Raw genomic sequence first — 57,671 nt, forward strand, 5'->3', positions numbered from 1 at the left:
TCGCTATGAAGGGTCAGGCTCAGTATGAGGCTTACGATATGATCGATAAGGCTCCCGAGGAGAGAGAGCGTGGTATCACGATCAACACAGCTCACGTTGAGTATGAGACAGACAAGCGTCACTACGCTCACGTTGACTGCCCCGGTCACGCTGACTACGTTAAGAACATGATCACAGGTGCTGCTCAGATGGATGGCGCTATCCTCGTTGTTGCTGCTTCTGATGGTCCTATGGCTCAGACAAGAGAGCACATCCTTCTCGCTCGTCAGGTTGGCGTTCCTGCAATCGTTGTATTCATGAACAAGGCTGACCAGGTTGATGACGAAGAGCTTCTCGAGCTCGTTGAGATGGACATCCGTGACCTTCTCTCAAGCTATGATTTCCCTGGCGACGATACACCTATCATCAAGGGTTCTGCTCTTGCAGCTCTTAACGCTCCTGATGATCTCAGCGATCCCGCTTACAAGCCCATCCTCGACCTCATGGATGCTGTTGATGAGTACATCCCCAGCCCTGAGAGAGACGATGCTAAGCCCTTCCTTATGCCTATCGAGGATACTATGACAATTTCCGGTCGTGGTACCGTTGTTACAGGTAGAGTAGAGCGTGGAAAGCTCAACGTAAACGAGCCTGTTGAGATCGTTGGTCTTTCTGACGAGAAGCTCAACACAGTTGTTACAGGTCTTGAAATGTTCAGAAAGACTCTTGACTTCTGTGAGGCTGGTGATAACGTAGGTGCACTCCTCCGTGGTATCACAAGAGATCAGGTTGAGCGTGGACAGGTTCTCTGTAAGCCCGGCTCAATTCACCCCCACACAAAGTTCAGCGGTCAGGTTTACGTACTGAAGAAGGAAGAGGGCGGACGTCATACTCCTTTCTTCAACAACTACAGACCTCAGTTCTACTTCAGAACAACAGACGTTACAGGCGTTGTTACACTTCCTGCTGACAAGGAAATGTGTATGCCCGGCGATAACGTAGCTATGGACGTAGAGCTCATCACTCCTATCGCTATCGAAGAAGGACTCCGTTTCGCTATCCGTGAGGGTGGTAGAACAGTTGGTTCAGGCGTTGTTACAAAGATCAACGAATAATTCATTGACTCTTTAAGAAATAACGACTTCAGGCGGCCGTGCTTTGGCATGGCCGCCTTTTTACATAAGACATTGATATTTTATAAACAAAAGGCAGGGTAATAAAATGGATTACATTCTACAGACCCAGAAGCTTTGCAAACAATACGGAAAATTCAAGGCACTCAACGAACTGACCATCAATGTCCCCAAGGGTTCAATATATGGTATGGTCGGAAGGAACGGTGCGGGCAAGACCACCCTTATCCGTATAATAACGGGTCTTAATAATGCAACTTCGGGAGAATTCTCTCTCTTCGGAGTAAAGAACAATGACGGCAAAATACTTGAAGTACGCAGAAAAACAGGCGCAGTAGTTGAAACTCCGTCTCTCCACCCCGAGATGTCGGCAAAGGATAATCTTATCCAGCAGACAAAGGCTCTCGGTATATCCGACGAGAAACTGGACGATATCCTCAAGCTGGTAGGTCTTGCCAATACAGGCAAGAAGAAGGCCAAGAACTTCTCGCTGGGTATGCGACAGAGACTGGGCATCGCCTTCTCACTGGTGGGCGATCCCGAGTTCCTTATCCTTGACGAGCCCATAAACGGCCTTGACCCCCAGGGTATCATCGAGGTCCGCGAGATGTTAATGCGCCTCAATAAGGAAAAGGGCATAACTATCCTCATCTCCAGCCATATCCTTGACGAGCTGGCCCGTCTTGCCACACATTACGGCTTCATCGAGCAGGGTCACGTTATCAAGGAGATGAGCGCCGAGGAGCTTGAAAAGGCCTGTCGTACAGCTCTCCATGTAAACGTAAACAATACGGCAATGCTGTCAGAGGTGCTGGACGGCATGGGCGCGGAGTACAGGGTATACTCCGTAAACGAGGCCGATATCTTCACACCTATGCAGGTAACTCCTCTTGTGCTTGCGCTCAATGAGAAGAACTGCTTTGTAAATTCCATGAGCGAGCGCCACGAGAGCCTCGAAAGCTACTTCATGGGACTTGTAGGAGGTGTAAGGAATGTTTAATCTTCTCGCAGAAAACTACAGACGACTTTTCAAGGGCAAGCGTTTCTACATCGTTCTTGCCGTTATAGTGGGTGTGGCGGTACTCTTTACCTTACTGTACTACTTTCTCAATTCGCTTATGACGGGTATTCCCGCAAATGAGCTTGAAGGCGTTGAGGTGCAAGTGGAGAACTCAAAGCTCTATGCTGACAGCCTTCTGTTTACGCTGAAGAGCGATATGCCGCTTCTCATCGGTATCACAGCAGGTATGCTGATCGTTCAGGATTTCCGAAACAATACAATAAGAAACAAGATAATCATCGGCCATTCAAGAACTAACATCTATCTGTGTACATTCATCGTATCACAGACAGTAATGCTCATTTACGAGGCTGCATACTTTGTCACAGCAGCTCTTGTGGGCGGCATCGTGCTTGGCTTCGATAAATTCCCGTCAGGCGATATGGTAGGGCAGCTGCTGATGACTCTGCCTGTTCAGATGGCACTGACATCTATAATCGTGTTCTTCTGTAACACCATGAAGAATATAGGCGGCTTCGTGCTCTCCATCACCATGACATACATCGTTGGAATATTCTCGATTGCTCTGGGACTTCTCAATAAGTTCCCCAAGGCACAGGAGCTTGTAGGAGAAATAGTTCCCACACTTCAGATGAATATGATCCTGAGCAGCGATGGTGTTCCTGAACATGCGGCAAGAATGATAGTTTTCATGATAGCTATAACTGTCGTATCAACTATATCAGGAATATTCCTCTTCAGAAGATCAGACCTTAAATAAGCAGAAAAGCTCCCCTCGGGGAGCTTTTTGTTTATACCGGCCTTATATCGAAACGTTCCAGCCAGTAGTTCAGCTGTATGAAATAGGCTATGGTCTGCGGGAGGTTCATGAGCTGGCCGTACCACTGTACATTGTCCTCATGGCGCAGCAGCCTTTCAAGCTCCTCACGCTTTACCAGCTGAGTGAGACGGGAGCCGCCCTCGTCCAGTATCTTTCGGAGCTCCGCTGTGACCTCCGCAAGAAACAGGGGATCGTGAGTCTTGGGGTAGGGGCTTTTCTTCCTCCACAGCACCTTTTCGGGGAGCCATTCCTTCATAGCTTCGCGGAGCAGTCCCTTTTCCCTGCCCATATAGTCCTTGTACTCCCAGGGCACATTGTACAGGTACTCGGCAATGCGGTAGTCACAGAAGGGTACTCTCACCTCAAGGCCGCTGTACATGGACATTCTGTCCTTGCGATCGAGAAGGTTCTGCATGAACCAGTCAAAGTTGAGCTGCGTCATCTCACGCATACGGTATTCCAGGGGACTGTCGCTGCTGAGCTTTTCGGCATAGTCGGCGGTCTTTCTGTAGGCGGAGTACACATAGTCGGCGGCGTTTATCTGACCGGCGTACTCATCGCAGAGGAAGCGGCTGCGGTAGGCCGTGCTCTGCGCCCATGGGAAGCCGTCGGTCATGCGGATATCCTTATCCCTGTACCACGGATAGCCTCCGAATATCTCATCGGCACATTCACCCGAAAGGGCGACAGTGCCGTATTTTTTTATCTCGCGGCAGAAAAGCAGCATAGATGCGTCCACGTCTGCCATGCCGGGCAGACCTCTTGCCTCAACGGCCTCGCCGAGAGCCGCCGCGAGCTCATGGGAGCCGATAACGCAATTATGATGATCCGTGCCCAGATACTCAGCCATGCAGGCGATATACTCGTTGTCGCTGTCGGGCTGGAAGCGGCTGCTGCGGAAGTATCTGTCATTGTTTTTATAGTCCACGGAGAATGTGGAGAGCTGCCTGCCCTGTTTTTTCAGCTCCGCAGCAGTCACCGAGGAGATGATGCTGGAATCGAGACCTCCAGACAGAAAGGTACACACGGGCACATCGGATACCAGCTGCCGTTTTATAGAGTCCGTAACCAGCTGGCGGACGTGCTCTGTGGTCTGTTCAAAGCTCTCGTGCAGCTCATAGGCGTGTAGGCGCCAGTATTGGCGGAGCCTGAGCCCCTCAGCCGAGTAGTGGCCGCACCAGCCCGCTTTCAGCTCCTTTACGCCGCGGATAACGCCGCAGCCCATAGTCCGTCCTGGAGCCATGAGAACGAGCTCCGCAGCGCCCTGAGCGTCTATTTCGTGAGGGATATCGGGGTGCTCCAGCAGAGCAGGGAGCTCCGAGGCGAAAATGAGCTTATTTCCCGTATCGTAGTAGAAAAGGGGCTTTACGCCGATCCTGTCGCGGGCGAGGAAAACGCGGTGAGCCTCCTCGTCGTAAACGGCGAAGGCGAAGATACCGTTGAAGCGCTCCACGCAGGCCTCGCCCCATTCTATGTAGCTTTTCAGGACGACCTCTGTATCCGAGCGCGTCCGGAAGTCATGACTGTGGCTGAGCTCCTGTCGCAGCTCGTCGGTATTGTAGAGCTCGCCGTTGTAAACGATGGTATATTTTCCTAAGCTCATGGGCTGTCTGCCGCCGTTAATGTCTATGACAGCGAGACGGGTGTGGATAAGAGCGGCTTCACGGGAGAGAAACACACCGCGCTGGTCGGGACCGCGGCGCAGAAGTGAGCGCTGCATTTTTTCATAGACCTTCATATCATCGCGCATATCCTCCATGAAGCTGATAGCACCTGCAATTCCGCACATAATGATCCTCCGCCGCTTTACAGCATACGGCACGCTGAGATAAATCATAATTTGTAGGGGACGCCGCCCTAGGCGTCCCATCAGGGAACGCCTTCTCTTGCAAGGCGTTCCCTCTTCAAAAACAGTCCACTGGACTGTTTTTGAATTCACCCTTTGCGAAGCGCCTGACGTATTCGGGGCGCCGCCCCGATCCCCGCAAGGGCTGTCAGCCCTTGACCTGACCAAAGGGTTGTAAACCCTTTGGAATCCCTTTCATGGGCTCAGCAAAGCTAATACGCTAAATTATGATTTATACATAATATGAAAACGGCCTCCGCAATGTTACGAAGGCCGTTGGTTTTATTTCTGTCTGCGGAGACCCGCTTTTATGCCCGACATTATGATGTCACGGGCTCTGATTGCTTCCTCCTTGGTGAGGGGCGGTGTATCGCTGAGGGGGTATTCCAGTCCCAGCTCGGCATATTTCGGCTTTGCCATATCATGATAGGGGAGCACATCAAGGGCCTTGAGGTTGCTCAGAGTGGAGAGATATTCTCCCAGCGCAAAGAGGTCCTCCTCCTTGTCCGTGATACCCGGAACTACCACATGGCGTATCCATACGGGTATGCCCAGATCGCGGATATGCTCCGCAAAGGCAAGGATATGGCTGTTTCCCATGCCGGTCAGTTCCCTGTGGCAGCCGTTGTCGATATGCTTTATATCCAGCATGACAAGGTCGGTGAACTTCAGTGCCTCATCTATCTTGTCATGGTGCTGAGGATCGTAAACACCTGCGGAGGTATCAAGGCAGGTATGCACGCCCATGCTTTTTGCAAGGGAAAAGAGCTCCGCAAGGAACTCGGGCTGAGCCAGCGGTTCGCCGCCCGTAGCGGTAATGCCGCCGCTTTTCAGGAACTCCTTGTAGGAGTCGTATTCCTTCATCAGCTCCTCGGCTGTGATCTCCCTGCCGCCTGAAAAGTCCCATGTATCGGGGTTATGGCAGTATCTGCATCTGAGGGGACAGCCCTGAAAGAACACCACGAAGCGTACTCCGGGGCCGTCTACGGTACCGAAGCTTTCAGTTGAATGGATACGTCCTGTCATTTACTGCACCTCTGTCTGATGTACTCTTTTATGTCCTCGCTGCTGTTGGTGAGTCTGTCCTCCATTACCAGATCGAGGATCTCGCTGAGTGTATTGCCGATATCCTCGCCCTCAAGTCCCAGAGCGGCAAGGTCGTTTCCCGTGACGGCAAGTCCCTTTATACTGCGGCACTCGTCGCAGGCTATCATTTCGCGGCCCATTTCCATGTAGCTGTCGAATATGACGGCTTCGTCGGCCACGAAGTCATTTTTCGCGGTATTATCGCACTTTTTCATCTCCATAAGGGTGAAAAACAGCTTATCGCCCATTACGGACAGCAGCTTCTTCACATCTGTCCTGCATTTGGGCTTTTTGCTGTGGTAGGCGATGAGCCTGACTGTATCGGCTATGGAGCGCTTGTCGTAGCGGAGCTCCTTCATTATCCTTCCGGTCATTTCAGCGCCCACGCGGTCGTGCTGCTTGAAATGGCCTCTGCCCGTCTCGTCCAGCTTCATACACGGGGGCTTGCCGATATCGTGGAAGAAAAGGGCTCTCCTCAGCAGCAGGTCGTCGTGCGGAGCTGAATCCATAGCGCGGATAATATGCTCCCAGACGGTGTACCTGTGGTATGGTGAACGCTGATCCAGTCCCATACAAGGCTTTATATCGGGGATCACAGCGGCTATGACGTCGCTGTACTCCATGAGCACCTCAACGCAGCTGCTGCCGCATATGAGCTTGTCGAGCTCGTCGCGTATGCGTTCGCGAGAGATACCGGCAAGCTGCTCTCTCATGGAGTGGACCGCTATTGCAGTATTTTTTTCTATACGGAAGCCCAGCTGTGAAGCGAAGCGTACAGCACGCATGATACGCAGGGCGTCCTCGCCGAAGCGCTGCTGCGGATCGCCCACGCAGCGGATAATTCTTTTTTTAATATCCTCCCTGCCGCCGAAGGGATCGACGATATTGCCGTTTCTGTCCATAGCGATGGCGTTGACGGTGAAATCCCGTCGGGCGAGGTCGTCGGTTATATCCGAAGTGAACTCGACGGTGTCGGGACGGCGGTGGTCGGTATACTGTCCGTCAATACGGTATGTGGTTATCTCAAAGGGAACGCCGCCGCAGAACACGGTAACTGTGCCGTGCTTTATACCTGTGGGGACCACCTTATAGCCGCTGAACACATCAAGCACCTGCGAGGGCAGGGCGTTAGTGGTTATATCAATGTCATGGACAGGTCTGCCCATGATCTCATCCCGGACGCAGCCGCCGACGAGATAAGCCTCGAAGCCGTTGTTTTCGAGCTCCGATAGCACAGTTGAGGTATTTTCATCAAACTTCATGCAGCTGCCTCCTTTCGTAAATCATAATTTAGCGTATTAGCTTTGCTGAGCTCATGAAAGGGATTCCAAAGGGTTTACAACCCTTTGGTCAGGTCAAGGGCTGACAGCCCTTGCGGGGATCGGGGTGGCGCCCCCTACAAATCATGATTTATACTTATTATACAACAAATGATAATATTTTGCAAGTCGGGGGCAATAACAGGGAGCAGCAGAAAATCTTCACTAAAGGTTGATATTTTTTCCGTCTCATAGTATAATTATAGGTGACAGATAAAGGTAAACGGAAAATGCAAATATTCACTGCCCTTTTATGGCAATTTCACCTCATTTTCACCTGTGGTTTAAGACTTTTTTAAGGTGTATGCACTATAATACAGGTATGATATCAGATGGATTGCACTGAAAACGGGGCATAATCTGAAAAAGGAGATTGATATTTATGAAAAAACATGGCTTCAAAAAGCTGATCGCAGGACTATCGGCAGCCTGCGTGATGGGTACGGCACTTCCCATGATGAGCTTTGCGGCAGAGCGCGAGTTTTCAAAGATACTCGGCGACTCAAACGGCGACAGCGTAGTTGAGCTGGCAGACGCTATCCTCATTATGCAGGGACTTGCAAACCCCAACAAGTACGGCAAAAACGGTACAGATCCACACTGCTTCACAGAGCAGGGCTGGATCAATGCGGACGTTAACGGCGAGCTGGGAATAACCACCGACGACGCTCTGACCATACAGCTTTACCTTTTAGGCAAGGGAAAGCTGACTCCCAGATCAGGCTCTGAGGATCCCATTGCTGAGGCAACCAAGATCCACCTGAAGAATACCTCCATCGAGGTAGAGGGCGAGAACGCCACAGTAGAGGGAACCACCGTTACTATCACACATTCAGGCGAGTTCTACATTGACGGTACTCTCGACGACGGTCAGATCAACGTCAATATCCCGGACGAGAAGGCAGACGCCGAGACCGTAAAGATATTCCTCAACGGAGCAAATATCACAGGCAAGAGCGCTCCTGCTATCTTTGTCAATAACGCAGAGAATACATCCATCAACATCGTTGACGGCACCACCAACACCATATCCGACGGCGATACCGCATACAGCGGCGACTTTGCAAAGAAGGCTCTTATCGAGGCAAAGGACGATATCACCATCAAGGGCGGCGAAAAGGGCGACGGTGTGCTTGAGATCACAGCCAACGTTCAGGACGCTTTATCCTGCAATAACGATATCAAGTTCAACGGCGGCGAGGTCAAGATCTCAACGCTGAATTCCACCGACAAGAACGACGCCGTAAATGCCAAGGGCTCCATTACGGTAAAGAGCGGCAAGCTCAAGATCGAGGCAGAGGGCGACGGTATAAAGTCAAGCAAGAATGACGTCTCCTTCGCCGGCGGCAATACAAAGATCAAGGCAGGCAAGGACGCTGTACAGGCAAAGACTGATATCAATGTCAGCGGCGGCAAGCTCATCGCAGGCGGCGACAAGGGCCTCACAGCCGAAGCAGCCATAAATATCACAGGCGGTACTGTTATAGCTACTGCAACGGATAATCAGGTTGCTGACAGTCTTCTTGCAGGCACAACACAGACTACGGTACTCCTCAATTGTATCGCTAATCCCGAGAACGAAAAGGACGGCACATGGAACAAGGACAATGCACTTGTTGCAGGTGATGTAGACGTCAAGTACCAGAAGAAGTACAAGTATGTCCTCTTCAGTGATACATCTATCAACGGTGCTAAGTCATGCGGCTTCAAGAACCTGGCAACAGGCGCTGCTGTAACTCATACAGACGGCAAGCAGACACAGTTCCAGCTGAGCCTTGTTACCGTATTCGATAACGTAGATCCTGCCGGCATAGCAAGTACTACTGCTGAGCCTTCACCCGCTCCCGGGGAGCTCACCATCACTCTTTCCGATGACGGTATAACCACAAATGCGACCACAGAGGCAAAGGCAGAGGACAATGTCTGCACTATCTCCGAGCCCGGTGTTTTTACGTTAACCGGCGGGATGACCGGCGGACAGATCGTTGTCGATGTTGACAAGACTGTCTATCCTGACGGCGTCGTTGAGCTCGTTCTCAGCGGTATGAGCCTTACAAACACTGAAACATCGCCCGTATATGTATCATCTGTAGCAGATGAGGTAGTATTTACGGCGAAAAAAGGCACTGAAAACACCATATCCGACGGTACCGACTATACCAACGCAGACGGCGGTCAGGGAGCCATCTACGCCAAGGACGATATAAAGTTCAAGGGCAAGGGCAAGCTCACCGTAAACGGCAACGCCGCAGACGGTATCGTATGCAAGGATGATATAAAGATATATAACGGAACACTGACGGTAAACGCAGCTGATGACGGTATCCGCGCAAAGGACAGCGTTATCATAGGCAGCGCCTCCGACGGTGAAGAGAATGATTATTCAGCACTTTCAGTAACAGTCAAGACCAAGGGAGGCGACGGCATAAAGGCCACTTCGGACACAGCCTCCTCCACTGAAAAGCAGACAGGTCTTGTTGCAATAAACGGCGGCACCGTGGACATCGACTCCTACGCTGACGGTATCTCGGCAGAGCAGTATTTCGTCATGAACGGCGGCGACCTGAATATCAGGACCTATGAGGGCAGCTCCTACGGCGGAAGCACGACTTCATCGGAAGGCAGCACAGGCGGCTGGGGAAGCAGACCCAGCGGCAATCCGGGCGGTCCCGGAATGGACGGCAATGCCAACAAGACCGATATCTCCGCAAAGGGCATAAAGGCTGTGGGCCTTTACGACGAGGACGGCACAACATGGCAGAGCGCAGGCGATATCACAGTAAGCGGCGGAACCATTACCATTGACTCCTCAGATGACTGTATGCACGGAAGCGGAAACGTTTCACTTACAGGCGGCAGCATCAAGCTTGCGTCGGCAGATGACGCAGTTCATGCCGATCATGACCTCACCATAGGCACCAAGAACAGCGGCAGCTATGACGATGTGGTCATATTCGTTGAGAAGTGCTATGAGGGCATGGAGGCGCTGAAGATCTACCAGAACAGCGGCTCTGTCATTGTCAATTCCACCGATGACGGCTTCAATGCCGCAGGCGGAGACGGTTCGGGCAGTGCAAATCCCGGTATGCCCTGGGGACAGGGAGGCTTCGGAGGAGGCCGTCCCGGCGGCGGCTTCAGCAGCGGAAATCCCGACGACTATATCATACAGTTCAACGGCGGCTTTGCTCTTGTGAACGCTTCAAACGGCGACCACGACGGCTTTGACTGCAACGGCAATATAGAGATCAACGGCGGATACATCGTATCAAACGGCAACGAGCCCTATGACTGCGGCGACGGCGGCAGCACCATAAAGGTAAACGGCGGCGTATGGGTATCAAACTGTCCTTCGGGCGGTATGACCATGAGCGCAGGGGAGATGCCTGCAAGCGTATCTGCTACGGCTAACGTTAGCGCCAACACCAGACTTTCACTGGTAGGCAGCGACGAAAATGTCATAGTATCCTTTATCGTTGACAAGGCTGTAAGCCAGCTGAAGGCAGGCGGCAGCGGAGTTTCGGGAGCTTCCTTCTATACCGGAGGCGAGCTCAGCGGCTCCGCATATTTCCAGGAGCTTGACAGCACTCAGCCTGCTGCATACGGCGGCAAGCTGACAGGCGGTACAAAAGTATAAGAAAAACTCAGTTCTCCATATAAAGGGCCGCGGTTTAATACCGCGGTTCTTTCTTTTATAAGTGTGCAGACTGAAAAAAGCGCTTCTCAGATGAGAAGCGCTTTGTATTTGTGTTTATCAGCCTTCCTGATTTTCCTGCTGACCCTCTGGAGGAGGATCAACTACAGGGGGATCCGTCGGAGGCGGATCTGTGGCAGGCGGATCTGTAACAACAGGCGGTGCCGTAGTGGGAGCCTGTGTAACGGGCTCTGCCGTAGTAGCAGGAGCCTCTGTAGTAGCGGGCGGAGCTGTGGTGTATACCTGAGTATTTGCATTCTCGGATACATAGAATACCGTCAGCTTCTTGCCTTCCTTATTGCTGAAGAAGTCGCCTGCATGAACGACCTTGCCGTCCACCTGGAGCTCAACTACTGTATTTGCCTTGCCGTAGGAGTTCTTTGATTCGATGAACTGATAGTTGGAATCTGAGATACCTGCCTTTTCGAGGGCATTCATGTACTGATCCTTGGTCATTCCCGCAAAGTCGGGGATATAAGCGGACTCCTTGCCCTTGCTGACCTTTACCTTTATGACCTGACCCTGAGATATCATCTCGCCGGGATCGATAGCCTGCTCATAGATCATGTCATTGTCGTAATTGTCGTTATATGCGTATTCCGCATCGAGAACGAAGTAATCCTTCCACTTGTCCTTGGCGAACTCGTAGAACTTGCCAACCAGATTGGGCATTTCGGTATCGGCAGCCTTTGTGGGATCCGTATCGTCCACCACATTTGTGCTGATGGAGGAACGTCTGCTTCTTACCGAGGTAGTCTCGTCCTTTGGCGGAGTGAGGATATTTATGAGTATTACCGAAAGGGTCATAAGTATGGCAAGCAGCAGGAGACCTATGATTATAGGCACCTTGATGCGGTCCACGGTATTGACCTTTTCGTATTCATAGTCATCATGCTTAGGCTTCTTATATGGAGCGCTGCTGCGCTGATGCACCACGTTCTGCGGCTCGTACTGCTGTTCCTGCTGGTATACGGGCTGCTGATATACAGGCTCCTCGGCCTGCTGCTGAGCGGGTATGCTGTCTCCGAGAAGTATGGTGGAGTCCATATCCTCCTCTTCCTCGGCAGGCTGCTCAAAGAGCCTTGTGACCAGCTCAGTGATAGTCTGGATACGGTCTCTGCCGTTGAGGTTCATACCCTCCATGATGACTCTTGAAACGTGTCTGGGTATGCGTGAATCCAACATATGAGGCTCGTGTAGGTCGTCATGCTTCTGACGGCTGACGGAATCCACAGGCATACAGCCTGTAAGAGCGCGGTAGAGCAGTGCACAGACGCCGTAAACGTCTGTCCAGGAGCCCTGACGGCTGCTGCTGTTTGCGGAATACTGCTCGGGAGCCGCATAGCCCTTGAAGAGCTCGTATTCCAGGCCTGCATTGGCAGTTCTCACAGCGGAAACGCAGAAGCCCGAGAGCTTCAGCTCGCCCTTGTCGGTGATATAAACCGTATCGGGGCTTACAGCGCGGTGGATAATGCCTGCGTTATGGAGTATACCGATGGTAGTGAAGAGGGGAGGGAAGATCTTTGATACCTGTTCCCAGCTGAGCTCACCTGCATTTTCCTTGAGGTAGTCCAGCATCTTCACGCCTTCGATGTATTCAAAAATGGTATAGGTGGTATTGTTCTCGGCGAACATATCGATAACGGGAGGTATATTCGAGTTGTTCCTGAGTCTTGCAAGAGACTTGTTCAGCTCGGTATACTCGGCCATAAACGCCTTGTACTTTGCAAGGTTGTTATAGTTGACGCTTATGGTAGCCTTGCCCTTAACTCTGGTACAGAGGTTTATGGGCATATATTCTCTTATAAGAACCTTTTTGCCCGTAGATATATCGCAGCCGATATATGTGGCGCCTTCGCCGTTATATTCCAGGAGAATACCGCAGAGGTATTTACTGTGGAGTATAGTACCCGGTGGAACGTACATGGGGTCATAAGATGCCGTTTCAACATATCCGCATGACGGGCAGACATGAAGCTCTGAACCGTATTTTGTCATGCATCTGAAGCAATATTTACTGTCTCCCAAAGCAGCTCCTCCTCTTAAAGATAGTCAATGCCCAAAATAGGCATCATATCTATTTTAGCAAGAAAAACGGAAAATGTCAACTGTTTGTGCGTTGATATTTCTTAAAACTGTGAATTTGTATTTTTTTTGTAATAATTTCAGCAGTAATTTTCCTTAATTGTAACTTTTTGCGCAACAGAGCAAGTCCCGTGGCCTGTACTGATACAAGCTGTAATTTGTACTTGTAGGGAAGGCCATAGGCCGTCCGCAAGATTCATGTTTATCCCGTCACCCGGATAAACAGAATACCCCCGAGCGTTACGAAGCGCTCAGGGGCAGATCTTATGGCAGTTTATATATTACCGCTGTTCACAGAGAGTATCTTCATGGAATTGAATCGGAAGGAGCCGTCCTCCTTCTCGGTGAGCTTATACTCGGCCTGCTTGGCCACGCTCTTTTCCATCCACTGGGGGAGCTCGGCGATATAGTCCACTGTCAGGGTATACTCGTTTCCGTTCTTGACTATGGACTTGACCTCGGGAGCATATGTGTGGGTGATAGGCTTCACCTTAACGTTGTAGGCTCCGTCGGAGTAATAGAATCTTGACTCTATGGGACCCACGGTGCAGTGATTGAACTGGGGGATATTCTCGCCGAAGAGCTCCACGGCGTACTTCTCAACATCAACATCGGGGATAGTTACGGTATCGAGGGTGAGATCGTACTTGGAGATCTTGCTGTCGTCCATTATGATCGACCATATGGTAGCAGTGACGATCTGCTCCGAGGTGAGCTGCGAGGGATCGCTGAAGGGCTCTATATCCATTATAGCGGCGGGGTAGATCATCTGAGTGAAGCTGTCCTTCTTCACCTCGCCCGAGGTAAAGCTTTTAGCCAGACCCACGCCCTTGGCGATGGTGGCAATAATGCCGATGACTGCAAATGCGGTCATAACAACGCCGAGAATGGTGTATATGAGCTTCTTTTTATTGCCGTCGGAGGTCTCTGCGGAGCTGCTCTCGGTATTCTCACTGCGCTGAGCGATGAGCTCGTCGGGATCCTCGTCGAGGATCCGCTCCAGAGCGGCTGTGACCTTGCCCTTGGGCTTCTCGGTCTCTTCGGGCTTCTTTTCGTCTTCCTTCTTGTCCTCGGACTTCTCCTCGGCCTCTGAGCCCTCCTCCTTTTCGGGAGCAGTTTCCTCTGAGGTCTCGGGTGTATTCTCCTCGGTCCCGGTGATATCCTCATCGGGGAGCATATCCTCCTCGGGCTCGTCCATAACGACAGGAGGAGCTATGGCGCCCATCTGAGCGCGGCGCATTTCGATGACCTGCTGCTGCTTGTCGGCAGGGAGCGCCTTGAAACGCTCCAGCAGATCGGGAGTAAGACCGCTGATGATATCCTCATCGGACATTATAAGTGGTTCGGCAGACTTTTCCTCTGTCTTATCCTCCACCTTGTCGGCGGAGTCTATATCTGCAATGGCCTCTGCGGCGTCCTCGCGGATATTTTCCAGCATACTGCCCACGGGGTCGCTTTCGTGGGAGACCTCCTCATCGTGTATGGCTGCGATAGCAGCGTCAAGGAGCTCTGTTGCCGAGGGCTCGTTTTCATCGGCTTCAAAGAGACCTTCCTCGGGAGCAGTTTCCTCCTCGGGCTTGGCTTCTTCCTTGCCCTTGCCTCTCAGCTTCTTGAAAATGCTGATCTTCCTGGGCTTTTCGGCAGCTTCTGCCGCAGCCTCCTCCACGTTTTCCGCGGGAGCGGCGGCTGCTTCACCGAGAGCCTCTATAGCTGCGTCAACGTCGTCCTCAGCGGCAGTTGAGTTGACGATTATTTCCTCTGCAAAGGTCACAGGCTCGGGTTCTTTTTCCTCAGCGGCCTCTGCAAGGCGTTTCATTTCTTCTATGCGGCGCTGCCTTTCGGCTTCCTCAGCCTGACGGGCTCTTTCGGCCTCCTCAGCCTGACGGGCTCTCTCGGCCTCCTCGGCCAGACGGCGCTGCCTCTCGGCTTCCTCTGCCTGACGGGCTCTTTCGGCCTCCTCAGCCAGACGGCGCTGCCTCTCGGCTTCCTCTGCCTGACGAGCTCTTTCGGCCTCCTCAGCCAGACGGCGCTGCCTCTCGGCTTCCTCTGCCTGACGAGCTCTTTCGGCCTCCTCACGAGCTAGCCTGCGCTGCTCGGCCTCCTCGGCCAGACGCTGCCTCTCCGCAGCAGCCTCTGCGGCTCTGCGCTCTCTTTCGGCAGCTCTTGCAGCCTCGGCAGCCGCCTCTGCGGCTCTCTGAGCCTGCTGCTCTCTCTCCATCTCCTCGCGGCGGAGCGCGTCATAATCGGGCAGTTCTCCCGTTATGACGATCTTTTTCTTCTTTGCGGGCTTGGGAAGCTCCTCGTTCATGGGAACCGAATCGAACACTCTTGTGGTTTCCAAAGAGGGCTCGGTGTGCATCACCTCGGAAATTATATCGGGAACTTCCTCGGGAGCAGCCTCCCTGACGACGGTATTCTCCTGCTGCGGAGCAAACTCATGTGTGGGCGGAGCGAATTCCCATGACGCAGGGGGCGTATTATCGGGAATCACAGGCTGCTCGTCCTCGAGGTGGTGCTTTTCCTCCTCAAGGGCGTGGAGCAGGTCGTCCACGGACATACTGTCGAATTTGCTTTTGCGCACAGCCCTTGGAGCTGTATGGCTCCGTGCAGGAGTGGGGGAGCTTCCGCTGCCGCCGCCCTCCATAAGGCTGTTGAGCATATCGTCAAGATCTTTTCTAATAGCCATTTCGACCTCCAAAACAAGTGAAAGAATTATGACATTGCCGCGAAGGAGCGGCCCTGCTTATCTGATCTGACCGTCTCCGTTGATCAGGTATTTTACTGTGGTAAGCTCTGAAAGTCCCATGGGACCTCTTGCGTGGAGCTTCTGGGTGGAAATGCCTATTTCTGCGCCGAATCCGAATTCACCGCCGTCGGTGAAGCGAGTGGAAGCGTTGACGTAGACAGCCGCAGCGTCTACCTGCTTCTGGAACTTTCTTGCATTTGCAAGAGAGCCCGTAACGATGCACTCGGAATGCTTGGTGCTGTATTTCCTTATATGAGCGATAGCTTCGTCGATATCATCGACTACCTTTACCGCGATGATGTAATCGTTGAACTCGGTGGCGTACTCTGTTTCGGTAGCCTTTTCAATACCGTCGCCGAGAATGGCGATGGTCCTGTCGCAGCCGTATATCTTCACATCGTGCTCCTTGAAGCGCTCTGCGATCATGGGCAGGAATTTGTCGGCCACGTCCTTATGTACCAGCAGGCTCTCGATAGCGTTGCACACCGAGGGGCGCTGGGTCTTGGCGTTGTCGGTTATCTCCACAGCCATGTCAAGGTCCGCATAGGAATCCACATACACATGGCAGTTTCCTGCGCCTGTCTCGATAACGGGAACGGTGGCGTTCTTCACAACTGCCTGTATGAGGTTGGCGCTTCCTCTGGGGATAATAACGTCAACATAGCCGTTGAGGCGCATGAGCTCGTTGGTGGTCTCGCGGTCGGTGTTGTCCACTACCTGTATAACGTCTGCGGGGAGACCTGCCTCCTCCACAGCCTTCCTCATTATATTTCCCAGGCACACATTTGAGTTTATGGCCTCCTTGCCGCCCTTGAGGATAACAACGTTGCCTGCCTTGAGGCACAGTGCAGCGGCGTCAACGGTAACATTTGGGCGTGATTCGTAGATTATGCCGATAACGCCCAGGGGCACACGGGTCTTGATTATCTGCAAGCCGTTGGGACGCTCGCCGCCGCCGATGACCTCGCCGATGGGATCCTTGAGAGCGATGAGCTCGTCAACGCCCTTGGCGATGCCCTCGATACGCTTCTCGTCCAGCTTGAGTCTGTCCTGCTTGGCCTCAGTCATGCCGTTTGCCTGTGCAGCAGCGATGTCCTTGGCATTAGCCTCGATGATAAGCTGCTTGTTTTCGATGAGCGCCTTTGATATAGCAGCAAGGGCGCTGTCCTTCATTCTGGTGGAGGCACCTGCCGCAGCTGCCTCCGCAGCCTTGGCTCTTATGCCCAGTTCCTCTGTATAACTCATAATTACACCTCTTGTATGTATATTTTTGTATCATTCAGTCTTGAACCATTCCAGTTCAGCTGCGGGAATGACGGTATAGTCCTCCGCATTGCTGCTCTGACGGAGATAAACGTTCCTTATCCCTGCCTGTATTATCATTCTTGCGCACAGCGGGCATGGCTTTGCCTGATGAGTGGAGCCGTCCGCAGGATTCACACCTGTGAGGTAGAGATCTGCGCCCACGGTCTGCTCACGGGAGCAGTTGAGGAGAGCGTTTGCCTCCGCGTGGACTGCCCTGCACATACCGTAGCCCTCGCCCTGATGAAGCTCCAATGGTATCCTCGGACATTCGCCTCTGTCGCAGCAGTTCTCGGTGCCTCTGGGCGAGCCGTTGTAGCCTGTGGAGATAACGGCGTCATTCTTTACGATGACAGCACCGTATTTCCGCTTCAGACAGGTGCTTCTGTATGCGAAGACCTCTGCGCAGTTGAGGTATGTATCCTCTTTGGAAACGCGCTCAGCGCCTGTTGAGACAACCATAGCGCTCCTCCGTTACTGTGCCCTGAAAAGGGTGCCGATGTCCTTGTCCTCAAAGAGGTCGTAGAGCTTTTCGGGATCCTTTCCGTTCATGATGACCATATCTATCCCTGCATTGGTGGCTATCTTGGCGGCGGTTATCTTAGTGGACATACCGCCCGTGCCCAGACTTGTGCCTGCGCCGCCTGCCACAGCCTCTATTTCGGGAGTTATCTTCTCAACGAGGGGTATAGGCTTAGCGTCGGGGTTGCAGCGGGGATCGTCGTCATAGAGAGCGTCGATGTCGGAGAGTATCAGCAGCAGATCGGCTCTCGACAGCTCCGCAACGAGGGCGGAAAGGGAGTCGTTCTCGCCTATTTCAAGCTCCAGCTCGTCTATAGCGATGGTATCGTTTTCGTTTACTATGGGGATAACGCCCATATCCACCAGCTTCTCCACAGTATTCATGAAGTTGTCGCAGTGGCTGGGGTTGTTGATTATTGCCTTTGTGAGCAGTATCTGCGCCACGGTGACGCTGTATTTTGCGAACATATCGTCATAGACGTGCATGAGCTCGCACTGACCGATAGCGGCAACAGCCTGCTTGGTCTTTGTGTCCTTCGGCTTTTCGGGAAGCCCCAGCTTTCCTGCGCCCAGACCCACAGCGCCCGAGGACACCATGATTATCTCACGTCCCGAGTTGTGGAGGTCGGAAATAACGCGGACAAGATTGGTCATGCGGCGTATATTGAGCTTTCCCGTCTTATGGGCAAGGGTAGATGTGCCCAGCTTTATGACGATACGCTTTTTTTCGGATATATTTCTCATAAGTAATTCCTTCAGTTGACTTTATTCTGAGGTTTTCCCTTCTGCCACGCCCTGATGTTCCCGCAAACGATATCCACAAGGCGCTGTCTCGTTTCCAGGGGAGCCCATGCGGTATGGGGGGTGATAACGCAGTTCTTCGCGCCTTTCAGGGGAGTATCGGGAGACATAGGCTCCTTCACCAGCACATCGAGATAAGCGGCAGCTATCCTTCCGCTGTTCAGAGCATCGGCCAGATCGGCCTCGTTCACAACTCTGCCGCGAGAGGTATTTATCAGCATGGCCGATGGCTTCATATGTGAAATGAGCTCCTTGTTCACCATGCCTGCGGTCTTGTCCGTAAGGGGACAGTGAAAGGTGATGATATCGGCCTTTTCCGCAGCCGTATAAAGGTCGGTGACCTCATAGGGGCAGTCCTTTGGCTGAGTCCTTGTGCTGACCACTATATCCATGCCGAAGGCGGCGCCTATCTCGGCCACCTTCCTGCCGATGGAGCCGAAGCCCACCACGGCAAGTGTCTTGCCTGCCAGCTCGGCAGTTGGGACGGGGAAATAGGAGAACGCAGGAGAGCGTTCCCATTCGCCGTTTTTTACGGCGGTATCGTAGTCCCTGACGCGGCTGAAGCGGTCAAGGATATATGCGAAGGTCTGCTGAGCCACGGCGTTTGTGGAGTACTGACCCGCATTGCAGACGGCGATGCCTTTCTGAGCGGCATATTCGATATCCACGTTATTGAAGCCCGTAGCGAAAAGGCCTACATATTTTATATTTGGGCAGGCGTCCATGACCTCCTTGGTAATGAGCACCTTGTTGCAGAGGACGATATCCGCGTCGCCGATATTGGCGGCGGTGTCCTCGGGCTTTGTGAGGGGGATTATCTTAACCTCACCCAGCTCCTCAAGCTGAGTTGTGGGGATATCACCGCTTATATTTACTGTATACCAGTCAAGGACCGCGATTTTCACTGTTTATTCCTCCTCGTCCTCTTCGGAGTCGTCGTCCTCGTCGCTGTCCTCGTAGGACTCCTCATCGCTGTCCTCGTCGGACTTCTCGTCAGCCTTGTCTTCCTTGTCGGCAGCAGCCTCCTCGGTCTTTTTGGGCTTGATGATGACAGAGGCGATAATGGCAATGAGTATCAGAGCCAGCTCGATGATGCCTATGCCATAGAAAAGGGTCTTGTTATCTGATGTCCAGAGGAGAAGAGATATAGCGGGAGCTATAGCAAAGATAAGCTGGAACGGTCTTTTCTGAACTGCGAACCTGTAGCTGAAGAAGATCAGTGAAATAACAGCAAGGGTGAGGTGCATCCAGAAAGGGAACGGGAAGATGGTAGGATTCTCCGTATCCGAGATCTGAGCGAGTGGTACAAAAATATCTGTGAAGTTCATAATATCTCCGATCCTCCGCACTTTTCTGTGTACCGGAAAAAGGCGGATCTTTATAAGATTGCAAAAGTATGCACATTACATTATAGCACAAAAGGCGGAGAGATTCAACTGTATTTTAAAAAAATACACAAAAAATTTATGGCGCATTGCCGCGTATTTTCGGCTGTTTTTAACAGGGGGCTTGAATTTTTCCGCCGCTTACCGTATAATAGTGAGTAGTGCAGACAACACCATGATGATCAATTCTCGTAAGGGAGGCTTTACATGATATATATGCTTGAGGACGAGGAAGGCATAAGGAACTTCGTGATATATGCGCTGAAGAGCTCGGGCTTTGAGGCCGAGGGCTTCGAGACGCCCTCCGCTCTCCGTGAGGCCATGGACAGGGAGCTTCCCGAGCTGCTGCTCCTTGACCGTATGCTGCCGGAGGAGGACGGCCTGACGGTGCTGAAGAAGCTCCGCAGCGCCCCCGCCACAGGTAAGCTCCCCGTGATAATGCTCACCGCCAAGGGCACGGAGCTGGACAAGGTGGAGGGACTGGACAGCGGCGCCGACGACTACATAGCCAAGCCATTCGGCACACTGGAGCTTATTTCGCGTATAAAGGCGCTGCTGCGCCGCACGTCAGATGCACCTCCAGGTGCTGAAAGGCTGGAACTGGGCGGCATATGCGTTTATCCCTCGAAGCACGAGGTCTTTGCCGACGGTGAGAAGGTAGTGCTGACCCTGAAGGAGTACGACCTGCTGCTCATGCTCATGAGGCACAGGGGAGAGGTATTCTCCCGTGAGAGCCTTCTCAGGGAGATATGGGGCTACGACTTTGCAGGCGAGAGCCGCACGGTGGACGTCCATATAAGGACTCTCCGCCATAAGCTTGGAAACTGCGGGGATATGATAGAGACCATACGCGGAGTAGGCTACAAGGCAGGTGACGAGTCTATTGACTAAGAAGATATTTTTCGGCATAATCACCATATGTCTGCTTTCCGTTGCGGCAGTCATAATCATAGTCACCGCCATACTCTACGGAAGCTCCGCAGAGACCGCCGCCGCACAGGCAAGGACAGACGCGCGGCTCATAGCCTCGGCGGTGGAGAAGGAGGGCGCGGCCTACTTTGATACCGCGGACATATCCGACGATATCCGCGTGACGCTCATAGACAGCAGCGGACGCGTGCTGTTCGATTCCGAGGAGGACGCCGCTTCCATGGAGAACCACTCCGACCGCAGCGAGGTGCGCGAAGCCCTGAAGAACGGCGAGGGAAGCTCCTCGCGCTATTCCCGCACCATAATGAAAAAGACCGTCAACCACGCCGTAAGGCTCAGTGACGGCAATATAATAAGAGTATCGGGAGCCCATACCTCCTTGACGGCTCAGCTTCTGAAGGTACTGACGCCCATGCTGCTGACCCTTGCGCTGGTGGTGCTGTTTTCGGCGCTGGCGGCTTCGAGAGTTTCACGCAACATAGTCAAGCCCATAAACGACATAGACCTTGCCCACCCCCACATAAAAAAGAGCTACAGCGAGCTTGCGCCCCTGCTGGAGAAGCTCCGCAGCCAGAACATCAAGGTCACCCGACAGATGGACGAGATACACAGCAGCCGCGAGCAGTTCGCCCTTATGACGGAGAGCATGACAGAGGGCCTCATCATAGCGGACCCGAAGCTCAACGTACTTACCTGCAATTCCGGTGCAAAGCGGCTTCTGGGCGCGGGCTCCTTCACCGAGGGGCAGAGCGTCTACGCCCTGAACAATTCCGAGACCTTCCGCCGCTGCCTGCTGAACGCTCTGGGCGGCAGGCGCTCCGAGTGCATACTCCGCACGGGAGACGGCCAGCGTGAGGTCATCGCCAGCCCTGCCAACAGCATCGACACTGTCTGCGGACTGGTGGTGTTCATCATGGACGTAACGGAGAAGCAGGAGCTTGAGACCATGCGCCGCGAGTTCACCTCCAACGTGTCCCACGAGCTGAAAACGCCTCTGACCACCATATACGGCACGGCTGATATGCTGGCCAACGGCATGGTGAAGCAGGAGGACGTTGCGCAGTTCGGCGAGAATATCCGCAGCGAGTCCGAGAGGCTCATAAATCTTATAAACGACATAGTCTCTCTCTCCAAGCTTGACGAGGAGGACGCGGCTCCACGTCCGAATGAGAGCGTAGAGCTCTATGCTCTTGCGGAGGAGGTACTGGGCAGGCTGAAGCTCAGCGCCGAAGAAAAGGGCGTCACCACTTCGCTTTCGGGGGAGAGGGTGTCCCTTACGGGCAGCAGGACCATACTCAGCGAGGTGCTGTACAATCTCTGCGACAACGCCATAAAGTACAACGTAAGCGGCGGAAAGCTGGAGGTAAAGATAGCGCATATCCCGCAGAGAGCCATAATAACCGTCAGCGATACGGGCATGGGCATACCGAAGGAGCATATAGGCCGTATCTTCGAGCGCTTCTACCGTGTTGACAAGAGCCGCTCGCGGAGGATAAAGGGCACCGGACTTGGTCTTTCCATAGTCAAGCACGGCGTCATGTACCACAACGGCACCGTCCGTGTGGAAAGTGAAGCAGGCAGGGGAACGGTATTCACCGTTGAGCTGCCAATAGAGAAAAAGCAATGAGGTGTTATGATGAGTGACAGCATTACCGTTGCAGAGCTGGAAAAGCTTGGCGCGGACGAATATATGCTCATAGATATGAGGGACAGCTCCGCCTTTGAGTACGGACACATAGACGGAGCCGTGAACATACCCCCGGAGGAGCTCTCCTCTGCGGAGCTGCCTGCGGACAAAAAGCTGGTAGTATACTGCCGCAGCGGCATAATAAGCGGAGAGGCTGCCGACGGTCTCTGTGAAAGGGGCTATGAGGCCTGTGAGCTCACAGGAGGCTATGTGGAGTGGCTGAGGCTGAAAATGGAGAACAGACAGGTCACCGAGGCAGTAGAGCTGAGTCTGCGCAAGAAGTTCAAGAAGTCCATATGGTGCAAGTTCACCAAGGCCATAAACGAGTACGAGCTTGTGCAGCCGGGAGACAGGATAGCCGTGTGCATATCGGGGGGAAAGGACTCCATGCTCATGGCGAAGCTCTTTCAGGAGCTGAAGCGCCACGACAAATTCCCCTTCGAGCTGGTGTTCCTTGTTATGGACCCCGGCTACAGTCCCGAGAACCGCCGCGTTATCGAGGGGAACGCCCGCTCAATGTCCATTCCCGTGCATATCTTCGAGTCGGACATATTCGATTCCGTGTACAATATCGAGAAGAATCCCTGCTACATATGCGCACGCATGAGAAGGGGATACCTGTACAGCCACGCAAAGGCTCTGGGCTGCAACAAGATAGCACTGGGACATCATTTTGACGACGTTATCGAGACCATACTCATGGGTATGCTCTACGGCGGACAGGTACAGACCATGATGCCGAAGCTCCACAGCACAAATTTCGAGGGCATGGAGCTGATACGTCCCCTGTATCTGGTCAGGGAGGACGAAATAAAGCACTGGCGCGACTATAACGGCCTGCATTTCATACAGTGCGCCTGCAAGTTCACGGACACCTGCACCACCTGCGCTCCCGACAGCCGTTCCGTGTCAAAGCGTCTGGAGATAAAGAACCTCATCGCCGAGCTGAAGAAGGTGAACCCCCAGGTGGAGAAGAACATCTTCCGCAGCGTGGAGAACGTCAACGTGAACACGGTCATAGCCTACAAGGACAATGAGGGAGTACACCGCTTCACCGACAATTATTAACGGCTATCAAAAAAGCGTCTGTATTGTGAAATGCCACAAATACAGACGCTTGTTTTTGTACATAAAGGAGAAACCAAAAATTATTTTTTTCTTATTCAACCGTTTCCGTTTGAAAAATACCCCTTTACGGCACTTTTATGAAAGGAAGTGATAGCCCGTGGACGGGCTGGCAGCGATGCCCGACCTGTTAACAGCAAGCGGACAACACTGATTACTGCCAGAATATTATGAGATCCTCGGCCTTGTCAAGGAGATGAGGATAATGGGTAAGCAGAGTAGAGCCAACCAGATCGAAGCAGAGGGCGAAGGTAAAGACCATAGTCGCCGCCATGACAACTCCCGAGAGGACGTATCTGCTCCTGTTTTTGCAGGGATTTTCGCAGCTGCGGAACACGCCTGTCATAGAGGCGATGAACAGCAGGGGAGTCATATCGAAGATGTAATGGGTAACGATGCCGCCCATTGAGAAATCCAGCCATGCGGTTATGACCGATACCGCCAGACACAGCCATATCACCAGCCTTCTGCGGCGGTCGGCGGGCTTTTCGGCCTTTCTGCCGAGGGCGTAGGGCAGCATGAACATTCCCCAGAGCAGTACGGGATAAGAAAGAGCTCCGCAGCCCGACGATATATAGAAGAACTTCTGATAATTATCACGGTCTATGGGGAAGGCCTCGATAAAGGGGAAGCTTGTCCTGAATCTCGGCAGCTGTATGAAGTAGTGACCGATGGCGTCGGGGAGATAGGTCAGTGAAAGATCGTTTGCCGCAGCATTGCTCACCGTCAGCTGGTAGATGTTGCCGAACTGGAATGGCGAATCAAAACGTGCATTGTTGTACATCATTATCAGTACCGCACCGATCATAAGAGGCACGAGGAAGCAGGCAGTCTGTATTGCCCTGGAGCTCTTTTTCTGCTTCTTGTCGCGGATTATATCTATAAAATAGGGTATGAGTATCACCGCGCAGAATGATATAGTGGGACGTGAGCCCACACAGAGGGACAGGGAGGCGCCGCTTATGAACAGCAGTATTAGCTGCTTTATCTTCTTTTTCGTGCATATGGCGGTCATTCCTGCGGACAGGCATATCATAAGGAAGCATAGTCCCGCAAGGCACGGCAGGGTATACCTGTCAATGCAGTTTGCCGCGAACCAGAAGCCCATGGCGGCTGCGCCTGTGGGCATCATCAGGAGAAGAAGCAGCAGATTTGCCTTCAGCTTCAGCAGTCTTATCACGGAGAGAATAGCCGTACACATGAACAGCAGTCCCAGCACTGCGAAGAAGTTATTGGCCATTGCCATAGTAGGCATGGAGCCTTTCAGCTTATAGAAGGGCGCATAATAGGTCAGAACGGGAGCTGCGCCGAAATAGCAGTAGTAATGTCCCTTGTAGAAGGCGTAGTCCCACATAAATGAGATACCGTTCTGACCGCGGTAATTGTTATCGTAGGGATCGTTCATCCCGGCAAGCTTCTCGTCCACCTCGGTATCTATGTAGGTCTGCTTCTTGCTGAAAGCGTCGTAGGTGGCAACAAAGGGATCAACGCAGAGATCGTCTATATCGGGATAGTTTCTGAGCTTCTGATCGGGAGCCGAGAAAAGCAGTCCGGAAAATGTCACCAGAAGAGTCATAGCTCCCACAGCAATTATGTGGGCGGTCTTTTTTCTGTCGTAGGTAACTGTATAGAAGCGGTATTCCTTTATTGCTATGAGTACAAGGCAGAGCACCAGAAGGAAGAAGTAGCGTATGGCCGAAAAGCTGTAACGCGGAGCGCTGAGAGCCTTTATGCTGCGGACAGTAATGTCCTCGTTGGGACGGTCTATGAATAAAGACAGCGTCCTTATCTTTCCGTAAGGCCTGAAGCTCATGGATACTGTGGTATCATATCCCTTTGGGTGCTTGTGCTGTACGGTCACTGCCTGAGAGGTGATATTGTCGTCTGTCATGCGCAGCTTTACATCAAAGGCGTCGGTGGTCCTTTTTGAGTCCAGGCCGATCTCAAGGACGGTGGTGCTGTCGGGAAGCTTCGGCATCTCAAGGATAGACGAACTCTTTATGCGTATCTCCTTGCTTTCGGTGAGCTCCGCCTCCTGGCTGAGCTTTACCGTATCAAGGGGGATATCGGTTACTTCCTTTATGTGCGTGAAGCTCTTGCCGTTGAAAAGAATTACCTCCGCTGCAATTAGCACCAGTGCACAGACAGCTCCCTTTTTGAGGAGCTTTGCGGCTTTACTGCTCTTTATGTACCTTGCCGCAAGCAGGGCGGAGAAGGTGAGCAGGCAGGCGGCTGCTAATGCGGCAGCAGAAAGACCGCTTTTTCCGTCTATCATATTGGAGTATACGAGAGCTGTGATGAAAAGCAGGACGCAAACCAGCACACAGGCGGCTCCGACGAGCCTTATCCTGAATTTCTTCACGTCCTCTTTAAGCTTTCCGCCGTATTTCCTTTCAAGGGCTAAATGGGCGGCAAAGGCTGCTGCAAAGGACAGTATTGGTACTAATACTGATAATATCATAGCGCAATCACGTTCCTTATTAAAAATATCTGCATTACTTAGACGGGCAAGAGCATTGATCCTCTCACATTTTTTTCAGATTTTTTCCCAACATTTTTTCATGTCAAAAAAAGTCATGAAGGCTGTACTGCTGTCACGGCATCAGAATAAATCCAAAGGAGAAACAGCAATGGGAGTTCTCGCGGAACAGCGTGAGATCGTCAGGACATAAGATGATGCCTACATACTATATGCAGGTAGGTATCTGATGATTTCCGCTGCCGGGATAAACGTACCTTCAATGCTCTTTTTAATGTTATTCATTTTGACAATATTACTATTATAGCATAGCTTTTTTCATTTTTCAAGGAGCAGTTTCACATTCCGCAAAGAAGTCATTGCATATGATAAAGCCTCCTATATTCAACGCACAAAAACAGCCGGAGGGACGTTGCTCCGCCGCAGCGCTCCAAAAGGGCAAAATACATCTTGCATTCGGCATAATACTGTTGTATAATGGAGTCAAGCAGCTATATGCTGCAAATCTGAAGAATGGCAGGCGAATGATATGAAACTAAAAAAACTGACCGCTGCTCTTGTCGCAGCAGCAACCGCACTAACACCCCTTGCATTTAATGCTTCTGTACCTGTTTCGTATGCAGGGGACACAGGTGCTATTGCTAATCTTCCGGACTGGATCCCGTCTGATTTTGATTCCGCCGTGGAGTTCAGAAATAACTATGGAGCAACGCATATTGACAACGGTCTGATCTGCATTGTATACCCTGACCGTGCAAGAAAAGGACGGAGTGAAGATACATACGGATATGAACTGAAGCCCTCTGAGGGAATGGGTGCCGAACTGAAGCATGAGATCTACACTCATGAGCTGACCGAGACCTGCTTTGATGTGTTTGTCTATCAGCCGCTGAAACAGGGCGACATTGATCTGACTATCGTCGATCCCCATGAACAGGTCAAGGAAACTCCTGAAAATCAGGAGCCTTCTGCAATTGCCGGATACAGCTTCACGGTTGATAAGAGTCTGAATATCACCGAAACAGATATCTTCAGCTGGCTGCCTGACAGTAAGTCTGAGTATAATGAGTATACGAAGAAAAACGGTGATGTTTCCGTAAAGGACAATTATGTTGTGTTCTGTACGATGAAGGTGGACCAGTTCGGCGACAAATGGGAGCCTGACAGCAATAACAGATATGAGAACATAAAGTATCTTCTGACGTCCGACTGTACTATGCAGGTGCCCGATCTGTATGACGACGGTTCCATTGACAAGATATATGTATATCAGGCAGTGAAGGACGGAACTGAAAAGATATCATGGATACGCACATCCGATGTAAGACCTGATCCGGATGAGCCTACAACCTGTACACTGACTGCGGACTGTGCTGTGCTTGATAACGCGCAGACCATTCTTCTCCCCGGTCAGGTAAGAGTCAGCCTTGTGGATGCAGATACAAACGAACCGATCATATATAAAAACGACAGTGATACAGAATTCGGATATATGCTGTTCAGGGAGTGTGATCTTGGTGACGGATATATTGAAAATCCTGCTATTACGGGGCTGAATGCAAATCCATCTATCGTTCAATATGCAGATTTATCCAAAGACCGTGAATACACATTTCATCTTGAGAAGAGCAGCGAGATTAAGAACTATTCTATTGTAGGTACTGAATCAAGCATCAATAGAAATGATAACAACTCCTATAATCTTGTTTTTAAGCTGAAATTCACTCCCACAGGCGATGTGAACGATGACGGCAGCTTTAATATAGCCGATGTTGTACTGCTGCAGAAGTGGCTGCTGTGCTCAGCTGATGTAAAGCTTGTCAGCTGGAAAGCGGCAGACTTCTGCAATGACAATGAGCTGAATGTATTTGACCTGTGTCTGATGAAGAAAGCTCTTGTTCAGACGCTGGAAGCTCCTTATGTTGAACCTGATAACTATATTGAATTCGCCCCCCCTTATCTTACGGTGCTTGAAGATGGTCTGACGTTGTATTCAGGTCCCGACAAGAGTTATAGCGCTATCGCTTCGATTCCGAGGGGAGAAATGATAAGAGAGATCGGCTATCAGAATAATGATGATAAGTGGATCTTTACCAGATACAGGGATAAGTATGGCTGGGTAAGGATATTTAAAGACGATGATGTAACTCAAACAGTAAGATATGAAGCAGTTGCTGCAAAGCCTGTCATTTACCTATATCCTGAGCAGAAAACCGATGTTCATGTTGAGCTTGAGCTGACGGAAGCAGAGCTCTCGACCACATATCCGAAGTATAATAACGGCTGGGACGTGACCGCATATCCTGACGGAAAGCTCGTAAACAAGGCAGACGGTACACATCACAGATATCTGTTCTGGGACGCAGTGAACTGCCGCACAAGATTTGATTTTTCAAAGGGCTTCTGCGTTGCGGGAAGTGATACGGAGAGCTTCCTCAGGGAAAAGCTTGCATATATGGGCCTGACAGAAGACGAAATGAACGAGTTCATCGTATACTGGCTGCCGCTGATGGAGCATAACAGGTATAATCTCATCTCGTTCCAGGGCGATGTATATACCGATTCCGCAAAACTGAATATCACACCTTCTCCTGACAGCCTGCTGCGTGTGTTCATGGCGTATGTCCCCCTGGAGGACGCGATCGATATCGAGCCGCAGCAGCTTGAAACCTTTGAAAGAAACGGCTTTACCGTCGTTGAATGGGGCGGAAGCAGGATACAATAACAGCGATCAGATAAATCCGCCCATAACGGGCGGATTTATTTATAGCTATAACGGAAATGCTTTTTAAAAGGCTGAGCAATGCTGTTTTAATTATGATACAACGGTTCTCTTGATTGCATTTTTGCATAAAATACAGATCACAGGTGAAATCATGTTATTCATTGTTGACAAACATAAACTTATATATTATAATTAAAGTACTTTATATTGGAGAGGAGAGAATCTTATTTGAAACACACATTCACAAACAGAGCATTCTGTCTTGCAGCAGCAGCTGTATTCGGCTTCTGCGGCACAGGCTGGCAGAGGGGCAGCGCCATACGGGCGTCCGCTGCCGAAGCCGCAGAATGCACCGCACCCGGCACAGACCCTGTAAAAGTCATCGTAAGGATCGACGGTGACGCTGTTCTGAGCGGCGAAGAAGCCGCCGAGGACGGTATCGCCTATATGGACACAGAGGATGCTGCCGCTCAAACCGACACGCTTCAGGCACAGCAGCAGGCTGTGGAAAAACACATCCGCGCACTGTATCCGGAGCTCAATGTCAAATACCGCTACACGCTGCTGACCAACGGTTTCAGCTGTATGCTGCCGGAGGACCTTATCCCGGCCGTTGAAGCTCTACCGGGCGTTTCATCCGTTGAGCGCGTACAGGATATCGAAGTGCCGATGCTCGCCCGCGCACAGGAAATCGGCGGTATTCCCGCATTCCAGAACGATACCGGCTGCACGGGCGAAGGACAGGTCATCGCCGTGCTGGACAGCGAGCTGGACGTCACCCACCCGATGTTTGCCGCGCTGGCAGATGATATCGACACCGCACTCACCAAGGACGACATCACCGAACTGGCTGAGAGCGGCTCACTGCACCTGGATATTGATCCGGAACGCGCCTATATTTCCAGCAAGCTGCCATATGTTGTCGATTATGTGGACGACGATATCTACGGCGGAGTTGCCAATCCGGACGCCTATCACGGCACTCACGTTTCCAGTATTGCAGCGGGCAATACATTCACCACCGCGGACGGCGACACTATCTCCGGCATTGCAAAGGACGCACAGATCGTCTTCATGAGCTGCGGAGAGCACGGTTACTATGTGAGTACCGAGGCAGCGATGGCGGCGCTGGAAGATGCCGTGCGCCTTCACGCGGATGTCATCAATATGAGCTGGGGTACATATGCTGATGAAGCCGGCGGTGTTATTGACGAAGCCATGACCGCCTGCGATAACGCCGGCATCAATATCTGTATGTCCGCAGGCAATGCAGATAACGGTGAAAACGCATTTGGCAGGCATAACAAGCCTGCTTATCCGGATATCACGACTATCAATGTAAATGTGGCACCGGACAGCGGCGCCATGCTGGTCGCTTCCGTCAACAATGATTCCGACGTAAGGAGAAGCATTCTCAAATTCGGTGATGTTGAACTTTGCTATCGCCCGATGAGCACTATATTCAATCAGCTCATCTATCTTTCGGAGAAGCTGCCCCTCGGCGATTATGAGCTTGTGGACTGCGGTGACGGTACAAAGCTGAGTTTCAGAATGCCGGAACTGAAAGGCAAGCTGATGCTGATCCAGCGTGGAATGATCTCCTTCCAGACAATGGCATATTACGCAGAAACAAGCGGCGCTGTCGGCATAATCCTCATCGACAAGGAAGACTCGGACGGCATGGAATATGTTCCCTATTATTCTGATGCACCTTTTGCCTGCATCACCTATGAGGAAGGCCAGATGCTGAAAAATGCCGTTGATCCGGTACTGACAAACGACGGAACCTATGTGGTCGAGCATATCGATCCGGCCGTCAGCTTATATACGTCATGGGGCGTTGGTTCGTCGCTGGATCTGAGGCCTGACATTGCAGGCATCGGCGGCAGCGTCAAGGCGGCAGCCTATGGCGGCGGTACGGAAGTCATGTCCGGCACATCTATGTCATCACCGTTTCTTGCAGGCTGTACGGCCATCGCAAGGCAGTATCTCAAGGAGAACGGTCTCACGGCGGAAGGCCGCGAAAAGGTGGATTATGTCCGCAATATGCTGATGAACGCCGCTGAACCGATGATGAAGAACGATAAATACGTTCAGCCGAGGCGTCAGGGTGCAGGTCTGGTGGCGATGGATCGTCTGTCCGACGAAAAGGTCATGATGACGGGCTCGGAGGGCTCAGCTAAGATCAATCTCTATGATATGCTGGGCGACGATTTCAGCTTTGACGTGACGCTTGAAAACATCAGCACGGAGGACGTCGCTTTCACAGATGCATCGCTGGTACTGATGACAGACGGCAGCGCCTATGACCCTATTGTCGGCTATGATGTCATTTCCGGACAGCGGATGCTTAACTGCACCGCCGATCTTTCCGGCCTGCTGGAAAGCAAAGCGGGCGAGACCCGCAAGGAGACGATCTCCGTTTCGCTGGATCCCGCAGAAACGGCAGCCGTTGTCGAAGCCTTCTGCAACGGATTTTTCGTGGAGGGCTATCTGCTGCTTAAGGGTGCAGAGAACTGCTGTGATATCAGCATTCCGCTTCTGGGCTTCCACGGCGACTGGGGAGCTGTGCCAATCATCGACGAAAGCAGCCTGCGGGATATGGTATTATTCAACAACTGCTGCGTTCCGAGCGGAACCATCGGTGAGGTGCTCCCGCTTCTGCAGGATATCATAAACCGTATTCCGACGGAATATATCAGTTATATCGACGGCACCGTCAATCTGGACGTAGACATTGAGGAATATGCCACCGCAGAGGAGCTCCAGGAGCTGAAAAGCGGAAGCGTTAACAGCTGGATCTCGCCTAACGATGACGGCCTTGCAGACAGCTTCTACGGCTTACAGGGACATACATACCGACAGGGCTCATTTGTAACGCAGATCATAGATCCTGAAGGCAATCTGCTGCATGATTACTCAGATGAACTGCCCGTGCCGCATGAATTGGGCGATGATCATATCACTCATTTCACGGCAAACGGCTATTACAGTAAAGCATTTGATTTCGGAAAATGCGAAGACGGCGAGTATACGTTCCGTATCGGGACTCATGCACACTGTGAATCATCAGAAAACAATCCGCAGTTTTTCGAAAAAAGCTTCTGGATCGACAGAGAAGCACCTGATGTTGAGAGCAAGGTATATGAACAGGACGGCAGAAAGATACTGGCGCTGACGTGTTCCGACAATATGGCGCTGGACTGCGTCTATGTTATCGGCAACGGTGAAGGCTATGCCCTCGACGCGGAAATGTCCAAATGCCCGCTGAATGCGCAGGAACTGCTGGAACTCTGGTGCGGTCTGTATCGTACGGGTAATGTACTGAATACGGTCAGCGACGCAGAGAATATCTCTGATCTGCCTGCATTTCTGACTGCACTCTCTCCGGATCAGTACGCAGCGCCGAAGCATTCTCTGACAGCGCTGTATTCTTTCGCAGACTGTATCCCGCTGTCAGGAAAAGATGAGAGCGTCACACTTGAATATGACATTACAGATCTGACGGATTACACCATTACAGTTCTTGACAAGGCCTATAATTATGTGGTCGCTGCCGAATCGGAGGAAAGCACCATAGAGACCATTCCCGAAGGCTTATGGCTGCATTTCGGGCAGGGCTTATACGAATTCCGCGGCGATAAGGTGCGCTACATGGACTTCCTGACCACTTCGGTACATGAAGGCAGCTATAAGCTGAACAACAATATACTGACAATAGACGGTATCGAAGGAATTCCGTCTTTCAAGGTACAGTTTTACAGCAATGAGAAAATGAAATGGGAAGATACGGAAACCGGGACAGCGTCAAATGTTGTCATCTATTCGTATTATGAGAATCTTGATGAAGTAAAGATGTATCCGCTGGAAACATTCACTGAGATTGCAAAGGAAAAATTCGAGGATCTCACCGGCTTTGAAGTCACCAATGTTGATTATTATCTGGAAGCTCCGAACAGCTTCAGCCTGCAGATACATTATATCAATGAAAACGGAGAAGAAGACATTGAATATGCAAATGCTTCGCTGATAACAGGTTACGTCAGCTTCTTTAGATTCGGTACGGTGGAAGTAAATGTCGGGAATGTTGCATCGATCACGCCGGGAACCTATTACGAAAACTCCGAAGAGGCATATTACGTCTTCTATGAGGACGGCGAAAGCGGTATGGTCTTTACAAACGGCTATCAGCATATGGGCAGACCGAATAACAATAGTCACTTCACATATACTATCGACGAAAAGGGCAATATGGTCTTTTATGCCGACGACGGCGAGCATAAGGCAAAACTCGGCGTAAATGATAAAGGCGTTCTGAGGATTACATGGGAAAACTGTTCACCGTCATCATTGCTGCTGTATTCGGAGATCCCGTATACACAGGAAGAGCATTATGAAGATGAACAGCTGCGTTCGCTGGTACAGAAATACTATAATGTGACAACCGGCGAAAACTGCGAATTGACTTACGGTGTTTTACAGGACAATGGAAACATCAGTTATTTCGCGATCGACTCTTTGGCGATGTACGGCATCAATCCGTTTACTCTGAAAGGTGTTGACGGTTTCGGAAATGCAATCGACCTGAACGAGGTCCCTGCACTTTCCGAAACGGCGATCCCGCTGGAGACTCTGAAGGAATGGGCGATCAACGACTACCAGAAGAAGAATGAGACCGAACCCGCTCGTGTGATCGCAGCGATCGCTGCACCTGACAAAGTGATGATCGAGCTCGACGATGAAAACTATGAAGCCAAAACATATACAATCGACCCGGAAACGGGCATCGGCACGGATGCGGACGGAGAAGAGATCAATCTGCCGCAGACCGGCAACAACGACGTCCGGACAGTCGCAGCCTGCGCAGGAGCAATGCTTCTGATACTGGCAGGTGCGGCAGCCATCGCCCGTTCACGGCGGGAAAACAGTATAAAATAACCCTATGAAAACGCGCCCTGACGGTTCTGCCGTCAGGGCGCGAAATCTTATCGGTAAAAGTAAGGCGCGGAGCAGAAATGTATCCCGGATGTCAGCGCGGGCTCAGGAGACGTGAACATGGACGATGTCCGCTGACCGACGCAGGATACGGCAATTCCGCCTGCCTTTACACTTCTGTTGCTTTTTTCGTTTTTTTCTCAACATTTATTTCCATGTCATAAAAAAAGTCATGAAGGCTATACTACTATCACGGCATCATAATAAATCCAAAGGAGAAACAGCAATGAGCAATAACAGCAATAACAAGGGCGTAATGACACAGAAGGGCAGAGAGGCTCTCGAAAGATTCAAGATGGAGTCAGCCAACGAGCTGGGCATCGACCTCAAGGACGGCTATAACGGTGATCTTACCTCACGCGAGGCAGGTTCCATCGGCGGCAGCATGGTCAAGAAGATGATCGATTCTTATAAGATGCAGTAACAGCTGATATAATAAAAAGGGCAGTTCTATGGAACTGCCCTTACATAGTATTACTTGTTTTTGCGCCTTACTACTACGGCTACAAGGTCGGGGCCTATGTTTGCCGTTACTACAGCGCCTATATTACCGAACATCTCGGCCTTGCGGCCTGTCTTCTTATACAGCTCCTTCTCGACTTCCTTTGCAACGGTATCGTCTCTGCCGTATACGATGATATAGGGAGTCTGGGGAGTCATATTCTTTTCCAGCGTCTCTACAAGTTTGGGGACTATATTCTTTTCGCCCCTTATCTTCTCAACGGTCTCGGTAACGCCGTCCGCAAAGAGGATTATGGGCTTCAGCCCCAGAAGCTCGCCTGCAAAGGCCTTGGCTGCGGAGATACGTCCCGACTTCTTTGCGTACTTCAGATTGAAGGGCACCGCGTAGACTCCGCATACGTTGAACCAGTCCTCAAGATAGGCGATTATTTCCTGTACATCTGCGCCGCGGCGTATCTTCTTTGCGGCCTCCATTACGGGATAACCATAGAAAAGTGTGTAGCACTTGGAGTCCAGATTGTGTATGTGCAGCTTATCCTTTGCCTCGGGGAAGCTCTCATAGAAATCGTCCTTTGCTATGAGGGAGCTGTTGTATGTACCTGAGCCCAGTGAGTTGATGGATACGCTGATTATATCCGTATAGCCCTCCTCGTAGAGCTCCTTGTAGGCCTCAAAGAATTCCACGGGAGATATCTGGGAGTGCTTGGGTATCTCGTCTGTGGTCTCCAGAAGCTCGTAGAATTCCTTGGGGGATTTTTCTACGGTCTCCTTGAAGCTCTCTCCGCCTACGGTGAGAGTGAAGGGAAGAAGCTTTATACCAAGCTCGTCAATGATCTCCTTGGGAAGATCGCAGCATGAATCGGTGAGCATAGCTATCTTTGACATATCATTATCTCCTTTACCATTGATATTTTGTCAGTTTTCCCTCTCGGGAAAGGTCGGGGTAGTCCCACTGCCTCAGCACCTCGTATACCGCTATTGCCACGGAGTTTGAGAGATTGAGGCTGCGCAGTTCATTGCGCATGGGTATCCTTACACATCTGTCGGGATTGTCGCGGAGGAGCTCCTCGGGCAGTCCCTTGTCCTCCCGCCCGAAGATCAGGTAGGAGTTGTCGGGGTATTCCGCTTCACTGTGGACGTGAAGTCCCTTTGTGGTGAAGTAGAAGAAATGGCCGTCCTTGTTCCTTTCAAAGAAGTCCTCAAGGCCGTCATAATAGGTTATGTCCAGTTTGTCCCAGTAGTCAAGGCCTGCACGCTTCAGGTGTCTGTCGCTGACCTCGAAGCCCAGCGGACGGACGAGGTGGAGCCTTGCTCCCGTAACGGCGCAGGTCCGGGAGATATTTCCCGTATTCTGCGGTATCTGAGGTTCTACAAGGACGATATTGAGGTTTTGCATAATTATCCTTCTGTTTTGTATATTTTTATTTTCACTCCGTCGTGCGGAGAAAAAAGCTCGTTTATTTGGCGAAAAGCGCCTTTATACAGCAGTTGTTGGGCTCAAAGTCAATATCCAGCGATTTTTTATATCAGCGTCGGTGAGGTCCTTCCAGCCCGTTACGCAGTCATCGATGTATACAAAGGACTGTCCGCTTTCTGAAACGGTCTTGTATTCAGTGTCGCCGTAGTCGATATCCTCTCCCTCAACGGGAGCGCCCTTTTCGTAAGAGATGACAACGGCAAAATCCGAAACATCAACGGGGGTATCAAGTTCTACGGTGTGATAGCCGTGATAATCGAGGACAGCGTCCTGTGTATACAGGATATCCTTGAAGTCGGCGCTGTATACCTGTATCTTGATATTCTGCTCGTCAAAGTCATTATATGTTCCCACAGCGGAAAGCTTGCCCGACTTATGGAAAACATTTGCGGTATTTGTCCATTCGCCTGTTTTTATGTACTTATCCTGTTCATTGCCTGCGTCATAGCTGAGGATATCACCGTATTTATCGGTTACGGAGTGGCTTATGCCATACTCTAAAGGCGCACAATAGGATACATAAAAGAATCCTGCCGAGCCCAAAGAGCTGTTATAGCAGATCCACGCACCGTCCTCGGAAGCAGGCTCTTTGAAGTAATCCTTCGGGAAGTGGTCGTCATAGCCGATTATGGCAATATCATGGTCAAAGTCTTTTCTTGTATAATTGAGAGTATAATACTGTCCGAACCAGCCTTTATACTTTTCATCGGTATCGTTTACTCCGATAGCGACTCCGCCGCGGTTTTTCACAGCTTCTTTTATAGCTTCGCGGTCGTCCACATCAAGAATTACCGAGCTGTCGATAACATAGTCATCGAATCCGTTAGTCAGAGTTTCTGTCAACATCCACTGCCAGCCGCCAATTTCTTTAGGATCATCGCTTCCTTTCGGGAAAAAACCTTCATTCTTTTCATTTATATAGGTGATGTCGAGCAGCTCGAGCTGGTCTATAGAGGGATAGCTGCCGTATTTTTTAGCGTAGGCTGTTCCCATGCTTGCCACACCTGCATAAATCCAGCAGGTGCCGTATTTCTGCGTTTCCATTTTAAAATCGGAAATTTCGTCCGCAATATTACAGTATCCGTCCTCGCCGTGAACGTAATCGTATACCTTTTTCTCCTTTGTGGCGGCTTCGGCAGTCGTTTCGGCTTCCGTAGTCGTTTCTGCCGCGGCAGTAGTATCCTGTATGCTCTCCGGGGAGCTCTTTTCAGCCGAAGAACAGCCGAACATGGTGACAAAACTTAATAATAAAGATGTTATAAGAAGTTTTTTCATTAAATTCTTCCTTTCGTGATATCGGTATACTTCAGCATATTTTTCAGATAATATTACTGTCCGCCCTTGCGGATAATAAATCACGGAGTATTTATGATATGAATTTGATGTCACTTGCCAAGGGCGCCGCTGCGGGAGCTGTAATAGGCTTTGCCTGCTATGCGCTTTCCAACGCCCGCCCCATGAAGAAAATGAGCATAAAGCGCGACGCGGGGAAAACTCTCAAAGCCGCAGGAAATCTGCTTGACGATATAAAGTCGGTGCTTATGTAGGCTCGCCCGAGTTGCGCCTGTAGCCCAGATAGCTCTCGAGGATGAGGACTGCCGCCACTGCGTCCACAACTGCCTTTCGCTTCTTGCCGCGGGTATTGGTGACGTTCAGCGCATTATGGGCTGATACGGTGGTGCAGCGCTCGTCCCAGAGCTTAACGGGTATCCCGGTTAGCTTTTCCAGCTCCTCGGCGAAGAGCCTGCATTTTTCGGCACGCTCGCCCACCGTTCCGTTCATATTCATGGGATAGCCTACGACTATCTGCTCCGCACGCTGCTCCTTTGCAAGAGCGGCGGTCTTTTCTATACATTTTGTGAAGTCCTTTTCGGCTATGACGGTGACGGGAGAGGCGATCATCTCGCTTTTTCCGCAGACCGCGATACCTGTTCTGGAGTCGCCGAAATCCACTGACATTATTATCATAGTATCTCCTTCTGCAAATCAAAACTTGCAGCGTGACGCTGCACCCTTGCCGCGTTGCCGCTCGTAAACCCGCTCACGATCATTGATATCGCTGATCGTACATCGCTTACAGCGCAAATCCGCCTGCCGATCACAGCCATTTATAATAAACATGAATTTTGCGGACGGCCAATGTCCGTCCCTGCAAGTGCGAATTATGGTTTATACTATTATATCATATTATATTGGATTTAGCAAGACGGCTGTTGCTAAGTTGTCAGACCAATGTGAAAAAATGCGAAAAATTATGAAAACTTATGAAATATAATGATAAATGCAAAAAAATCTCCTAAAAAACCCGAAAACGCCGGATAACAATATTTGAAGTTCACATGAACCTGTGATATAATCATATCATCATCTGATAGGAGTTGAGGACTATGAATAGACTTATCCCGGGTACTACTATGAAATATTCCGAACAGGCAAGAGAGTCCGCATTTTCGCTGATCTCGCCCGTTCTTGAAGCTACAGGCGGCCTTACGCTGTCGCAGCTCTCTAAGCTCACAGGCCTGGAGGGCACTACAATCCAGAACTGGATCAAGCGCGGCTGGGTGTCGGCTACCAAAGGCAAGAAATATTCGGAAAAGCAGATATTGCGTATCCTGCTTATCAATATGCTCCGCAAGGCTATGAAGCTGGAGGACATCGCAAACCTTATGCGCTACATAAACGGCGACGTTGAGGATACTTCGGACGATATCATCGAGGAGGTCCTCCTCTATGATATCCTTTGCAGGATAATCTTTACCGCCGAGGACGAGGGCGCCTTCGACAGCGACCATATCAAGGAGCTGGTCGCACGCGAGGTGGCTGAGAATTCAAAGGAGATCGAAGACGACGACAAGCTCAGAAAGGCCATGTTCGTCATGGTCATGGGGTACAGGAGCGGTTGTCTCAGGACAGAAATGGAAAAGGGACTGGATATCATTCTCAATGAGATGTGATAGACAGGGGAATTTATTATGGAAAATGAAGATGTAAAAAAATACGCAGTTACCGAAGCAAGGAAGATGGACAGCTCCAATATGACTACATTCATGTGTCTCGGCATTGCTCTCGGTATGCTTTTCGGAGGTATTTTCTTCCACAATATGATAATGGGTATGTGTATCGGCATATGTCTCGGTATCGCCGTTGGCGGAGGCCTCGACGCCTGCGAGGGCAGAAGGGCGAAGTCGGATATGAACGATGCCGCAGAGCACAGCGTGCAGGGCTGACCTGCAATTCGGGGTAAATATTATTTTTTAATGATACAGGATAACAGGAGATTTGAATCATGAATATCGTAGCTTCATTTCTTATGAGCAAGAAAAGGATAATCAAGCTTTTTGAAGTATCAAAGGCGTTTTCGGCAGACAGTGCCAAAACTCTGCATGAAATGGGTATCTTCAATCCCGAAGCAACGTTTGAGCTGCTTTATGACAATGTTATCTCGGCAACTGAGGACGGAAAGTATTATCTCAACAAAAACTAAACACATTTTTCACTAAAAAAGGAGAATAATTATGGCAAGCATTTTACCCGCATTAGCATTAAGACAGAAAAGGATAGTTTCACTTCTTGAAAAAGCAGGGGCTTTTTCAAAGGATACCGCAAAGGGACTTGACGAGATCGGATTGCTGAATCCTGATACATTCCCGAAAATCACCGAAAAGCTCGTAAGGGACAACGTAATATCCGTTACGGACGACGGAAAATACTATCTTTGCAAATAAACTTACTGCTTACACGATAAAAAAGGAGAATCATTATGGGTGTTAATGTCAGGGATCTGAACGGGAATGCTCCCAAAAAGTCTGGCTTCAAGGGAATAAAATGGATAGCTGCCGGTATTGCGGCTCTGTTCATTGCCGCAAATTCCTTTACTATAGTTCCCGCCGGCAATACAGGCGTTGTTCTTACGCTTGGCGAGGTTTCGTCAAATCCGCTTTCGGAGGGCTTCCATCTTAAAGCTCCGTTCATACAGCAGGTCGAGGATATGTCGAACAAGATACAGGTCTATGAGACTCCTGCTTCCGCAGTGTCGAAGGACCTTCAGACTGTGAGCAGCAGCATCGCTGTAAACTACAGGCTGGTATCGGACAAGTCCCCGGATATGTACAAGAACGTGGGTCTTGATTACCAGACCATACTCATCACACCTGTGGTACAGGAGTGCATGAAGTCCGCTACTGCAAAGTACAACGCAGAGCAGCTCATCACCGAGCGCGAGGCTGTCAGCAATGAGGTCAAGACCGCTCTGGACAGCAAGCTCAATTCCTATGGTATCTTCATAGAAAAATTCAATATCGTAAACTTCGATTTTTCAAAGGAATTCAATGAGGCTATCGAGGCTAAACAGGTGGCCGAGCAGAACCTCATCAAGACCAAGACCGAACAGGAACAGGCTAAGGTCATCGCCAATACCGACGCCGAAAAGAAGGTCATTGCAGCCAATGCCGACGCCGAGGCTATCCTCGCAAGGGCTCAGGCTCAGGCCGACGCCAACAAGCTCCTTGAGGAGTCGCTTTCGGGAAAGGTCATCGCTTACGAACAGATCCAGAAGTGGGACGGCGTTATGCCTAAGGTAACAGGCAAGGACGGCGGTCTGCTCATAGATGTGGATATAGATGAAGGTGCATCATCATCTGCTGCGCAGAATGATTGACAGGCCTTTCGGGGGGAATAACAGCTGCTCTCGGAGCGGCAATGTATAAAAACGCTCATTCTCCGTCAGGGGTGGCGGAGAATGAGATGACTCATCTACCGTGTTAGGGATTCGGAGCTGAAATAAGAGAAAGCTTCGCTATGATATTTGTGCGCAGGGTCGGGACCCGGGGCACAGGGGTAAACATCTTTGTATAACGACATTGCAGCAGTGACAGAACAGCCATGATATAGGGGTGATCGGGGGTAATGATCGCTCCTCCGCACAGGGGTGTGCGGAAAGTGAGCTTCCTCTTATGTAACGCAGAAAATATAACATGATTTCAGACGGATCTCTGAAGGGATAATGGGGATTATCTCTTGATAAGGGGAAAAGAAAAGGCTCATGCCCGGGGTGCATGAGCCTTTTCGCTTTTATATTTTTATTCCCAGGAGCCTTTCCGCATTGCCGTGGAATATGAGCTCCTTTTCTTCGTCTGTAATGGGGAGCCGCTGTATCATGGCTATCTCGTTGGCAGGCTCGTCCCAGGGACAGTCGCTGCCGAAGAGCACCTTGCCGGCGCCCTGCTTACGGATTATGCGCAGCAGCTGGTCGTCTTCGATATAGCGGGAGATAACTCCCACATCGAACCAGAGGTTTTCGTATCTGCCTGCGGTGTACTTCTCTATGTCGTCCCAGAGGTTCATGCCGCCAAGATGTGCGGCGACTATGGTGAGCTTGGGGAAGGTCTCCGCAACGGCTGCAAAGCTCTGAGGAGTTGCTCTTATTATATCCTGTGAGTACGGGTCCCAGCCGCCGTGGAATACGGCTATGAGACCAAGCTCCGCGATCTTTTCGTATATTGGGAACATCCTCTCCTCATGGGGACAGAAGCCCTGGTACTCCGAATGGAACTTGACTCCGTACAGCCCCAGTGACTTTATGCGGTCTATTTCAGACAGCGCGTCCTCCGCGTCGGGGTGTACCGAGCCGCAGCAGTACAGGCCGCCGCCCATTATGTCTGCCGCCCAGTTGTTTATGGTGGTCTGCTGTGAGGGCTTTGTGGCTACGGGAAGGAGCATGGCTCCATCTATGCCGTTTTCCGCCATTTTTGCCCTGAGCCCCTTCAGCGTGCCGTCTGTGGCGGGAGCTATGCCGCTGGTAACGGCAAGGCCCTTGAGCGCCCTTTCTGCAAGGCTGTCGGGGAATGCGTGGGTGTGAAAATCAAAGTATCTCATGCAGGGCTTACTCCAGAACGTGCTCCATAGCGTGATAGAATATGGTCTTTACATGGTCGTCGCAGAGGGAGTAGAATATGGTCTTGCCCTCGCGGCGGGAGCTCACCAGACGAGCCTGCTTCAGCACTCTAAGCTGGTGGGAGATGGCGGACTGAGTCATCTCCAGTATCCTTGCGATGTCACATACGCACATCTCGCTCTGACAGAGCACGAATATTATCCTTATCCTTGTGGAGTCGCCGAATACCTTCAGCAGCTCCGCAGCGTCGTAAAGCACGGCTTCGTCGGGCATTATCCTTGATACCTTGTCAACTATATCCTTGTGGATACCGTGAGTGCCGCAGATATGTTCCTCCATTTTTTCCTCCTAATATAAGATGTAAAGCACTGCCGCACCGAACAGAAGGCCTGTCATGGTGCCCACCGTGCAGGTGAGGCAGGCGAATTTATCGTATACGAATTTCCTGCTGCGGGTGAGATAGACTGTGCTGCTCCTGTCGGAGCGGTAGAGTATATTGTGCAGGAAGCCCTCCTCGGGGAATATATTTGGGTATTCCTCGCCGTCTATGGTGTAGTAGGCCACCTTGAACCTGTGGACGGGGCTTTTGTCAATGCGTGAAAACACTGCTTTGTGTTTCTTCGCAAAGAGCAGACGCACAAAAAAGTACATCAGCATAAGTACGGATATGATCGCCATGGCAGAGATAAGGGCTGCCGCAGCAAATGCCAGATAGATGGGCTTTACTCCCAGTACGAGACACAGAACCGCTATTACTACTATCACTGCTACGACTTCCATACACTTTCCCCCTTATTGCTGATACTGTGCATCAGGCCCTGCTCACCAGGGCTTTACGGTGCCTATTATTTCCTTTACCGACTTTATGCCCCTGCTGTCAAGCCAGTCGTTCATCTCCTCAACTATCCTTACAGGCGCGTATGGATCGGTGAATATGGCTGCGCCTACCTGTACCGCAGAGGCGCCTGCCATCATGAGCTCTATGGCGTCACGTCCGCTGGATACTCCGCCCATGCCGATAACGGGTATGTTCACTGCGTTGGCTACCTGCCATACCATGCGGACTGCTATGGGGAATACCGCAGGACCGCTCATTCCGCCTACGTTGTTGCGGAGAACGGGTCTGCCCGTGTTTATGTCTATCCTCATGCCGAGAAGTGTGTTTATCAGCGATACTGCGTCAGCTCCCGCTGCCTCTACCGACTTTGCGATATCGGCTATGCTGGTGACATTTGGCGAGAGCTTCACAACAAGAGGCTTCTTTGTCACTGCGCGAACTCTTTTCGTTACTTCCGCCGCCATTTCACAGCTGGTGCCGAATGCGGCTCCGCCCTGCTTTACGTTGGGACATGAGATGTTGAGCTCTATCATATGCACGTCTGTGTCCTCAAGCTTTGCGGCAACCTCGGCGCACTCGTCGGGAGTGGAGCCAGCTATGTTTGCAAGGACTACAAGATCCTTTGTGAGCAGATAGGGCAGCTCCGTTTCGATGAAATGGTCTATGCCCGGATTCTGGAGACCTACGGAATTCAGCATTCCCGAGGGGGTCTCGGCTATTCTCGGTGCAAGGTTGCCTGTGCGGAGATGGAGGGTGGTTCCCTTTGTGGCAATGCCGCCCAGCTTGTCAAGAGGGAAGAGCTCCTCGTATTCCCTGCCGTAGCCGAATACGCCCGACGCAGGTATTATAGGGTTTTTGAAGTCCGTTCCGCAGACTTTTACAGAAAGATCAGCCATTACCAGAGCACCTCCTCAGCCTTGAATACGGGACCGTCTTTGCAGACGTGGGCGAAATATTCCTCATCATTGCGTACTGTGCGGCAGGCGCAGCCCAGACAGGCTCCAATGCCGCAGGCCATTCTCTCCTCCAGGGAAATCTCGCAGTATATGCCCTTTTCCTTGCATATTGCAGCTATGCCCTTCAGCATGGGCATGGGACCGCAGGCGTATACGGCGTCTATGCCGCCTTTTTCTGCCAGTTCCGTAAAGGGCTGGGTAACAAAACCGTGTATGCCTGCTGAGCCGTCGTCGGTGCAGAGTATGGTCTCAGCTCCCGTGCTGCGGAAGTCCTCCTGCAATATCACTGCCGAGGCGTTCCTGAAGCCGCTTATGACCACAGCCTTTTCACCGTAGGCCTTTGCAAGAGGCAGCATGGGAGGCGTTCCTATGCCGCCGCCGATGAGGACTGCCTTGTTGAAGGCGCTGTCCACTGTGAAACCGTGTCCCAGAGGCGCAAGCATATCTATGAGGTCGCCCTTGTTGAGCTTTGCTATCTCGGCGGTGCCCTCGCCGCGTATCTCGAATACTATGCGGAGAGTGCCCTTCTCCTTGTCTATGCCGCAGATAGAAATGGGTCTGCGGAGGGTGTAGCCCTTGGCTCTTATGTGTACGAACTGTCCCGGACAGGCGGCGGCTGCCACCTCGGGGCAGGCTATGGTGAAGCTGTATATCTCACGGGCTATGGCGTGCTTGTCCGTGATGATGTACTGTCCCTGAGTATATTTCATGTTGGCCTCCTTATTTGATAGGGAATATTTATATTATTATAGCATATAAATATGTTTAATGCAACTGCCGCGCCGGAACTCCTGCTGTATCAGCTCCTTCAGCCCGCTCTCATGCCGGCGGAAGCGGCTCAGCTGAGCAAGGAGCTCCTCGGCGCGGGCGAGACACTGAGCTCTGCTCCTGCCGCGGAAGTACCTGTTTTCGCGGAGACTGTCCGCAAGATAGCGCACCGCAAGCTCTCCTGTGCTCCGCAGTATTCCGTAGTACAGGGAGCTTACCTCGTCGTCGGTGAGTATGCCGCCCAGACCCTCCGCAAAGCCTGCGGTGACCTGCCTTACTGCGGATAAATCCGCATTTCCGTCCCATACCGAGCGCACAAGGTCGCCGTAGTCTATGGCTGCGCAGCCGTACATGACCGTGTCAAGGTCTATTATGGTGGGCGGATCGCTCATGACTATGTTGTCAGCTTTTGCGTCGCCGTGTATTATACGATTTTTCAGACCGCTGCCGAATACACGCTCCATATCCTCACGCAGGCGGTCTGTTGTCTGCATGATATCCGCCGTCGCGCCGCCGAGAGCCTTCAGTTCGCTGTAATAAGCTTCAAAATCATGATAGCCTTCTATGGCAGGCACAGGCGAGAGCTCATTTCCGTCCATAAGGCGTATGAACTCTCCGAAGGCACGTCCCGCAGCCGCGGCGTCTGCCGCGGCACCTGCGGCCGCGGGGACATACCTGTAGATACGCCATAGCTCTCCCACCGCGGCCGCATAGTTTTTATCGCCGCAGGCGATAAAATGCGGGACTGCCGTAAAGCGGCACTGCGGCTGTCCGATTGCAGCCTCAGCTCTGCCGATGTTTTCCATTACAGCCTCGGGAGAACGGAAAACCGAGCTGTTAAGGGATTGCAGAATGTATCTCTCACCGCCGCAGTCCGCAAGAAAGGTTCGGTTTATGTGACCTGCGTTGAGCTCTGTGAGCTCTGACGCTTCGGGAAGCCCGAAAAGAGTCGGTATATTGCGGATATCCATAGTTTTTTCACCTTTATTGATGCATAATTGTGGCGTCCGCTTTCGCGGACGAATTAAAAAGGGCGCACACAGTGCGCCCATAAATGGCTAAAGGCTCAGTTTTTCAGGCTCTGCATAGGTGCGGGGATACGTCCGCCGCGGTTGATGAACTTGGCAGGGGACTTATCTCTGATAGGCATAACAGGACCGCTGCCCAGCAGTCCGCCGAATTCCAGTGTGTCGCCTTCCTTCTTGCCGATAGCGGGGATAAGACGTACTGCGGTGGTCTTGGAGTTCACCATGCCGATAGCTGCTTCGTCTGCGATGATAGCAGATATGGTCTCGGGAGTTATATCGCCGGGAACTACTATCATATCCAGACCTACGGAGCATACCGCAGTCATGGCCTCAAGCTTTTCAAGGCTGAGAACGCCTGCAACTGCCGCGTCTATCATGCCTGCGTCCTCGGATACGGGGATAAATGCGCCCGAAAGTCCGCCTACTGTGGACGAAGCCATTACGCCGCCCTTCTTTACTGCGTCGTTGAGCATTGCAAGGCAGGCGGTAGTTCCGTGAGTTCCGCACATCTCAAGTCCCATTTCCTCAAGGATATGGGCTACGCTGTCGCCTATAGCAGGTGTGGGAGCAAGTGAAAGGTCAACGATACCGAAGGGTACGCCCAGGAGCTCCGAGGCTCTTGCGCCTACAAGCTGTCCCATACGGGTTATCTTGAATGCGGTCTTCTTGATTATGTCGGCTATTTCGTTTATGGAAGCGTCGGGGTACTTGGTAAGTGCTGCGCGGACAACTCCGGGGCCCGATACGCCAACGTGTATCTCGCAGTCGGGCTCGCCTACGCCGTGGAATGCGCCTGCCATGAAGGGATTGTCCTCAACGGCATTGCAGAACACAACAAGCTTTGCAGGGCCGATACAGTCGCGGTCTGCTGTCTTTATAGCAGCCTCCTTGACTATCTGTCCCATGAGCTTTACGGCGTCCATATTGATACCCGACTTTGTAGAGCCGATGTTTACCGACGAGCATATATTCTGTGTGACGTCAAGCGCCTCGGGGATAGACTTTATAAGAGCCATGTCTCCTGCGCTGAAGCCCTTGTGTACCAGTGCGGAATATCCGCCTATGAAGTTTACTCCGCAGGTGTCCGCAGCTCTCTGGAGAGTCTTTGCAAACTTTACCGTGTCGCTGTCGGGGCAGGCCGCTGCCAGCATTGCGATGGGAGTAACGGAGATACGCTTGTTTACTATTGGTATGCCGTATTCAGTCTCTATCTGCTGACCTGTGGCAACAAGGGTGCCTGCCTTGGTCACTATCTTGTTGTAGACCTTCTCGCAGGCCTTGTCTATATCCGTGTCGATACAGTCAAGGAGAGATATGCCCATAGTGATAGTACGTATATCAAGGCACTCGTCCTGTATCATGCGGATCGTTTCAAGTATATTATATACGTTAAGCATTCAGCGGACTTCCTTTCATTATATGCTGTGCATTGAGTTGAAGATATCCTCGTGCATTGTGTGTATAGAAAGACCCAGCTCTGTGCCCAGCGCTGTCATCCTGCCTACCAGCTCGGAGAAGTCGCCCTTTATATCCGTTATGTCCACCAGCATTATCATGGCGAACATATCCTGAAGCACGCTCTGTGTGACCTCGATAACGTTCACGTTGTATTCGGCGCAGATACCGCTTACCTTGTGGAGGATACCTACCGTATCCTTACCAATAACAGTTACAACTGCTCTCATAGTCAAAACCTCCGTTTTATTGTTATCCGGTGTATTCCGAATGATTGATATAATTATAACATAGATGTATGGAAAAAGCAACAGCCGCAGAAAAAAATTTCACGGCCTGCCTCCGGAAGCCGCTGTTGAAAAATGATCTCCGCTGTGATATAATATGTATTATCACGACGAAAGGCGGCTTTATCATGTGTCTTATATGCGACAGGATCGAAATGATAAAAAACGGAACAAATCCATACTTTGTAAAGGAGCTTGAAACAGGTTACGTTGTGATCGGCGATAATCAGCACTTCTACGGGTATACCCTCTTTCTGTACAAGCACCACGGCAGCAAGACCGAGCTCTTCCACCTGGATATGGCTGAGCGTGCCAGGTTCATGGAGGAGATGACAATAGTCGCGGAGGCGGCCGCCGTAGCCTTCGGGGCGGAGAAGATGAATTACGAGCTTCTGGGTATGGGGGACGCTCATCTCCACTGGCACCTCTACCCGCGCAGAAGCGGCGATATAGACGGCTACGGCAACCACGGAAAGGGTCCCGTATGGTGGTACCCCATGGAAAAGATGTACTCCGACGACAACCGCCCCTCCCATGAGGAGCTGGAGGCCATGAAGGAGAAGCTTCTGACCGAGCTAAGCCGTTCGGAAGCGTCGGCGGAATCCTCTTCTGTGTATTAGGTTAAAAAAACAGTAGCTTTTTTTCGGCTGATGTGTTATAATAATAGAATACACCAAAAAGGGGCTGAGACTATGATACTTATGGACTGCCATACCCATACACAGTTTTCTGTGGATTCCGAGGCAGATATACACCTCTGCGTAAAGCGAGCGGCGGAGCTGGGGCTTGCTGCCTATGCCATTACCGATCACTGCGAGTGCAACGGCTGGTATAAAGAGGAGCACTATCCTGAGGAGGAGCGTTATCTCCGTGAAAGCTTCGATTACGCTGCCGACTTTGAGGGCTCGGTATCTGCGGTGACTGCTCTGAAGGAAAAATGGGCAGGGAAGCTCGATCTTATCTGCGGTGTTGAGCTTGGACAGATACTCCATGATACAGACGCCGCTAAGATAGTCAACGCCGACAAGCGTGTGGACTTCATAATCGGCTCGGTTCATCAGGTAATGGGCGAGCAGGATTTCTACTTCTTAGACTACGAGAAAATGACCATGGACGAGATATACGGCCTGCTGGAGCGCTATTTCGTGGAGGTTTACGAAACAAGCAGAACAGACCTTTTCGACGTTCTCGGACATCTCACCTACTGTCTGCGCTACATGAAGCAGAGAAACGGCATAAACGCAGATATAAGCAGGTTTGATGATATAATAGCGGATATCTTCCGCAATCTTGCACAGAACGGCAAGGGCATAGAGATAAATACCTCGGGTATCCGTCAGGGCTACGGGGACTGCTTCCCGAGCCTTAAATACGTGAAGCTTTTCCGTGATATGGGCGGCGAGATAGTCACCATAGGCTCGGATTCACATACAGTCGAGGATATAGCCGCGAATTCTGCCGACGGTATATCCATAGCGAGGGAGGCAGGTTTTGCAAGACTGGCATATTTCAAGGAAAGAAAGCCTTATTTCGTTGAAATAGAATGAAATGAGGATATGTATATATAGTATTGTAATGAAAGGAAATGATACCATGAAAGACATCGTAAAAATTTTACAGCAGAACGCCCGTATATCAAATACGGCTCTCGGCGAGATGCTGGGCATATCCGCAGAGGCGGCCGCCGCGGAGATAGAGAAGCTTGAAAAGAGCGGAGTCATCAAGGGTTACAGCGTTATCGTGGACGACGATCTCTACGACAAGTCTACTGTTTACGCTACTATCGAGCTGAAGGTAACTCCTCAGCGCGACTGCGGCTTTGACGATATCGCAAAGACTATCATGATGTACGACGAGGTTGAGAGCGTCAGCCTCATGTCCTCGGGCGCCTACGATCTGGCCGTTGAGGTCAAGGGCGACAACCTCAAGGACGTTGCCTTCTTCGTGTCGGAGAGACTGGCAACTATCGACGGCATACTCTCCACATCTACTCACTTCATACTGAAAAAATACAAGGAAAAGGGCATCTTCATCGACAGCGAGGAGCCCGATGAAAGGGGACTCGGCTGATCGTGATAGATTATGATAAGGTCCTTTCGGACAAGATCAGGAGCATAAAGCCCTCGGGCATACGAAAGTTTTTCGATATCGCAGGCACCATGGAGGGAGTCATCTCCCTGGGCGTGGGCGAGCCCGACTTCAATACCCCGTGGGCTATAAGAAAGGCTGCTATCCAGGTACTGGAGCGCAAGCACATCATCTACGGCCCCAATAAGGGACTTGCTCCCCTGAGAAATGCCATTTCACAGACTATAGAGAAGAAACACGGCGTAAAGTACAGCCCCGACAAGGAGATAATCGTTACCGTGGGCGGCTCCGAGGCTATAGACCTTGCTCTCCGCGGTCTTCTCGACCCAGGCGACGAGGTGCTGGTGGTGGAGCCCTGCTTCGTGTGCTATGCTCCTCTTGTGGAGCTGGCAGGCGGCGTTCCAGTCTCCGTGCCCACAAGGATAGAGAATAACTTCAAGCTGACCCTTGAGGACTTCAGGGACAAGGTCACCGAGCGCACAAAGCTGCTCATACTGCCCTTCCCGAATAATCCCACGGGCGCTGTGATGACTAAGGAGGATCTGGAGCCTATAGCCGATTTCCTCCGCGATACCAATATAATGGTGCTCTCGGACGAGATATACTCCGAGCTGACCTACGGCAGAAAGCATTTCTCCATCATAGAGCTGGAGGGCATGAGAGAGCGCACCATCTACGTCAACGGCTTCTCCAAGGCCTACGCCATGACGGGCTGGAGACTGGGATATGTAACGGCTCCCGAGCCTGTTATCACCCAGATATCAAAGATACATCAGTACGGCATAATGTGCAGTCCCTTCATCAGCCAGAATGCGGCAGTGGAGGCTCTCAGCTCCTGCGACGCCGAGGTGTCGAAAATGGTGGACGAGTACAATATCCGCAGACGCTATCTTGTGGGCGAGTTCAACCGACTCGGCCTGACCTGCTTCAATCCCGAGGGAGCCTTCTATGTGTTCCCCTGTATCAAGAGCACAGGCCTCAGCAGCGAGGACTTCTGCGAGAGACTGCTTTTCGAGGAGAAGGTGGCAACTGTTCCGGGAAGCGCCTTCGGCGAAAGCGGCGAGGGCTATATCCGTATATCCTACGCATATTCGCTGAAACACCTCATGGAGGCTATCAGCCGTATCGAGAAGTTCCTGAAAAAGCTGGAGGCTGAAAAGTCATGAGGGTAAAGGCTGCTGCTAAGATAAACCTCGCTCTGGACGTGACGGGAAAGCGTCCCGACGGCTATCACAGCATCGAGAGCGTGTTCCAGACAGTCGGTCTCTACGATGAGGTGGAGGTGGAGCTCACCAAAGGCGGTACAGAGCTGAGCTGTGAAGTTCCCGAGGAGTTCGCAGGTGCGGATCCCATTCCCTGCGACGAGCGCAATATCGCTTACAAGGCCGCGAAAATGTTCTTTGAGGAGAACGGTATGGACTGCGGCTGCCGTATACATATTAAAAAAGGCATACCCTCTCAGGCGGGTATGGGCGGCGGCAGCACCGACGCTGCGGCGGTGCTGTACTGTCTGGGCAGAATGACGGGGAAGACCGTCAGCGCTCCCGAAAAGCTGGGGGCGGACGTTCCCTTCTTCCTCACAGGCGGAACTGCTTATGTTGAGGGCATAGGCGAGATCATCAGGCCTGTTGACGATTATTCGGGACGGATTCTGGTCATCGCCAAGGGCAGAGAGGGCGTTTCCACTGCTGCGGCATACAGGAATATCGACAGCCTGACCGCTCCTGTACACCCCGAGACAAAAAAGCTGGTGGAGGCTATAAAAAACGCTCCCGATACGGCTTACAGGTGCTTCGGAAATCTCTTCGAGCAGGCTGTGGAGCTTCCCGAGGTGGAGACTATAAAAAGGGAAATGCTGGAAGGCTGCGCACGGACAGCGGTCATGACGGGAAGCGGTTCGGCAGTGTTCGGACTGTTCGACGCCGCCGCAAAGGCTGCGATATGTGCCGAAAAGCTGAGAAAACAGGGCTTTTTCGCGGAGGTCTGCGAGACCGTGGCGGACAGCTTCATCATAACGGATTAAGGACGGCTTTTGCCGTCCTTTTTTGTCGGTATGTGCATTTTTGATAAAAATTAACAAAATCTATTGACAAGATGATAATATTCAGTTATAATTATGGTGTAAATCGAAACTATCGATTTTTTATATTCTATGCTGAAAGGTGTTGAAAACATTATGGGTAAATTTATCATCAAGGCTACAAAAACAGGCTTTACATTCAGCCTGAAGGCAGGCAACGGAGAGGTCATCGCTACGGGCGGAGAGGTATACAACACTCTCGCAAGCGTCAAGAACGGTATCGCAAGCGTCGCAAATAACGCTCCGGCAGCTAATCTTGAGGACCAGACCATCGAGGGATTCCAGACAGAGACTAATCCGAAATTCGAGATATATAAGGACAAGTCAGGCGCGTTCAGATTCCGCCTTAAAGCAAGAAATGGTGAGATCATCGCCGCCAGTGAGGGCTATGTCAAGAAGGACAGCTGCAAGAAGGGTATCGCCAGCGTGAGAAAGAACGCCGTTGACGCTCCCGTTATAGAGCCCGAGCCCGAGAAGAAATAAGTCCGCATAAACCGCAGCCATGCGGTGAGCATACAGAAGTATGCCCCTGTGCAGTGATATGCACGGGGGCTTTCTTATGGAAATTTGTGACCGGTGGTCTTTAATTCACAAAAATCTATTGACAGGAACGCTGAAATATTATATAATAATTATGTTGTATTTATTTGCATAATATTACTATGGCAGTATATGCAGCTTTGTTTTACATCATTATCCGCATAAGGCAATACATACATAAGCCGCGGTTTTTTAAATATGATAACGGAACAAATTTTGGACGGGAGAACGTCCGTCTATTTTTTGCGGGTCTGCCCCGTATGGGGAGGCTCTTGATCTATATATTTATAAATGAATAAAATAATGCGGCATTTACCGCCTTTAAGTAATAATCAAAACATGATACAAACTTTTGATATTTTTTTACGAAAAGGAGGTAATGCACTGTATGAACTTGGGTCTGGCTATTGTTCTTATCCTCGTTGCGCTTGCGGCCGGTATCGGCGTGGGTTATGCTCTCTTCTTCAAGAAGGGCGTCGCAGCAGGCGTTGAGCAGCGTAAGCGCGACGCAGAGGCTATCGTAGGCTCTGCCGAGCAGCAGGCCGAGCGTATTGTCGAGGACGCCGAAAAGGATGCCGACAATAAGAAGAAAAGCGCTCTCATAGAGGCTAAGGACGAGATACATAAGCTCCGCACGGAAGCGGACAAGGAGATCAAGGATCGCAGAGCAGAGCTGTCACGTCAGGAAAGACGTATGCAGCAGAAAGAAGAAAACTTAGACAAGAAAACAGATAACCTCGAGAAGAAGGAGGAGACCCTCAACCAGAAGATCAAATCAGCTGACGAAAAGCTGAAGGAGGCTGACTCTATCAAGAAGAGCCAGATGGATATTCTCGAGCGTATATCCGAATTCACAAAGGATCAGGCTAAGGAGTACATCATCTCAAAGCTGGAGGATGACCTCGTCCATGAAAAGGCCGTAAAGGTCGCTGCCTATGAGCAGATCATCAAGGACGAATGTCAGGAGAAGGCAAGAAGCTATATCTCACTTGCTATTGCCAAGGTGGCTGCCGATCAGGTATCTGAAGCGGCTGTATCGGTGGTACCGCTCCCCAATGACGAGATGAAGGGCCGTATCATCGGCCGCGAAGGACGCAACATCAGAACTCTTGAAACCCTTACGGGCGTTGATCTTATCATCGACGACACCCCAGAGGCCATCACTATTTCCTGCTTCGATCAGATCAGGCGTGAGGTGGCAAGGATCGCTCTCGAAAAGCTTATCGCTGACGGACGTATCCATCCCACACGCATCGAGGAAATGGTCGAGAAGGCTAAGCGCGAGGTCGAGTACCGCATCAAGCAGGAGGGCGAAAGAGCTGTTATCGAGACCAACGTTCACGGTCTCAACCACGAGCTCATCAAGCTCATCGGACGCCTCAAGTTCCGTACAAGCTACAGACAGAACGTTCTCGACCACTCTATTGAGGTCGCCAAGCTCTGCGGAGTTCTTGCTTCCGAGCTGGGCGTTGACGCAAATGTTGCAAGACGTGCCGGACTCCTCCACGATATCGGTAAGGCTCTTACCTCCGAGATCGAGGGCTCACACGTTCAGATAGGTGTTGACGTTTGTAAGAAATACAACGAAAACCCTGTTATTATCCACGCTGTTGAGGCTCACCACAATGACGTAGAGCCCAAAACAGTCATTGCCTGCATAGTTCAGGCAGCCGACGCTATCTCCGCTGCAAGACCTGCCGCAAGAAGCGAAAACTACGAAAGCTACATCAAGCGCCTCCAGAAGCTGGAGGAGATATGCAACTCCTACGAAGGCGTTGAGAAGTGCTTTGCTGTTCAGGCAGGACGTGAAGTCAGGATCATGGTCATCCCCGAGATCATCAATGATGAGAAGATGGTCCTCGTCGCAAGACAGATCTCTCAGCAGATCGAATCTGAGATGGACTATCCCGGCCAGATCAAGGTCAACCTTATCCGCGAGAGCAGGGTAACTGACTACGCTAAATAACCGGTTCGCTGCGGAGTGACCGTTACCGCGTATTTACGGCTGTCGGGCTTTATGCTCGACGGCCGTTATTATTTTGCTGTGAAGGCAGGAGGGGGATCGGGGGAAAGGCTTTATATAAAGATACAGAAAATGTCATGTTTCTCCTCTTGCCTTCAGAGCAAAATAAATATGTAAAAATACGAAGGGGGTATTTTTATGAAAAAAAAGACTATCATAAGATGGCTTGCTTCAGCAGCTGTTACGGCACTTATGGCAGCTGCGGCCATACCTGCCTCCGCAGGAGCGGAGTGGAGACAGGTGGACAGGATGGGCGACCTGAACTGCGACGGTGAAGTGAATGTGGCGGATATCGTCACCCTTTCAAGACACCTTCTCGGCAAGGAAAAGCTCTCCGACAAGGGCGTGTACAACATAGGCAGTTCGTATTACGCCATAGGCAATATCAGCGATACTCAGAATATGTCGTCGGCTCAGGCGGTACAGGGCAATGGACTTGTCCAGAAGGCAGACCTCGACCGCGACGGCGTTATAGACTCACTTGACCTTTCAAGGCTCAGGAAGAACGTGGTGGCTGCAAAGCCCTCCGACGGGCTTTACCGCTGGTACGAGACCACTACGACCACAACTACTACCACTACTACGACCACAACCACTACTACCACGACGCAGCCCAAAAAGGACTTCATTCCTGCGCCTGTGTATGATATGTACGGCACTCTGCCGTCCCAGGGAAGCCCCAATCTGCTCATATTCTATGTGGATTTCCCCGATTGCAGGTTCAGCTACGAGCCCACTACCGACCGCATCGAGCAGATAGCCTTCGGCCCCGAGAACGCCGAATCAAAAGCATATCCCTTTGAGAGCTTCTCGGCATTCTATTCAAGAGCCTCGAAGGGGCAGATGCAGCTCGGCGGAAAGGCCTACAGGTATACCTGCCAGAAAAATATATCAGCATACGAGGGCGATGTATATAAGGCGGACTTCACCACCGAGGTCATCAAGAATATGGACAGCCAGATAGACTACAGGCAGTTCGACGCCGACAATGACAAGGTCATCGACGCTATACTCTTCTGTGTGCCCGGCTCATCGGACGAGCAGGAGTGGTGGCCCTGCGCAGGCGGCTTCGGCGGCAACTTCTGGATGAAGGTGGACGGTATGTCCGTCGGCCATGTCATTACGGGCAATGCCGATATCAAATCGGATAACGACTATACCAACTTCGTATCCACCTACCTCCACGAGATGGGTCACTGTATGGGTCTCCCCGACTATTATCTCTACAACAGGGACGACTTCGAGGGTATGCACGGCTCTGCCGGCTACGACCTCATGGACGAGGCCTATTCCGACTTCAGCGCCGTATCAAAGCTGATGCTGGGCTGGTACAGAGAGGATCAGATACAGGTGTACGATCCCGCAAAGGGACGGCAGACCTTTACTCTCACAAACGGACAGTCCGATGAGGGCAACTGCCTTATCATACCGCGGGGCACGCTGGACAGCGAGTACAAGTCGGAATACTTCATACTGGAATATACCACTCTCGAAGCCAACAACAGTCAGGTCAAGAGCTATTTCTGGTGGCGGCCTACGGGAAGCGGCGTAAGACTGCTCCATATCAACGCCACGGAGGCCGACGAGGGCTGGCGGAAGTTCTTCATGTACGAGAGCGGCAACGACGAAATGACCAATAACGATGATGGCATACGCTTCATAAGACTGGTCAACGACGGCGACAAGGACAATCTGCTACGGAAGGGCAGCAGGGTGGACGAGAATACTCCCGGCTTTGCTTGGTACGATCTGGCCTCGGGAGCAGAGAACGTTCCTACCGACTTCATAATAACCGTGGGCGAAAAAACTGCGGACGGATATCTCGTTACAGTTACGCCGAAATAAATTCTGCTGACGGCAGAAAGGAAAGAATCAAATGCCAAAGACCATATTTCACTCAACGGAAAAATCAAACTTCATTCTCAATATGACCGAGGAGCAGTTCACAAAGCTGGCCTCACGGGGACTGTTCATCGCTATGTTCATGGCTCCGTTATTCACTGTCATTCCCGAGATCCTATATGACGGCCTCACCAGCAAGGCAACTTACTCCTATACGGCGGGCGGTCTTGTTATAGGCGGCGTTATCGCCATGATAATCACAATAATCGCCTTTATGAAAAAGTACATAGGCAAGAGGCTGCTGATACCTGTGGGCGCTATGGGACTGATGGAGCTTTGGGGCATATTCTCAATGTTCAGAGGCGTGGATCTTGGTATGTCATTCTACGGCTACCCCGAAAGAGGAGAGGGTATGCTGGCGATATTATTCTATTTCTGCTTCTTTGCCTCTGCCTCGGCCCTGAAGCGCGAGGGCGCTCAGAAGACAATCATCGACGGCGTTGTAGGCGTGGGACTGATCAACTGCATCATCGCACTCATACAGGTGTTTGCAGGAAGGCTGTCACATTATAAGCTGGCTTCCTCGGATATAAGGATCAATGCGGCTTCGGGTCTGGCCATGTCGCCTCTGTTCCTGGCAATGGTGCTCACACTGGCGCTTACGGCGGCTCTCGTAAGCTTTGTAAGCTCTGAGGACAGGAAGCGCAGGATATTCATGCTGGTATGCGCGGCGCTGTTCTCGTTCATAATGATGTTCACATACTCCTTCATAGGCTTCTGCGGACTGGGCTTTGCAGTTATCGCCGCCTTTGCGTCGGTATTCGTGCTGAAGTCGAAAAAGAGCAGACTGGCCTGCATTCCTGTGAGCCTTGCGGCTGCGGCCGGAGCCATTGCTCTGGTCTTTGCGGGAGCTATCGGCAATATCAATTCCTACAGGCTGTACGACGGAAGGATACTCTGGTGGGCTGACAGTTACCTCAGAGCCTCTGCTTCGGGTATCTTCGATTCAAGAGTTGTGGATATAGACGATACCGCTGACGTTTACTTCTATATGAACGGCAGAGCCATGGACGTTGTGGAGCATAACCCCCTTACGGGTACGGGCCCCGATCAGATGGCCTTTGCGCTGCTCAGAGTTACCGATGAGTCGGCTAAGTATTCAAGCCTGACCGAGGTGGTATACAACTACAAGGGCTGCTTCGACAGAGTTTACAACGAGTATCTCTACACGGCGGCCACAAGAGGCGTCGCCTCGGCGGTGTTCCTTGTGATAACCGTTCTTTCGGCGGTGATACTGGGGCTGAAGGCCTTCCGCAGAAGAAAGAACGCCGAGAGCTTTACCATATTCGTGATGACTCTGGGCGGAGTCCTGATCTACCTCATCGGCTGCACCAGCATCACCTATGCGCCTTTGTTCTGGATAGTGGCAGGTGCCGCCTGTGCGGATATCATCACGGAAAAGGAAAAGAAGGCGGCGAAAAAGACGGCTAAGAAAAGCAAATAATGCCCCTTTGTGATGTAATAATGAAAATAAGATGAAAACTGCGGCCTGATAGACTGACTCTCAGGCCGCTTTTTGCCGATACTGTGCGGTTTGATATGTGATATGTAAGGCCTTGCTAACAAAAAGCCCTTGATTTTTGCATGGGATATGTTACAATAGAAATAACGAGGAGCACTGCTCCCGAATAACACGGAGGTGTACGTATATGGCATATATGATTTCTGATGATTGCGTAGCTTGCGGTGCTTGTGCAGGCGAGTGTCCTGTAGGCGCTATCTCTGAAGGTGACGGCAAGTACGTTATCGACGCAGACGCTTGTGTTGAGTGCGGTGCTTGTGCAGGTGTTTGTCCTGTAGGCGCTCCTAACGCTCAGTAATCAAAAAAAAGCAGATAAGCAGTTCCATATGAGGAACTGCTTATTTTTTTGCCTCCGCGTATCAGTCGCAGCAGCCTGTACGCTTTACGAAGGAATTGCAGTCGGTACATTCGGGCACCGTGGGGTCTGCCTCGTGAGTGCCCACCGAGATGCAGTCGAGAGAGCAGTAGTTCTCGGTCACAAGATTGTGACGGCACTGGGATACATCGCACTTGATGCACTTGTTTTTCTTCATTTCGTTCATTCCGATCACCTCTGTTACAGTATCTGTCCTTTCGGACAATGATAGTATGCCGCGTAATTTGTGAATTATTCGTGATGTAATGATTACAGGTTTAATACAAATTTCCGCAGATATTGACTTTTTGTCCGAGGTA

At 51.2% G+C, this 57,671-nt stretch carries 50 protein-coding genes; 26 read left to right on the forward strand and 24 right to left on the reverse strand.

All coding sequences use genetic code 11. The annotated features are described in order from the left end of the window. From tuf to Q0Y65_RS08795, 3 genes are all read left to right on the forward strand, one after another. A partial coding sequence (tuf, locus tag Q0Y65_RS08785; protein WP_297958916.1) for an elongation factor Tu occupies window positions 1-1,094 on the forward strand: 1,094 nt, incomplete at its 5' end. A 106-nt stretch (window positions 1,095-1,200) separates the two neighbouring features. Further along, entirely contained in the window at window positions 1,201-2,112 is a 912-nt protein-coding gene (locus tag Q0Y65_RS08790) for an ATP-binding cassette domain-containing protein (RefSeq protein WP_297958917.1), read from the forward strand. After that, on the forward strand, window positions 2,105-2,893 hold the full coding sequence (locus tag Q0Y65_RS08795; protein WP_297958919.1) for an ABC transporter permease: 789 nt from the start codon (window positions 2,105-2,107) through the stop codon (window positions 2,891-2,893). The genes Q0Y65_RS08790 and Q0Y65_RS08795 overlap by 8 nt, the downstream gene beginning before the upstream one ends. A 31-nt stretch (window positions 2,894-2,924) precedes the next feature. Here Q0Y65_RS08795 and asnB read toward each other — a convergent pair whose 3' ends face one another. The 3 genes from asnB to Q0Y65_RS08810 form a co-directional block, all read right to left on the reverse strand. Beyond that, the gene (gene asnB, locus Q0Y65_RS08800; protein ID WP_297958920.1) at window positions 2,925-4,742 is read right to left on the reverse strand and encodes an asparagine synthase (glutamine-hydrolyzing); all 1,818 of its coding nucleotides are present in this window, start codon (window positions 4,740-4,742) and stop codon (window positions 2,925-2,927) included. Window positions 4,743-5,081: 339 nt separating this feature from the next. After that, window positions 5,082-5,825 carry a pyruvate formate-lyase-activating protein gene (pflA, locus tag Q0Y65_RS08805; protein ID WP_297958921.1) on the reverse strand — a complete coding sequence of 248 codons (744 nt, stop codon included), beginning with the start codon at window positions 5,823-5,825 and terminating at the stop codon, window positions 5,082-5,084. Then, a complete protein-coding gene (locus tag Q0Y65_RS08810) occupies window positions 5,822-7,147 on the reverse strand; it encodes a CCA tRNA nucleotidyltransferase (protein WP_297958923.1) in 1,326 nt (441 codons plus the stop codon). The genes pflA and Q0Y65_RS08810 overlap by 4 nt, the downstream gene beginning before the upstream one ends. Window positions 7,148-7,586: 439 nt before the next feature. On the opposite strand from Q0Y65_RS08810, the gene Q0Y65_RS08815 reads away from it, so the two are divergent. Continuing rightward, window positions 7,587-10,838 (forward strand): carbohydrate-binding domain-containing protein, encoded by a 3,252-nt coding sequence (locus tag Q0Y65_RS08815; protein ID WP_297958925.1) that lies wholly within the window; start codon window positions 7,587-7,589, stop codon window positions 10,836-10,838. 117 nt (window positions 10,839-10,955) lie between these two features. On the opposite strand, the gene Q0Y65_RS08820 is transcribed toward Q0Y65_RS08815, so the two are convergent. From Q0Y65_RS08820 to Q0Y65_RS08850, 7 genes are all read right to left on the reverse strand, one after another. Next, window positions 10,956-12,923: a protein kinase domain-containing protein gene (locus tag Q0Y65_RS08820; protein WP_297958927.1), complete on the reverse strand. Its 1,968-nt coding sequence runs from the start codon at window positions 12,921-12,923 to the stop codon at window positions 10,956-10,958. A 331-nt stretch (window positions 12,924-13,254) separates the two neighbouring features. Then, window positions 13,255-15,666 (reverse strand): hypothetical protein, encoded by a 2,412-nt coding sequence (locus tag Q0Y65_RS08825; protein ID WP_297958928.1) that lies wholly within the window; start codon window positions 15,664-15,666, stop codon window positions 13,255-13,257. A gap of 57 nt (window positions 15,667-15,723) precedes the next feature. After that, the gene (locus tag Q0Y65_RS08830) at window positions 15,724-16,971 is read right to left on the reverse strand and encodes a glutamate-5-semialdehyde dehydrogenase (protein WP_297958930.1); all 1,248 of its coding nucleotides are present in this window, start codon (window positions 16,969-16,971) and stop codon (window positions 15,724-15,726) included. Between the two features lie 30 nt (window positions 16,972-17,001). Continuing rightward, window positions 17,002-17,490, reverse strand: coding sequence for a dCMP deaminase family protein (locus Q0Y65_RS08835; protein ID WP_297958932.1), 489 nt, complete (start codon window positions 17,488-17,490; stop codon window positions 17,002-17,004). A 12-nt stretch (window positions 17,491-17,502) separates the two neighbouring features. After that, window positions 17,503-18,294: a glutamate 5-kinase gene (proB, locus tag Q0Y65_RS08840; protein ID WP_297958934.1), complete on the reverse strand. Its 792-nt coding sequence runs from the start codon at window positions 18,292-18,294 to the stop codon at window positions 17,503-17,505. Between the two features lie 11 nt (window positions 18,295-18,305). Continuing rightward, window positions 18,306-19,256 (reverse strand): D-2-hydroxyacid dehydrogenase, encoded by a 951-nt coding sequence (locus Q0Y65_RS08845; protein ID WP_297958936.1) that lies wholly within the window; start codon window positions 19,254-19,256, stop codon window positions 18,306-18,308. A gap of 3 nt (window positions 19,257-19,259) precedes the next feature. After that, complete coding sequence (locus tag Q0Y65_RS08850; protein WP_297958938.1) at window positions 19,260-19,679, reverse strand: hypothetical protein; 420 nt, start codon at window positions 19,677-19,679, stop codon at window positions 19,260-19,262. Window positions 19,680-19,943: 264 nt separating this feature from the next. Between Q0Y65_RS08850 and Q0Y65_RS08855 the strand changes: the two genes are divergently transcribed. Genes Q0Y65_RS08855 through Q0Y65_RS08865 form a run of 3 tightly spaced genes read left to right on the forward strand, consistent with a single transcriptional unit; the run spans window position 19,944 to window position 23,421 of the window. Continuing rightward, window positions 19,944-20,627, forward strand: coding sequence for a response regulator transcription factor (locus tag Q0Y65_RS08855; RefSeq protein ID WP_297958940.1), 684 nt, complete (start codon window positions 19,944-19,946; stop codon window positions 20,625-20,627). Next, entirely contained in the window at window positions 20,620-22,293 is a 1,674-nt protein-coding gene (locus Q0Y65_RS08860; protein ID WP_297958942.1) for an ATP-binding protein, read from the forward strand. The genes Q0Y65_RS08855 and Q0Y65_RS08860 overlap by 8 nt, the downstream gene beginning before the upstream one ends. A gap of 6 nt (window positions 22,294-22,299) precedes the next feature. After that, entirely contained in the window at window positions 22,300-23,421 is a 1,122-nt protein-coding gene (locus Q0Y65_RS08865) for an ATP-binding protein (RefSeq protein ID WP_363293536.1), read from the forward strand. Window positions 23,422-23,632: 211 nt separating this feature from the next. On the opposite strand, the gene Q0Y65_RS08870 is transcribed toward Q0Y65_RS08865, so the two are convergent. Next, window positions 23,633-25,939 (reverse strand): hypothetical protein, encoded by a 2,307-nt coding sequence (locus Q0Y65_RS08870; protein ID WP_297958946.1) that lies wholly within the window; start codon window positions 25,937-25,939, stop codon window positions 23,633-23,635. A gap of 547 nt (window positions 25,940-26,486) precedes the next feature. Here Q0Y65_RS08870 and Q0Y65_RS08875 point away from each other — a divergent pair. The 3 genes from Q0Y65_RS08875 to Q0Y65_RS08885 all read left to right on the forward strand — a co-directional run bounded on the left by Q0Y65_RS08875 (window position 26,487) and on the right by Q0Y65_RS08885 (window position 34,101). Continuing rightward, window positions 26,487-28,682, forward strand: a complete 2,196-nt coding sequence (locus Q0Y65_RS08875; RefSeq protein ID WP_297958948.1) for a dockerin type I repeat-containing protein — start codon at window positions 26,487-26,489, stop codon at window positions 28,680-28,682. Between the two features lie 228 nt (window positions 28,683-28,910). Then, on the forward strand, window positions 28,911-33,620 hold the full coding sequence (locus Q0Y65_RS08880) for a S8 family serine peptidase (protein WP_297958950.1): 4,710 nt from the start codon (window positions 28,911-28,913) through the stop codon (window positions 33,618-33,620). A 283-nt stretch (window positions 33,621-33,903) separates the two neighbouring features. Next, on the forward strand, window positions 33,904-34,101 hold the full coding sequence (locus tag Q0Y65_RS08885) for an alpha/beta-type small acid-soluble spore protein (protein WP_297958952.1): 198 nt from the start codon (window positions 33,904-33,906) through the stop codon (window positions 34,099-34,101). Window positions 34,102-34,151: 50 nt separating this feature from the next. Here the strand turns inward: Q0Y65_RS08885 and Q0Y65_RS08890 are convergent, their stop codons facing one another. From Q0Y65_RS08890 to Q0Y65_RS08900, 3 genes are all read right to left on the reverse strand, one after another. Further along, window positions 34,152-35,024 carry a DegV family protein gene (locus Q0Y65_RS08890; RefSeq protein WP_297958954.1) on the reverse strand — a complete coding sequence of 291 codons (873 nt, stop codon included), beginning with the start codon at window positions 35,022-35,024 and terminating at the stop codon, window positions 34,152-34,154. 13 nt (window positions 35,025-35,037) lie between these two features. Beyond that, window positions 35,038-35,535, reverse strand: a complete 498-nt coding sequence (gene trmL / locus Q0Y65_RS08895; RefSeq protein WP_297958956.1) for a tRNA (uridine(34)/cytosine(34)/5-carboxymethylaminomethyluridine(34)-2'-O)-methyltransferase TrmL — start codon at window positions 35,533-35,535, stop codon at window positions 35,038-35,040. Between the two features lie 81 nt (window positions 35,536-35,616). Further along, a complete protein-coding gene (locus Q0Y65_RS08900) occupies window positions 35,617-36,891 on the reverse strand; it encodes a lectin like domain-containing protein (protein WP_297958958.1) in 1,275 nt (424 codons plus the stop codon). Window positions 36,892-36,989: 98 nt separating this feature from the next. Here Q0Y65_RS08900 and Q0Y65_RS08905 point away from each other — a divergent pair, with 98 nt between their 5' ends. Then, window positions 36,990-37,163: a hypothetical protein gene (locus Q0Y65_RS08905; RefSeq protein ID WP_297958960.1), complete on the forward strand. Its 174-nt coding sequence runs from the start codon at window positions 36,990-36,992 to the stop codon at window positions 37,161-37,163. Here Q0Y65_RS08905 and ruvX read toward each other — a convergent pair. Next, entirely contained in the window at window positions 37,156-37,584 is a 429-nt protein-coding gene (gene ruvX / locus Q0Y65_RS08910) for a Holliday junction resolvase RuvX (protein ID WP_297958962.1), read from the reverse strand. The two genes, Q0Y65_RS08905 and ruvX, sit on opposite strands and share 8 nt — an antisense overlap. A gap of 419 nt (window positions 37,585-38,003) precedes the next feature. On the opposite strand from ruvX, the gene Q0Y65_RS08915 reads away from it, so the two are divergent. The 5 genes from Q0Y65_RS08915 to Q0Y65_RS08935 are packed head-to-tail and all read left to right on the forward strand — an operon-like array spanning window position 38,004 to window position 40,273. Next, window positions 38,004-38,570 (forward strand): DUF1836 domain-containing protein, encoded by a 567-nt coding sequence (locus Q0Y65_RS08915; protein ID WP_297958964.1) that lies wholly within the window; start codon window positions 38,004-38,006, stop codon window positions 38,568-38,570. Window positions 38,571-38,588: 18 nt separating this feature from the next. Beyond that, entirely contained in the window at window positions 38,589-38,843 is a 255-nt protein-coding gene (locus Q0Y65_RS08920; protein ID WP_297958966.1) for a hypothetical protein, read from the forward strand. A gap of 59 nt (window positions 38,844-38,902) precedes the next feature. Beyond that, window positions 38,903-39,100 (forward strand): hypothetical protein, encoded by a 198-nt coding sequence (locus tag Q0Y65_RS08925; RefSeq protein ID WP_297958968.1) that lies wholly within the window; start codon window positions 38,903-38,905, stop codon window positions 39,098-39,100. A gap of 31 nt (window positions 39,101-39,131) precedes the next feature. Then, the gene (locus tag Q0Y65_RS08930; protein ID WP_297958970.1) at window positions 39,132-39,341 is read left to right on the forward strand and encodes a hypothetical protein; all 210 of its coding nucleotides are present in this window, start codon (window positions 39,132-39,134) and stop codon (window positions 39,339-39,341) included. A 35-nt stretch (window positions 39,342-39,376) separates the two neighbouring features. Then, window positions 39,377-40,273: a prohibitin family protein gene (locus Q0Y65_RS08935; protein ID WP_297958972.1), complete on the forward strand. Its 897-nt coding sequence runs from the start codon at window positions 39,377-39,379 to the stop codon at window positions 40,271-40,273. 413 nt (window positions 40,274-40,686) lie between these two features. On the opposite strand, the gene Q0Y65_RS08940 is transcribed toward Q0Y65_RS08935, so the two are convergent. The 8 genes from Q0Y65_RS08940 to Q0Y65_RS08975 form a co-directional block, all read right to left on the reverse strand. Next, a complete protein-coding gene (locus Q0Y65_RS08940; RefSeq protein WP_297958974.1) occupies window positions 40,687-41,490 on the reverse strand; it encodes an amidohydrolase family protein in 804 nt (267 codons plus the stop codon). A gap of 7 nt (window positions 41,491-41,497) precedes the next feature. After that, the gene (locus Q0Y65_RS08945) at window positions 41,498-41,848 is read right to left on the reverse strand and encodes a metalloregulator ArsR/SmtB family transcription factor (RefSeq protein ID WP_297958976.1); all 351 of its coding nucleotides are present in this window, start codon (window positions 41,846-41,848) and stop codon (window positions 41,498-41,500) included. 9 nt (window positions 41,849-41,857) lie between these two features. Further along, a complete protein-coding gene (locus Q0Y65_RS08950) occupies window positions 41,858-42,289 on the reverse strand; it encodes a hypothetical protein (protein WP_297958978.1) in 432 nt (143 codons plus the stop codon). Window positions 42,290-42,331: 42 nt separating this feature from the next. After that, window positions 42,332-43,243 (reverse strand): dihydroorotate dehydrogenase, encoded by a 912-nt coding sequence (locus Q0Y65_RS08955; protein WP_297958980.1) that lies wholly within the window; start codon window positions 43,241-43,243, stop codon window positions 42,332-42,334. Continuing rightward, complete coding sequence (locus Q0Y65_RS08960; protein WP_297958982.1) at window positions 43,243-44,013, reverse strand: dihydroorotate dehydrogenase electron transfer subunit; 771 nt, start codon at window positions 44,011-44,013, stop codon at window positions 43,243-43,245. The genes Q0Y65_RS08955 and Q0Y65_RS08960 overlap by 1 nt, the downstream gene beginning before the upstream one ends. A gap of 36 nt (window positions 44,014-44,049) precedes the next feature. After that, window positions 44,050-45,042, reverse strand: a complete 993-nt coding sequence (locus Q0Y65_RS08965; RefSeq protein WP_297958984.1) for a phosphotransferase enzyme family protein — start codon at window positions 45,040-45,042, stop codon at window positions 44,050-44,052. Window positions 45,043-45,137: 95 nt separating this feature from the next. Beyond that, entirely contained in the window at window positions 45,138-46,496 is a 1,359-nt protein-coding gene (locus Q0Y65_RS08970; RefSeq protein ID WP_297958986.1) for a PFL family protein, read from the reverse strand. An 18-nt stretch (window positions 46,497-46,514) separates the two neighbouring features. Then, entirely contained in the window at window positions 46,515-46,784 is a 270-nt protein-coding gene (locus Q0Y65_RS08975) for an ACT domain-containing protein (protein ID WP_019680884.1), read from the reverse strand. A 185-nt stretch (window positions 46,785-46,969) separates the two neighbouring features. Between Q0Y65_RS08975 and Q0Y65_RS08980 the strand changes: the two genes are divergently transcribed. From Q0Y65_RS08980 to Q0Y65_RS09025, 10 genes are all read left to right on the forward strand, one after another. Further along, entirely contained in the window at window positions 46,970-47,461 is a 492-nt protein-coding gene (locus Q0Y65_RS08980; protein WP_297959160.1) for an HIT family protein, read from the forward strand. Between the two features lie 72 nt (window positions 47,462-47,533). Further along, window positions 47,534-48,388 carry a histidinol-phosphatase HisJ family protein gene (locus tag Q0Y65_RS08985; RefSeq protein WP_297958989.1) on the forward strand — a complete coding sequence of 285 codons (855 nt, stop codon included), beginning with the start codon at window positions 47,534-47,536 and terminating at the stop codon, window positions 48,386-48,388. A gap of 46 nt (window positions 48,389-48,434) precedes the next feature. Then, window positions 48,435-48,911 (forward strand): Lrp/AsnC family transcriptional regulator, encoded by a 477-nt coding sequence (locus Q0Y65_RS08990; RefSeq protein ID WP_297958991.1) that lies wholly within the window; start codon window positions 48,435-48,437, stop codon window positions 48,909-48,911. 2 nt (window positions 48,912-48,913) lie between these two features. After that, window positions 48,914-50,095 (forward strand): aminotransferase class I/II-fold pyridoxal phosphate-dependent enzyme, encoded by a 1,182-nt coding sequence (locus Q0Y65_RS08995; protein WP_297958993.1) that lies wholly within the window; start codon window positions 48,914-48,916, stop codon window positions 50,093-50,095. Further along, window positions 50,092-50,952, forward strand: coding sequence for a 4-(cytidine 5'-diphospho)-2-C-methyl-D-erythritol kinase (gene ispE, locus Q0Y65_RS09000; protein WP_297958996.1), 861 nt, complete (start codon window positions 50,092-50,094; stop codon window positions 50,950-50,952). The genes Q0Y65_RS08995 and ispE overlap by 4 nt, the downstream gene beginning before the upstream one ends. A gap of 153 nt (window positions 50,953-51,105) precedes the next feature. Further along, window positions 51,106-51,492, forward strand: a complete 387-nt coding sequence (locus tag Q0Y65_RS09005; protein WP_297958998.1) for a YegP family protein — start codon at window positions 51,106-51,108, stop codon at window positions 51,490-51,492. A gap of 445 nt (window positions 51,493-51,937) precedes the next feature. After that, on the forward strand, window positions 51,938-53,515 hold the full coding sequence (gene rny, locus Q0Y65_RS09010) for a ribonuclease Y (protein ID WP_297959000.1): 1,578 nt from the start codon (window positions 51,938-51,940) through the stop codon (window positions 53,513-53,515). Window positions 53,516-53,710: 195 nt separating this feature from the next. After that, the gene (locus Q0Y65_RS09015; RefSeq protein ID WP_297959002.1) at window positions 53,711-55,417 is read left to right on the forward strand and encodes a dockerin type I domain-containing protein; all 1,707 of its coding nucleotides are present in this window, start codon (window positions 53,711-53,713) and stop codon (window positions 55,415-55,417) included. A 31-nt stretch (window positions 55,418-55,448) separates the two neighbouring features. After that, window positions 55,449-56,918 (forward strand): O-antigen ligase, encoded by a 1,470-nt coding sequence (locus Q0Y65_RS09020; RefSeq protein WP_297959004.1) that lies wholly within the window; start codon window positions 55,449-55,451, stop codon window positions 56,916-56,918. Window positions 56,919-57,123: 205 nt separating this feature from the next. Beyond that, window positions 57,124-57,294, forward strand: a complete 171-nt coding sequence (locus tag Q0Y65_RS09025) for a DUF362 domain-containing protein (RefSeq protein WP_297959006.1) — start codon at window positions 57,124-57,126, stop codon at window positions 57,292-57,294. Window positions 57,295-57,355: 61 nt separating this feature from the next. On the opposite strand, the gene Q0Y65_RS09030 is transcribed toward Q0Y65_RS09025, so the two are convergent. Continuing rightward, on the reverse strand, window positions 57,356-57,538 hold the full coding sequence (locus Q0Y65_RS09030) for a DUF1540 domain-containing protein (protein WP_297959008.1): 183 nt from the start codon (window positions 57,536-57,538) through the stop codon (window positions 57,356-57,358). Between the last annotated feature and the right edge of the window lie 133 nt (window positions 57,539-57,671).

The sequence above is a fragment of the uncultured Ruminococcus sp. genome (assembly GCF_947301925.1).
In the GTDB taxonomy this organism is placed as follows: domain Bacteria; phylum Bacillota; class Clostridia; order Oscillospirales; family Ruminococcaceae; genus Ruminococcus.

What these genes read in the sequence shown, in the direction of transcription:
- Q0Y65_RS08790 (WP_297958917.1), top strand. Translation starts at nt 1,201, where the DNA reads ATGGATTACATTCTACAGACCCAGAAGCTTTGCAAACAATACGGAAAA.
- Q0Y65_RS08795 (WP_297958919.1), top strand. Translation starts at nt 2,105, where the DNA reads ATGTTTAATCTTCTCGCAGAAAACTACAGACGACTTTTCAAGGGCAAG.
- asnB (WP_297958920.1), bottom strand. Translation starts at nt 4,742, where the DNA reads ATGTGCGGAATTGCAGGTGCTATCAGCTTCATGGAGGATATGCGCGAT.
- pflA (WP_297958921.1), bottom strand. Translation starts at nt 5,825, where the DNA reads ATGACAGGACGTATCCATTCAACTGAAAGCTTCGGTACCGTAGACGGC.
- Q0Y65_RS08810 (WP_297958923.1), bottom strand. Translation starts at nt 7,147, where the DNA reads ATGAAGTTTGATGAAAATACCTCAACTGTGCTATCGGAGCTCGAAAAC.
- Q0Y65_RS08815 (WP_297958925.1), top strand. Translation starts at nt 7,587, where the DNA reads ATGAAAAAACATGGCTTCAAAAAGCTGATCGCAGGACTATCGGCAGCC.
- Q0Y65_RS08825 (WP_297958928.1), bottom strand. Translation starts at nt 15,666, where the DNA reads ATGGCTATTAGAAAAGATCTTGACGATATGCTCAACAGCCTTATGGAG.
- Q0Y65_RS08830 (WP_297958930.1), bottom strand. Translation starts at nt 16,971, where the DNA reads ATGAGTTATACAGAGGAACTGGGCATAAGAGCCAAGGCTGCGGAGGCA.
- Q0Y65_RS08835 (WP_297958932.1), bottom strand. Translation starts at nt 17,490, where the DNA reads ATGGTTGTCTCAACAGGCGCTGAGCGCGTTTCCAAAGAGGATACATAC.
- proB (WP_297958934.1), bottom strand. Translation starts at nt 18,294, where the DNA reads ATGAGAAATATATCCGAAAAAAAGCGTATCGTCATAAAGCTGGGCACA.
- Q0Y65_RS08850 (WP_297958938.1), bottom strand. Translation starts at nt 19,679, where the DNA reads ATGAACTTCACAGATATTTTTGTACCACTCGCTCAGATCTCGGATACG.
- Q0Y65_RS08855 (WP_297958940.1), top strand. Translation starts at nt 19,944, where the DNA reads ATGATATATATGCTTGAGGACGAGGAAGGCATAAGGAACTTCGTGATA.
- Q0Y65_RS08865 (WP_363293536.1), top strand. Translation starts at nt 22,300, where the DNA reads ATGATGAGTGACAGCATTACCGTTGCAGAGCTGGAAAAGCTTGGCGCG.
- Q0Y65_RS08870 (WP_297958946.1), bottom strand. Translation starts at nt 25,939, where the DNA reads ATGATATTATCAGTATTAGTACCAATACTGTCCTTTGCAGCAGCCTTT.
- Q0Y65_RS08875 (WP_297958948.1), top strand. Translation starts at nt 26,487, where the DNA reads ATGAAACTAAAAAAACTGACCGCTGCTCTTGTCGCAGCAGCAACCGCA.
- Q0Y65_RS08885 (WP_297958952.1), top strand. Translation starts at nt 33,904, where the DNA reads ATGAGCAATAACAGCAATAACAAGGGCGTAATGACACAGAAGGGCAGA.
- Q0Y65_RS08890 (WP_297958954.1), bottom strand. Translation starts at nt 35,024, where the DNA reads ATGTCAAAGATAGCTATGCTCACCGATTCATGCTGCGATCTTCCCAAG.
- trmL (WP_297958956.1), bottom strand. Translation starts at nt 35,535, where the DNA reads ATGCAAAACCTCAATATCGTCCTTGTAGAACCTCAGATACCGCAGAAT.
- Q0Y65_RS08900 (WP_297958958.1), bottom strand. Translation starts at nt 36,891, where the DNA reads ATGAAAAAACTTCTTATAACATCTTTATTATTAAGTTTTGTCACCATG.
- Q0Y65_RS08905 (WP_297958960.1), top strand. Translation starts at nt 36,990, where the DNA reads ATGAATTTGATGTCACTTGCCAAGGGCGCCGCTGCGGGAGCTGTAATA.
- ruvX (WP_297958962.1), bottom strand. Translation starts at nt 37,584, where the DNA reads ATGATAATAATGTCAGTGGATTTCGGCGACTCCAGAACAGGTATCGCG.
- Q0Y65_RS08915 (WP_297958964.1), top strand. Translation starts at nt 38,004, where the DNA reads ATGAATAGACTTATCCCGGGTACTACTATGAAATATTCCGAACAGGCA.
- Q0Y65_RS08920 (WP_297958966.1), top strand. Translation starts at nt 38,589, where the DNA reads ATGGAAAATGAAGATGTAAAAAAATACGCAGTTACCGAAGCAAGGAAG.
- Q0Y65_RS08925 (WP_297958968.1), top strand. Translation starts at nt 38,903, where the DNA reads ATGAATATCGTAGCTTCATTTCTTATGAGCAAGAAAAGGATAATCAAG.
- Q0Y65_RS08930 (WP_297958970.1), top strand. Translation starts at nt 39,132, where the DNA reads ATGGCAAGCATTTTACCCGCATTAGCATTAAGACAGAAAAGGATAGTT.
- Q0Y65_RS08935 (WP_297958972.1), top strand. Translation starts at nt 39,377, where the DNA reads ATGGGTGTTAATGTCAGGGATCTGAACGGGAATGCTCCCAAAAAGTCT.
- Q0Y65_RS08940 (WP_297958974.1), bottom strand. Translation starts at nt 41,490, where the DNA reads ATGAGATACTTTGATTTTCACACCCACGCATTCCCCGACAGCCTTGCA.
- Q0Y65_RS08945 (WP_297958976.1), bottom strand. Translation starts at nt 41,848, where the DNA reads ATGGAGGAACATATCTGCGGCACTCACGGTATCCACAAGGATATAGTT.
- Q0Y65_RS08950 (WP_297958978.1), bottom strand. Translation starts at nt 42,289, where the DNA reads ATGGAAGTCGTAGCAGTGATAGTAGTAATAGCGGTTCTGTGTCTCGTA.
- Q0Y65_RS08955 (WP_297958980.1), bottom strand. Translation starts at nt 43,243, where the DNA reads ATGGCTGATCTTTCTGTAAAAGTCTGCGGAACGGACTTCAAAAACCCT.
- Q0Y65_RS08960 (WP_297958982.1), bottom strand. Translation starts at nt 44,013, where the DNA reads ATGAAATATACTCAGGGACAGTACATCATCACGGACAAGCACGCCATA.
- Q0Y65_RS08965 (WP_297958984.1), bottom strand. Translation starts at nt 45,042, where the DNA reads ATGGATATCCGCAATATACCGACTCTTTTCGGGCTTCCCGAAGCGTCA.
- Q0Y65_RS08970 (WP_297958986.1), bottom strand. Translation starts at nt 46,496, where the DNA reads ATGCTTAACGTATATAATATACTTGAAACGATCCGCATGATACAGGAC.
- Q0Y65_RS08975 (WP_019680884.1), bottom strand. Translation starts at nt 46,784, where the DNA reads ATGAGAGCAGTTGTAACTGTTATTGGTAAGGATACGGTAGGTATCCTC.
- Q0Y65_RS08980 (WP_297959160.1), top strand. Translation starts at nt 46,970, where the DNA reads ATGTGTCTTATATGCGACAGGATCGAAATGATAAAAAACGGAACAAAT.
- Q0Y65_RS08985 (WP_297958989.1), top strand. Translation starts at nt 47,534, where the DNA reads ATGATACTTATGGACTGCCATACCCATACACAGTTTTCTGTGGATTCC.
- Q0Y65_RS08990 (WP_297958991.1), top strand. Translation starts at nt 48,435, where the DNA reads ATGAAAGACATCGTAAAAATTTTACAGCAGAACGCCCGTATATCAAAT.
- ispE (WP_297958996.1), top strand. Translation starts at nt 50,092, where the DNA reads ATGAGGGTAAAGGCTGCTGCTAAGATAAACCTCGCTCTGGACGTGACG.
- Q0Y65_RS09005 (WP_297958998.1), top strand. Translation starts at nt 51,106, where the DNA reads ATGGGTAAATTTATCATCAAGGCTACAAAAACAGGCTTTACATTCAGC.
- rny (WP_297959000.1), top strand. Translation starts at nt 51,938, where the DNA reads ATGAACTTGGGTCTGGCTATTGTTCTTATCCTCGTTGCGCTTGCGGCC.
- Q0Y65_RS09015 (WP_297959002.1), top strand. Translation starts at nt 53,711, where the DNA reads ATGAAAAAAAAGACTATCATAAGATGGCTTGCTTCAGCAGCTGTTACG.
- Q0Y65_RS09020 (WP_297959004.1), top strand. Translation starts at nt 55,449, where the DNA reads ATGCCAAAGACCATATTTCACTCAACGGAAAAATCAAACTTCATTCTC.
- Q0Y65_RS09025 (WP_297959006.1), top strand. Translation starts at nt 57,124, where the DNA reads ATGGCATATATGATTTCTGATGATTGCGTAGCTTGCGGTGCTTGTGCA.
- Q0Y65_RS09030 (WP_297959008.1), bottom strand. Translation starts at nt 57,538, where the DNA reads ATGAACGAAATGAAGAAAAACAAGTGCATCAAGTGCGATGTATCCCAG.